Annotated in this window: 51 protein-coding genes (2 of these 51 running past the window's edge); 22 read left to right on the forward strand and 29 right to left on the reverse strand. The window is 58.1% G+C overall.

Annotation, left to right across the window (positions count from 1 at the left end; genetic code table 11):
* Nucleotides 1-115 carry the 3' portion of an ABC transporter ATP-binding protein gene (locus J0X03_RS07425; protein ID WP_160204438.1) on the forward strand. The gene continues 674 nt to the left of window position 1, outside the view, so the window shows 115 of its 789 coding nt (coding positions 675-789); the start codon falls outside the window, past its left edge; its stop codon occupies nucleotides 113-115.
* Between the two features lie 32 nt (nucleotides 116-147).
* Here J0X03_RS07425 and J0X03_RS07430 read toward each other — a convergent pair whose 3' ends face one another.
* The 5 genes from J0X03_RS07430 to puuR all read right to left on the reverse strand — a co-directional run bounded on the left by J0X03_RS07430 (nucleotide 148) and on the right by puuR (nucleotide 6,599).
* Nucleotides 148-1,095, reverse strand: a complete 948-nt coding sequence (locus J0X03_RS07430) for a siderophore ABC transporter substrate-binding protein (RefSeq protein ID WP_033643794.1) — start codon at nucleotides 1,093-1,095, stop codon at nucleotides 148-150.
* 55 nt (nucleotides 1,096-1,150) lie between these two features.
* Nucleotides 1,151-3,139, reverse strand: coding sequence for a ligand-gated channel protein (locus J0X03_RS07435; RefSeq protein WP_123061838.1), 1,989 nt, complete (start codon nucleotides 3,137-3,139; stop codon nucleotides 1,151-1,153).
* Nucleotides 3,140-3,383: 244 nt separating this feature from the next.
* Complete coding sequence (locus J0X03_RS07440; RefSeq protein ID WP_160204437.1) at nucleotides 3,384-4,379, reverse strand: ABC transporter permease; 996 nt, start codon at nucleotides 4,377-4,379, stop codon at nucleotides 3,384-3,386.
* The gene (locus J0X03_RS07445) at nucleotides 4,376-5,887 is read right to left on the reverse strand and encodes a sugar ABC transporter ATP-binding protein (RefSeq protein ID WP_160204436.1); all 1,512 of its coding nucleotides are present in this window, start codon (nucleotides 5,885-5,887) and stop codon (nucleotides 4,376-4,378) included. The genes J0X03_RS07440 and J0X03_RS07445 overlap by 4 nt, the downstream gene beginning before the upstream one ends.
* A gap of 154 nt (nucleotides 5,888-6,041) precedes the next feature.
* Complete coding sequence (gene puuR / locus J0X03_RS07450; protein ID WP_016927000.1) at nucleotides 6,042-6,599, reverse strand: HTH-type transcriptional regulator PuuR; 558 nt, start codon at nucleotides 6,597-6,599, stop codon at nucleotides 6,042-6,044.
* Between the two features lie 394 nt (nucleotides 6,600-6,993).
* Here puuR and J0X03_RS07455 point away from each other — a divergent pair, with 394 nt between their 5' ends.
* Together J0X03_RS07455 and J0X03_RS07460 are read left to right on the forward strand one after the other, a co-directional pair.
* Complete coding sequence (locus tag J0X03_RS07455) at nucleotides 6,994-8,412, forward strand: glutamine synthetase family protein (RefSeq protein WP_160204435.1); 1,419 nt, start codon at nucleotides 6,994-6,996, stop codon at nucleotides 8,410-8,412.
* A 535-nt stretch (nucleotides 8,413-8,947) separates the two neighbouring features.
* The gene (locus J0X03_RS07460; protein WP_025303526.1) at nucleotides 8,948-10,315 is read left to right on the forward strand and encodes an APC family permease; all 1,368 of its coding nucleotides are present in this window, start codon (nucleotides 8,948-8,950) and stop codon (nucleotides 10,313-10,315) included.
* Between the two features lie 70 nt (nucleotides 10,316-10,385).
* On the opposite strand, the gene sbcB is transcribed toward J0X03_RS07460, so the two are convergent.
* From sbcB to J0X03_RS07475, 3 genes are all read right to left on the reverse strand, one after another.
* Nucleotides 10,386-11,813 carry an exodeoxyribonuclease I gene (gene sbcB / locus J0X03_RS07465; RefSeq protein ID WP_160204434.1) on the reverse strand — a complete coding sequence of 476 codons (1,428 nt, stop codon included), beginning with the start codon at nucleotides 11,811-11,813 and terminating at the stop codon, nucleotides 10,386-10,388.
* 90 nt (nucleotides 11,814-11,903) lie between these two features.
* Nucleotides 11,904-12,092, reverse strand: coding sequence for a DNA polymerase III subunit theta (locus J0X03_RS07470; protein WP_033643787.1), 189 nt, complete (start codon nucleotides 12,090-12,092; stop codon nucleotides 11,904-11,906).
* Between the two features lie 54 nt (nucleotides 12,093-12,146).
* On the reverse strand, nucleotides 12,147-12,353 hold the full coding sequence (locus J0X03_RS07475; protein ID WP_103100951.1) for a hypothetical protein: 207 nt from the start codon (nucleotides 12,351-12,353) through the stop codon (nucleotides 12,147-12,149).
* A gap of 258 nt (nucleotides 12,354-12,611) precedes the next feature.
* Between J0X03_RS07475 and J0X03_RS07480 the strand changes: the two genes are divergently transcribed.
* Entirely contained in the window at nucleotides 12,612-13,721 is a 1,110-nt protein-coding gene (locus J0X03_RS07480; protein WP_160204433.1) for an SDR family oxidoreductase, read from the forward strand.
* A 36-nt stretch (nucleotides 13,722-13,757) separates the two neighbouring features.
* On the opposite strand, the gene J0X03_RS07485 is transcribed toward J0X03_RS07480, so the two are convergent.
* A complete protein-coding gene (locus J0X03_RS07485) occupies nucleotides 13,758-14,504 on the reverse strand; it encodes a S24 family peptidase (protein WP_004935623.1) in 747 nt (248 codons plus the stop codon).
* A 176-nt stretch (nucleotides 14,505-14,680) separates the two neighbouring features.
* Here J0X03_RS07485 and J0X03_RS07490 point away from each other — a divergent pair, with 176 nt between their 5' ends.
* The 10 genes from J0X03_RS07490 to araD all read left to right on the forward strand — a co-directional run bounded on the left by J0X03_RS07490 (nucleotide 14,681) and on the right by araD (nucleotide 25,133).
* Nucleotides 14,681-15,448 carry an N-acetylmuramoyl-L-alanine amidase gene (locus tag J0X03_RS07490; protein WP_160204432.1) on the forward strand — a complete coding sequence of 256 codons (768 nt, stop codon included), beginning with the start codon at nucleotides 14,681-14,683 and terminating at the stop codon, nucleotides 15,446-15,448.
* Nucleotides 15,449-15,542: 94 nt separating this feature from the next.
* Nucleotides 15,543-16,610 (forward strand): FUSC family protein, encoded by a 1,068-nt coding sequence (locus J0X03_RS07495; RefSeq protein ID WP_033643781.1) that lies wholly within the window; start codon nucleotides 15,543-15,545, stop codon nucleotides 16,608-16,610.
* Between the two features lie 160 nt (nucleotides 16,611-16,770).
* Entirely contained in the window at nucleotides 16,771-17,088 is a 318-nt protein-coding gene (gene tmaR, locus J0X03_RS07500; RefSeq protein WP_004935612.1) for a PTS system regulator TmaR, read from the forward strand.
* Between the two features lie 354 nt (nucleotides 17,089-17,442).
* Entirely contained in the window at nucleotides 17,443-18,510 is a 1,068-nt protein-coding gene (locus J0X03_RS07505) for an erythritol/L-threitol dehydrogenase (protein WP_016927009.1), read from the forward strand.
* Between the two features lie 136 nt (nucleotides 18,511-18,646).
* Complete coding sequence (locus J0X03_RS07510) at nucleotides 18,647-19,564, forward strand: ABC transporter substrate-binding protein (protein WP_060660459.1); 918 nt, start codon at nucleotides 18,647-18,649, stop codon at nucleotides 19,562-19,564.
* Between the two features lie 54 nt (nucleotides 19,565-19,618).
* Nucleotides 19,619-21,109: a sugar ABC transporter ATP-binding protein gene (locus J0X03_RS07515; protein ID WP_160204431.1), complete on the forward strand. Its 1,491-nt coding sequence runs from the start codon at nucleotides 19,619-19,621 to the stop codon at nucleotides 21,107-21,109.
* Nucleotides 21,106-22,095: an ABC transporter permease gene (locus J0X03_RS07520; protein WP_160204430.1), complete on the forward strand. Its 990-nt coding sequence runs from the start codon at nucleotides 21,106-21,108 to the stop codon at nucleotides 22,093-22,095. The genes J0X03_RS07515 and J0X03_RS07520 overlap by 4 nt, the downstream gene beginning before the upstream one ends.
* Before the next feature lie 8 nt (nucleotides 22,096-22,103).
* Nucleotides 22,104-23,591 (forward strand): FGGY-family carbohydrate kinase, encoded by a 1,488-nt coding sequence (locus tag J0X03_RS07525; RefSeq protein WP_160204429.1) that lies wholly within the window; start codon nucleotides 22,104-22,106, stop codon nucleotides 23,589-23,591.
* Complete coding sequence (locus tag J0X03_RS07530) at nucleotides 23,578-24,447, forward strand: L-ribulose-5-phosphate 3-epimerase (RefSeq protein WP_160204428.1); 870 nt, start codon at nucleotides 23,578-23,580, stop codon at nucleotides 24,445-24,447. Before J0X03_RS07525 ends, J0X03_RS07530 begins: the two co-directional genes overlap by 14 nt.
* Nucleotides 24,441-25,133, forward strand: a complete 693-nt coding sequence (gene araD / locus J0X03_RS07535; protein WP_033632583.1) for an L-ribulose-5-phosphate 4-epimerase — start codon at nucleotides 24,441-24,443, stop codon at nucleotides 25,131-25,133. Before J0X03_RS07530 ends, araD begins: the two co-directional genes overlap by 7 nt.
* Nucleotides 25,134-25,139: 6 nt before the next feature.
* Here araD and J0X03_RS07540 read toward each other — a convergent pair whose 3' ends face one another.
* Entirely contained in the window at nucleotides 25,140-26,144 is a 1,005-nt protein-coding gene (locus tag J0X03_RS07540; RefSeq protein WP_049294855.1) for a LacI family DNA-binding transcriptional regulator, read from the reverse strand.
* A 386-nt stretch (nucleotides 26,145-26,530) separates the two neighbouring features.
* Here J0X03_RS07540 and J0X03_RS07545 point away from each other — a divergent pair, with 386 nt between their 5' ends.
* A complete protein-coding gene (locus tag J0X03_RS07545; protein ID WP_160204427.1) occupies nucleotides 26,531-27,946 on the forward strand; it encodes a hypothetical protein in 1,416 nt (471 codons plus the stop codon).
* Nucleotides 27,947-29,053: 1,107 nt separating this feature from the next.
* Here J0X03_RS07545 and J0X03_RS07550 read toward each other — a convergent pair.
* Nucleotides 29,054-29,965 (reverse strand): LysR family transcriptional regulator, encoded by a 912-nt coding sequence (locus J0X03_RS07550; protein ID WP_160204426.1) that lies wholly within the window; start codon nucleotides 29,963-29,965, stop codon nucleotides 29,054-29,056.
* A 107-nt stretch (nucleotides 29,966-30,072) separates the two neighbouring features.
* Here J0X03_RS07550 and J0X03_RS07555 point away from each other — a divergent pair, with 107 nt between their 5' ends.
* The 3 genes from J0X03_RS07555 to J0X03_RS07565 all read left to right on the forward strand — a co-directional run bounded on the left by J0X03_RS07555 (nucleotide 30,073) and on the right by J0X03_RS07565 (nucleotide 33,184).
* The gene (locus J0X03_RS07555; protein ID WP_160204425.1) at nucleotides 30,073-31,380 is read left to right on the forward strand and encodes a serine hydrolase domain-containing protein; all 1,308 of its coding nucleotides are present in this window, start codon (nucleotides 30,073-30,075) and stop codon (nucleotides 31,378-31,380) included.
* Between the two features lie 197 nt (nucleotides 31,381-31,577).
* Nucleotides 31,578-31,784: a DUF6434 domain-containing protein gene (locus J0X03_RS07560; RefSeq protein WP_047025471.1), complete on the forward strand. Its 207-nt coding sequence runs from the start codon at nucleotides 31,578-31,580 to the stop codon at nucleotides 31,782-31,784.
* 407 nt (nucleotides 31,785-32,191) lie between these two features.
* Complete coding sequence (locus J0X03_RS07565; protein ID WP_047025346.1) at nucleotides 32,192-33,184, forward strand: PDDEXK family nuclease; 993 nt, start codon at nucleotides 32,192-32,194, stop codon at nucleotides 33,182-33,184.
* A gap of 124 nt (nucleotides 33,185-33,308) precedes the next feature.
* Here J0X03_RS07565 and lptG read toward each other — a convergent pair whose 3' ends face one another.
* From lptG to J0X03_RS07600, 7 genes are all read right to left on the reverse strand, one after another.
* A complete protein-coding gene (gene lptG, locus J0X03_RS07570; protein ID WP_160204424.1) occupies nucleotides 33,309-34,388 on the reverse strand; it encodes an LPS export ABC transporter permease LptG in 1,080 nt (359 codons plus the stop codon).
* Entirely contained in the window at nucleotides 34,385-35,455 is a 1,071-nt protein-coding gene (lptF, locus tag J0X03_RS07575) for an LPS export ABC transporter permease LptF (RefSeq protein ID WP_160204423.1), read from the reverse strand. Before lptF ends, lptG begins: the two co-directional genes overlap by 4 nt.
* A 28-nt stretch (nucleotides 35,456-35,483) precedes the next feature.
* Entirely contained in the window at nucleotides 35,484-36,050 is a 567-nt protein-coding gene (locus J0X03_RS07580) for a YtfJ family protein (RefSeq protein ID WP_160204733.1), read from the reverse strand.
* A 20-nt stretch (nucleotides 36,051-36,070) separates the two neighbouring features.
* The gene (locus J0X03_RS07585; RefSeq protein ID WP_033643767.1) at nucleotides 36,071-36,940 is read right to left on the reverse strand and encodes a hypothetical protein; all 870 of its coding nucleotides are present in this window, start codon (nucleotides 36,938-36,940) and stop codon (nucleotides 36,071-36,073) included.
* Nucleotides 36,937-38,274: a lipopolysaccharide biosynthesis protein gene (locus tag J0X03_RS07590; protein ID WP_004935553.1), complete on the reverse strand. Its 1,338-nt coding sequence runs from the start codon at nucleotides 38,272-38,274 to the stop codon at nucleotides 36,937-36,939. The genes J0X03_RS07585 and J0X03_RS07590 overlap by 4 nt, the downstream gene beginning before the upstream one ends.
* A gap of 72 nt (nucleotides 38,275-38,346) precedes the next feature.
* Nucleotides 38,347-39,141 carry a nucleoside/nucleotide kinase family protein gene (locus J0X03_RS07595; protein WP_060660481.1) on the reverse strand — a complete coding sequence of 265 codons (795 nt, stop codon included), beginning with the start codon at nucleotides 39,139-39,141 and terminating at the stop codon, nucleotides 38,347-38,349.
* A gap of 30 nt (nucleotides 39,142-39,171) precedes the next feature.
* A complete protein-coding gene (locus J0X03_RS07600; RefSeq protein ID WP_033643765.1) occupies nucleotides 39,172-39,897 on the reverse strand; it encodes a nucleoside/nucleotide kinase family protein in 726 nt (241 codons plus the stop codon).
* Between the two features lie 368 nt (nucleotides 39,898-40,265).
* Here J0X03_RS07600 and J0X03_RS07605 point away from each other — a divergent pair, with 368 nt between their 5' ends.
* A complete protein-coding gene (locus J0X03_RS07605; RefSeq protein WP_060660483.1) occupies nucleotides 40,266-40,997 on the forward strand; it encodes a nucleoside/nucleotide kinase family protein in 732 nt (243 codons plus the stop codon).
* A 70-nt stretch (nucleotides 40,998-41,067) separates the two neighbouring features.
* Here the strand turns inward: J0X03_RS07605 and spt are convergent, their stop codons facing one another.
* From spt to J0X03_RS07625, 4 genes are read right to left on the reverse strand one after another with little or no spacing between them, the layout of a single operon-like run.
* Complete coding sequence (spt, locus tag J0X03_RS07610; protein WP_160204422.1) at nucleotides 41,068-42,240, reverse strand: serine palmitoyltransferase; 1,173 nt, start codon at nucleotides 42,238-42,240, stop codon at nucleotides 41,068-41,070.
* Nucleotides 42,227-42,487: an acyl carrier protein gene (locus J0X03_RS07615; RefSeq protein ID WP_015378483.1), complete on the reverse strand. Its 261-nt coding sequence runs from the start codon at nucleotides 42,485-42,487 to the stop codon at nucleotides 42,227-42,229. Before J0X03_RS07615 ends, spt begins: the two co-directional genes overlap by 14 nt.
* Nucleotides 42,488-42,518: 31 nt before the next feature.
* On the reverse strand, nucleotides 42,519-43,433 hold the full coding sequence (locus J0X03_RS07620) for an NAD-dependent epimerase/dehydratase family protein (RefSeq protein ID WP_160204421.1): 915 nt from the start codon (nucleotides 43,431-43,433) through the stop codon (nucleotides 42,519-42,521).
* Nucleotides 43,430-45,169: a fatty acyl-AMP ligase gene (locus tag J0X03_RS07625; RefSeq protein WP_160204420.1), complete on the reverse strand. Its 1,740-nt coding sequence runs from the start codon at nucleotides 45,167-45,169 to the stop codon at nucleotides 43,430-43,432. The genes J0X03_RS07620 and J0X03_RS07625 overlap by 4 nt, the downstream gene beginning before the upstream one ends.
* A gap of 739 nt (nucleotides 45,170-45,908) precedes the next feature.
* Here J0X03_RS07625 and J0X03_RS07630 point away from each other — a divergent pair.
* From J0X03_RS07630 to psrA, 3 genes are all read left to right on the forward strand, one after another.
* On the forward strand, nucleotides 45,909-47,033 hold the full coding sequence (locus J0X03_RS07630) for a DNA-binding protein (RefSeq protein WP_033643760.1): 1,125 nt from the start codon (nucleotides 45,909-45,911) through the stop codon (nucleotides 47,031-47,033).
* Nucleotides 47,034-47,239: 206 nt separating this feature from the next.
* On the forward strand, nucleotides 47,240-47,605 hold the full coding sequence (locus J0X03_RS07635; protein WP_033643759.1) for a diacylglycerol kinase: 366 nt from the start codon (nucleotides 47,240-47,242) through the stop codon (nucleotides 47,603-47,605).
* A 102-nt stretch (nucleotides 47,606-47,707) separates the two neighbouring features.
* A complete protein-coding gene (gene psrA, locus J0X03_RS07640) occupies nucleotides 47,708-48,607 on the forward strand; it encodes an L-proline-binding transcription factor PsrA (RefSeq protein ID WP_101453896.1) in 900 nt (299 codons plus the stop codon).
* Here psrA and J0X03_RS07645 read toward each other — a convergent pair.
* The 7 genes from J0X03_RS07645 to J0X03_RS07675 all read right to left on the reverse strand — a co-directional run.
* On the reverse strand, nucleotides 48,582-49,388 hold the full coding sequence (locus tag J0X03_RS07645; RefSeq protein ID WP_046687446.1) for a substrate-binding domain-containing protein: 807 nt from the start codon (nucleotides 49,386-49,388) through the stop codon (nucleotides 48,582-48,584). The two genes, psrA and J0X03_RS07645, sit on opposite strands and share 26 nt — an antisense overlap.
* A gap of 26 nt (nucleotides 49,389-49,414) precedes the next feature.
* Complete coding sequence (gene tcuC, locus J0X03_RS07650) at nucleotides 49,415-50,710, reverse strand: MFS transporter (RefSeq protein ID WP_033643756.1); 1,296 nt, start codon at nucleotides 50,708-50,710, stop codon at nucleotides 49,415-49,417.
* Between the two features lie 305 nt (nucleotides 50,711-51,015).
* Nucleotides 51,016-52,449 carry a hypothetical protein gene (locus J0X03_RS07655; RefSeq protein ID WP_206975691.1) on the reverse strand — a complete coding sequence of 478 codons (1,434 nt, stop codon included), beginning with the start codon at nucleotides 52,447-52,449 and terminating at the stop codon, nucleotides 51,016-51,018.
* Nucleotides 52,446-53,768 carry a hypothetical protein gene (locus J0X03_RS07660; protein WP_160204418.1) on the reverse strand — a complete coding sequence of 441 codons (1,323 nt, stop codon included), beginning with the start codon at nucleotides 53,766-53,768 and terminating at the stop codon, nucleotides 52,446-52,448. The genes J0X03_RS07655 and J0X03_RS07660 overlap by 4 nt, the downstream gene beginning before the upstream one ends.
* Before the next feature lie 16 nt (nucleotides 53,769-53,784).
* Nucleotides 53,785-55,767, reverse strand: a complete 1,983-nt coding sequence (locus J0X03_RS07665) for a WD40 repeat domain-containing protein (RefSeq protein WP_206975693.1) — start codon at nucleotides 55,765-55,767, stop codon at nucleotides 53,785-53,787.
* On the reverse strand, nucleotides 55,731-57,506 hold the full coding sequence (locus J0X03_RS07670) for an nSTAND1 domain-containing NTPase (RefSeq protein ID WP_128868530.1): 1,776 nt from the start codon (nucleotides 57,504-57,506) through the stop codon (nucleotides 55,731-55,733). The genes J0X03_RS07665 and J0X03_RS07670 overlap by 37 nt, the downstream gene beginning before the upstream one ends.
* Nucleotides 57,503-57,671, reverse strand: partial view of a CHAT domain-containing protein gene (locus J0X03_RS07675; RefSeq protein ID WP_033644322.1) — the 3' portion only. The gene runs 1,895 nt beyond the window's last position; 169 of the gene's 2,064 nt are visible here — the last part of the coding sequence; the start codon falls outside the window, past its right edge; its stop codon occupies nucleotides 57,503-57,505. Before J0X03_RS07675 ends, J0X03_RS07670 begins: the two co-directional genes overlap by 4 nt.

A 57,671-nucleotide genomic window follows, 5' to 3' on the forward strand; every position in this document is an offset into this window, starting at 1 on the left:
GATTACGCCGCAGAGCCTGGCGCGGGTCTATGGCGTGCGCGGGCGCATCGAGCGTTGCTCGCAGGGCACGCCGCAGGTGCTGATAGACGGTCTGGTGAAACAGCCGACGATATAGTCCAAGAAAAGCCCGGCATCGCCGGGCTTTTTTTATCGCGCAGCGCGGTTCAGTGCTTCGCTCACGCGTTCGACGACGTGCTGGGCGGTGACGATGCCGCCGGACAGATAGACCTCGGCCGCCGGCAGGTAAACCACCTGGCCTTTTTTCACCGCCGTGGTTTTCTTCAGCGCGGTGCCGGTGAGGATTTTCTGCGGCGCCACTGCGTTCGGCCGACCGGTCGCGGCATCTCTGTCGATGACGAACAGCCAGTCCGGGTTCAGTTTGGCCACCTGCTCAGGCGTCAGCTTATTGCCGCGCACGTCTTTTTCATCGGACTGCAGCGCGGACGAGAAGCCGAGAGCGTCATAGACGAAGCTGAAACGGCTCTTGGGGGCGTAAGCGCTGATCTTGCCGCCGGAGAACAGCACCACCAGCCCGCGTCCGGCCTGGGCGGCCTGCGGTTTGACCGCCGCGATCTGCGCATCCAGCTTATCGATCGCCGCCTGCGCCTGTTGCGGTTTATCGAACAGCTCGCCCAACTGGCGGGTGCGCTGTTTCAGGCTGCCCAACTGATCCTGCTGATCGACGGACATGTTCAACGTCGGTGCCAGCGTGTTCAGCTCGTCATAGGCTTTGGACGCCCGGCCGGCGATCAGGATCAGATCCGGTTTGGCGGCGCGCAGCACGGCCATATCCGGTTCGAATAGGGTGCCGGCATTGAGGTATTTGTCATCCTGATAGCGCTTCAGGTTATCCGGCAAGTTCTTGCGGTTGCCGGGCAGCGCCAGCGGCTCGACGCCCAGCAGCTGCAGCGTTTCCAGCGAAGCGTAATCCAGCACCACGATGCGCTGCGGGTGCTTCTTCACCTCGGTGCTGCCGTTCAGGTGCTGGACGTTGACGGTGGCCGAGGCCGCCGGCGCGTCGGTTTTGCTGTGGCAACCCGCCAGCGCCATCGCGGCCAGCAGGGCGATCATCAGGGGGGAGCGGCGTAATCTCATGGAGCTTCCTCTCGGTGATGGAATGAAAAGGGCGCGCAGCGCGCGCCCGGGGGCATCAGAAGTTGTAGGTCATGCCGACGGTGTAACGGCGGCCGTCCAGCGTGGTGCGGTAGTGATCGTAATCCACGGTCTTGTCGAGAATGTTGTAGACCCCGCCGGTCAGCTGCAGGTTTTTCGCCGCCTGGTAGCTCAGGCCCGCATCGACGAAGGTATAGGACGGGGTGCTGGTCTCCATCGACGTGCGGCTCAGGTAGTCTGAGGTGCGGCTGCGGAAGTTAACGCGCGACCACAGGCTGAGGTCTTGCGTAGCCTGCCAATCCAGCACGGTGTTGATCATGTGCTTAGGCATCTGGTTCAGCGCCTTGCCCTGGAACTCGCCGCTTTTCTGCTCGGAAGCGGTGTAGGTGTAGTTGGCGTTCCACTTCCAGTCTTTATTGATCTGCCAGCCGAAGGTGGCCTCTACGCCGCGCATATTGGCTTTGTCGACGTTGACGCGATCGCTGATAAAGTCGTAGACGTCATTGCCGATCTTACAGTCCGGCGTGTCTTCGCAGCGGCGCACTTCGGTGATCTTGTTCTTGAAGTCGGTGTTGAAGACCGTCACCCCGGCATTGACGCCTTTCAGGCTATCCCACATCAGGCCGATCTCTTCGCTCAGGCTCTTCTCCGGCTGCAGATCCGGGTTGCCGACGATGATGCCGTTACGCACGCCGCCGCCGGTGACCTGGCCCCAGCTGGCGGAGGATTGGCGCAGATCCGGCGAACGATAGCCGGCGGAGACGCCGCCTTTCATCGTCCACTGTTCGGTCAGGTGCCAGACGCCGTACATGCGCGGCGACCAGTGGCTGCCAAAGTTTTGATCGCGATCCATACGGATGCCGCTGGTCAGGCTGAAGTCGTTGGTCAGCGCCCATTCGTCCTCGGCGAACAGCGCCCAGCTCCAGCGCGTCAGCTGGTTGACGTCTTGCGCCGAGCTCAGCTGGTTGCCGCTGTCGCCCAGTTTCTCATAGCGGTATTGGCCGCCGAGGTTCAGCATGTGGGCACCCAGCTCGAACTGGTTCTGGGTGTTGAAGATGGTGTTGTACATCTTCATCTTGCGGCCCGGGTTATTGGTCTCTTCCCGCTGAACGTAGCTGGTGGAGTTACCGAAGTCGTAATAACCGTTGTGGGTCAGCGCGTAGTTGGTGCGGGTGTAGAGATTTTCGCTGCGAGAGGTAGGTTTGCACTTGCCTTTGCTGCAGCGCTCCGCCACCACCGATTTGCCCGGCGTGCTGTTGCGATCCTGCAGCGAGCGGCCGATTTCGAAGTCGAATTCGTTTTTCTCGTCCGGCGTCAGAGTGAACACCGCGGTGCCGCTGCGCATGCGCTGTTCGTTGTAACCGTTGGCGATTTTATCTTCCGCGCGGCGCGACAGCAGGCCGTTGACCCGCACGCCGAGCAGGCCTTCAATCAGTGGGCCGGAGGCGTAGGCGTTGGTCTGGAACAGATCGCCGGAATCGCGGTTTTCCTGAAGGGTGGCGTCGCCGTGCAGCGAGCCTTTCCACTCGGTGCGGGAAGTCTTGCGGGTGATGACGTTGATCACGCCGCCCATGGCGTCGGAACCGTACAGCGAAGACATCGGCCCGCGCACCACTTCGATGCGCTCGATGGCTTCCATCGGCGGCAGCCAGCCCTGTTCGATGCCGGCGTTATCGCTGTTCGGCCGGGTGCCGCGGGTGTCAACGCGCTTGCCGTCCACCAGGATCAGCGTGTACTTGGAGGACATGCCGCGGATGCTGATGTCGCTGCTGCTGGCGCCGCCGGTGACGACCACGCCCGGCACGTCTTTCAGCGCGTCGGTCACGTCGCGATAGGCCTTATCTTCGATCTGCTGGCGCGGGATCACCGAGATGGAGGCGGCGGAGTCCTGAATTTTTTGCTGGAAGCCGGAGGCGGTGACGACCATGGTGTCTTGGGTGTCGTCCTGCGGCGCGGCCAGTGCGGCGGTGGCGCTGAGTGAGGCGATCACCAGAGCGGCGAGCTTGCTGTAACGTGGCGTTTCCATGAGGTAAACCTTTCCTGGATTGAAGTGAAAGTAATTAACCAATTGAATTTCTAATGAAATAATTCATCGTTCGCTGAGAAATCCGTCGCTTCGTCAGCGTTGCGTGAGGCCATTGTAAGGATTTTTTACTGAATGTAAACGCTAATGATAATTCATATCATTTGTATGCTTGTTATTCTGGCGGGAAAGAGTAACCGGATGAATTAAAGGGAAAAGCGGCGCAGCAGACGTGCGCCGGAGAGGATCAGCGTTTCTGGATATAGGTGATGGCCAGCGCCAGCGCCAACACCAGGCCTTTGATAATGTCCATGGCGTAGTAGGGCACCGACAGCATCACCAGGCCGTTTTGCAGCACGCCGAGGATCACCGCGCCGATCAGGGTGCCGAGCGCATTGGGTTTGCCGGCGCCGGCCAGCGAGAAGCCGATGTAGGCCGCCGCCACCGCATCCATCAGATAGCCACCGCCGGCATTGACCTGCGAAGAGCCGATACGTGACGCCAGCAGGATGCCGCCAAGCGCCGCCAGCCAAGAAGAAATGACGTAAGCGGCAACCCTGTAACGTACGGTGCGAATGCCCGACAGGCGTGCCGCCTCGGGGTTGCCGCCGATGGCGTACATGCGGCGGCCGTGCTTGGTCAACGACAGGAACAGCTGTACCGCCACGGTGACCGCCAGCATGATCAGCACGATCACCGGCACCTGGCCGAGGGCGGAAAACACTTCCGGGATCAGGCCTTCCGCCATGTCGCCATTCGGCAGCACCATGTTTTGGGTGATGGAGCCGCCGTAGCTGTAGGTCATCGCCAGGCCCTGGATCACGAACAGGCTGGCCAGCGTCGCCAGCATATCGGGGATTTTGAGCACCACGATTAGCAGGGCGTTGAACAGGCCGACCAGCGTGCACAGCAACAGCGTCACCACGATGGCGCCGGTGGTGCCGAACCCGTGCCAGACGAACAGGGAAATCACCAGCGCGTTGGCCAGCGAGGCGGTCGAGCCGACCGACAGATCGAAACCGCCGACCGACAGCGAGATAGAGACGCCGATGGCGATTACTGTCACGATGGCGATCGAACGCAGGATATTGATGATGTTGTTGGCATCGAGAAAGTTGTCCGACGCCAGGCCAAACAGGGCGACCAGCGCCGCGACGGTCAGCAGCATGCCCCACTTGTAGAGGAAATCAAACAGCTGTTGGCGCCAGGGCAGCGCCGGCCGCAAGGCAAATTCTTTACTCACGCAGGGGTTCCTCCGGTGGAATAGAGCAATAAGGTTTCTTCGTCGGTATCGGCGGCGTTCAGCTCCGCCACGATGCGGCCATCCCACAGCACGCAGATGCGATCGCACAGGCCAACCAGCTCGGCGAACTCGCCGGAGGCGTAAATCACGCCTTTGCCGGCGCGGGCCAGGCCGTCGATCAGGCTGAACAGCTCCTGTTTGGCCTTGATGTCCACGCCCTTGGTCGGCTCATCGAAGATCAGCACGTCGGCGTCGCCGCGCAGCCACTTGCCGATCGCCACTTTTTGCTGATTGCCGCCGGACAGGCGCGCCAGCCGCTGTTGCGGGCCGGAGGCGCGAATGTTCAGACGCTGCATGATCTCGCGCGCCCAGCGCAGCTCTTGCCGCCGGCTGAACAGGCTCCAGCGCGAGAAGCTGTCATCGGCGCTGACGCTCAGGTTCATCGGGATCGCCTCATCGATAAAAATGCCTTCTTTGCGGCGTTCTTCCGGCACCAGCGCCAGCCCCTGTTCGACCGACAGATGCGGCGCACGCGGCGCCCAGGGCTGCCCGCGCAGTTCGCCGCGTTCGAGCTGCACGGCGCCGGCGCCGAACAATGCCTTGCACAGTTCGGTTTTGCCCGCCCCGGCCAGCCCGGCGATGCCGAGAATTTCGCCCTCATGCAGCCGCAGCGAAACGTCGCGCAGCTTGTGGCGATCGCGCAAGCCTTGCACCTGCAGCAGCGTTCGCTCAGGGTGCGGCGGGCGCGGCGGCGGGAAAATGTCGTCCAGCCGATGGCCGAGCATCTTCTCGACGATCTGTTCGCCGCCGAGGCCGCGCATGGCGTCTTCGCTGACGCGGCGGCCGTCGCGCAGCACCGTCAGCCGATCGCAAATGTCGCTCAGTTCGTGGATGCGGTGAGAAATGAACACGATGCCGATGCCTTCGGATTGCAGGCGGCGCACCACGTTAAACAGGCGCTCGCTCTCGGCGCGATCGAGCGGCGCGGTCGGTTCGTCGAGCACCAGAAAACGGCAGCGGTGCGACAGCGCGCGCGCCAGCAGCACTTGCTGTTTTTCCGCCAGCGTGCAGTCCGCCAGGCGTCTGCGCGGATTGAGCGGCAGCGCCCATTGCTGCAGCAGCTGCGCGGCGCGGCGGTGCAGCTCCGCCCAGTTCAGCCAGTGGCCCGGCTCGTTCAGCCAGTCCAGCATGATGTTCTCCGCCACCGACAGTGTGGGGATCAGCGCGACGTCGACTTCTTGCTGCACCACGTGAATACCGTGACGGCGCGCCTGCAGCGGGGAGTGGATCGCCACCGGCTGGCCGTCGATCAGGATCTCGCCGCGGTAGTGATCGTGGGCGCCGGAGAGGATCGCCATCAGCGTCGACTTGCCCGCGCCGTTGGCGCCGACCAACGCGTGGATTGAGCCGCCGTGCAGCGTGAAGTCCACGTCCTGCAGCGCGTTGAAGCCGGCGAAGGCGATCGAGATATTGCGCATCTCGAGGCGCGAAGGCGTTGCGGTTGACATTGCGTAGTGAGGCCGTTTAGATGTTTAGATGGCTGTTTTGCTCTGTTGTAACACAGATTGCGCCGTTGGCAACCAACAAAATGGCATAACGGCGATGAAAGCGTGGGCGGACAGGGGCGCAACCCGCGTCAGGCTGCGCCGGAGCGATAAACGGTCAGAAGGTGGTGGGGGTGTGTGCGCTGACGATGCGGCAGATGCGCGCCGACGTATTGCTGAAGCTGTGCGGAATGCCGGTGTTGATGGCGTAGCTCTGACCGGCGGTCAGGCAGTAACTCTGGCCGTTGATGGTCAGCACGATCTCGCCCTCCAGCAGGGTGCCTATCTCTTCGCCCTGATGCTTGATCTTTTCGCCGGTGGTGGTGCCGGGCTGGTAGGTTTCCAGCATCATCGCCAGGTTGCGCGTCGGGCTGCCGTTGTGCACCAGCTTCATCGACACCCCCTGGCTGCCGATCTCAATCAGATCCTCGGCGTCGATCACCACGCGCGGTTCGTCGACGGCCTCCGGTTCGGCAAAGAATTCCGACAGCGACAGGCCATACACCTTAAGCAACTTTTGCAGCGTGCTGATGGCCGGGCTGACTTTGTCCTGTTCGATGGTGCTGATCGCACTGTGGGTTAACCCGGACAGTTCGGCGACCCGGCGCTGCGACAAACCCAATTGCTGGCGGATCTGCGACAGGCGTTTGCCCGGTGCCAAGCTGGCTTCGCTCATAGCGGTACTTCCTTCTGGTAAGGGCGACAGGCTGAAATGACGATCGGTATCGGGCGCCTGCCTGGTCGATAACGATGCTGCATGATATCGGTAGTTAGGGTAGGTTTGGAAAATATATTGCCCATGCTCACCGTCGGCGCGGCGGACAAAATAGTTGACGTGAAAATGGCGGCAAGGCCTTTTCGGTCAATATTTTATCAATTTAGCAGCCGGTGGCGAATAATCAAACAGGATTGTAACATTTGCAAACCCATTCTGTTAAGACTATGTTTCATGTTGTGGATGTTATTTTGAGCGCCCGCAGCGGCGCGACCTGGCGAGAAATCCAATCATGTGTTGAATCGAACGGCGGACGGGCGCCAACGCGCCTTAAGAGCATAATGGCGGGTGACGTATGCAAACCAATAGCGCAGCAGTTGAACATTTTGCACAGCATCATGAAGAGAGGCGAAGTAGCGCGTTCCAAAATGAGGTCGCTCATTATTTGGAACGCCATCCCGCCACGCAGTATATCGATATCCTTCTCACCGATCTCAATGGTTCCTTCCGCGGCAAACGCATACCCGTCTCAGGGTTGAAAAAACTGGAAAAAGGCAGCTACTTCCCCGCGTCGGTGTTCGCCATGGACATCCTCGGCAACGTGGTGGAGGAGACCGGCCTTGGGCAGGAGCTCGGCGAGCCGGACCGCATTTGCCTGCCGGTGCCCGGTTCGCTGACGCCGTCGGCCGCCGATCCGGAGCATATCGGCCAGGTGTTGCTGACCATGCTGGATGAAGATGGCACTCCCTTTGACGTTGAACCCCGCAATGTGCTGAACCGCGTGTGGCAGGCGCTGCGCCAGCGCGGTTTGTTCCCGGTGGCAGCGGTAGAGCTGGAGTTTTATCTCATCGATAGGCTGCGTGACGCGGAAGGCGATCTGCAGCCGCCGTGTGCGCCCGGCACCCAGGAGCGCAACACCCAAAGCCAGGTGTACTCCGTCGATAACCTGAACCATTTCGCCGAGGTGCTGAACGATATTGACGCGCTGGCGAAGCTGCAGGGGCTGCCGGCGGACGGCGCGGTGGCGGAGGCGTCGCCGGGGCAGTTCGAGGTCAACCTGCGTCATACCGATGATATTTTGCTGGCCTGTGACCACGCGCTGGCGCTGAAGCGGCTGGTGCGGCTGGTGGCCGAGAACCACGACATGAACGCCACTTTTATGGCCAAACCCTATGAGGATTACGCCGGCAGCGGCATGCATGTGCATGTCAGCATGCAGGACGGGGCGGGCAACAACCTGTTCGCCGACGCCGAAGGCGAGGATTCGCCGCTATTGAAACAGGCACTGGCCGGGATGATCACCCTGATGCCGGCGTCGATGGCGCTGTTGGCGCCGAACGTCAATGCCTACCGGCGTTTCCAGCCGGGGATGTATGTGCCGATCCAGGCCGCCTGGGGCCACAATAACCGCACCGTGGCGCTGCGCATTCCCTGCGGCGAACCGGAGAACCATCGGGTGGAGTATCGCGTGGCCGGCGCCGACGCCAATCCGTATCTGGTGATGGCGGCGATCCTGGCCGGCATGCTGTACGGGCTGGACAACCTACTGCCGCTGCCTGAGCCGGTGACCGGCAACGGGCTGGAGCAAGAGGGGCTGCCGCTGCCGATCCGCCAGAGCGACGCGCTGTACGAGTTTGAACATCAGCACGCGCTGACGCACTATCTCGGCGAGCGTTTCACCCGCGTTTATCACGCCTGCAAGACCGACGAACTGCTGCAGTTTGAACGGCGAGTGACGGAAACCGAGATCGACTGGATGTTGAAAAATGCCTGAATAGGCGTATAAAGTAAGAGGTATGTGCGGGCGACTGGCCTGCCGGCAGCGGATTAATTCGCCTGCCGGGCTGGTTTTCCGTGCGATCGACAAAAAGAATTTGTATTTGAGGGTTTCCGGATCTTGTCATTCGGAGGCATTCTGGTGCAAAATATCTCAAATGCAGATAGCCGACGTTTTGAAAGCGTCGGTTATTTTTTTTGCATTATGTTTTACCAACGTAGCGTTTCATACACCAAGCGAGGCCGGACACCGATCCGGATAGATAAATAGTTTCGTGCACGATCAAACAAAACTCTATGGTCGTGACTCATGAGGATTAGAAAGATGGGGCAATTTTTCACTTTAGCGCCGGTGCCCGCCGGTTTCCGCTGTGGCCGCAGCGACTATGGAGCAGCCGAGGTTACCTCGACCCGTTATCCAGCTTACAACCCCCTTCTTTTAGAATTAAGTCGCTCGTTGCGAAGTTTCCCCGCAACCTTAAGTCTTGGCGTGTCCGCCATCCGCAAGGCTCAAGGTAAGGGGGGGCTGAACAATGTCCGATAACACCATCAACGCCGCTCCGGCTCAGCGCACTCAGCTGCGTAAAACCCTGACTTTAGTTCCGGTAGTGATGATGGGCTTGGCTTACCTGCAGCCAATGACCATTTTCGATACCTTCGGCATCGTATCCGGCCTGACCGATGGTCACGTCGCGACCGCGTACGCCTTCGCTCTGCTGGCGATCCTGTTTACCGCCCTGAGCTACGGCAAGCTGGTGAAGAAGTTCCCTTCCGCCGGTTCCGCCTACACCTACGCCCAGAAAGCCATCAGCCCGCACGTCGGCTTTATGGTGGGCTGGTCATCGCTGCTGGACTACCTGTTCATGCCGATGATCAACATTTTGCTGGCCAAGATTTACCTGGAAGCGATCTTCCCGGGCGTACCGTCCTGGATCTTCGTGGCGGTGCTGGTCGGCTTGATGACGATTTTCAACCTGCGCGGCATCAAGCTGGTGGCTAACCTGAACTCCATCATCGTGGTGGTGCAGGTGGCGATCATGATCGTGTTCCTCGGCCTGGTGATCAACGGCATTTACCACGGCGAAGGCGCCGGTACGCTGGTCAGCAGCCGCCCGTTCTGGTCCGATAACGCTCACGTGGTGCCGATGATTACCGGCGCGACCATCCTGTGCTTCTCGTTCCTGGGCTTCGACGGCATCAGCTCGCTGTCCGAAGAGACCAAAGACGCGGAAAAAGTGATCCCGAAAGCCATCTTCCTGACGGCGCTGATCGGCGGCATCATCTTTATCGTGGTGTCTTACTTCGTGCAGCTGTACTTCCCGGACATTTCGCGCTTCAAGGATCCGGACGCGTCGCAGCCTGAAATCATGCTGTACGTGGCGGGTAAATTCTTCCAGTCGGTGATCCTGGTGTTCTCCTGCGTGACGGTATTGGCGTCGGGCATGGCGGCGCACGCGGGCGTTTCGCGTCTGATGTACGTGATGGGCCGCGACGGCGTGTTCCCGACTCGCTTCTTCGGCTATGTGCATCCGAAGTGGCGTACCCCGGCGCTGAACGTGCTGCTGGTAGGCGCCATCGCGCTGTCCGCAGTGTCGTTTGACCTGGTGACCGCGACCGCGCTGATCAACTTCGGTGCGCTGGTGGCCTTCACCTTCGTTAACCTGTCGGTGATCTCGCAGTTCTATATTCGCGACAAGATGAACCGCACCGTGAAGGACACGTTCAACTACCTGATCCTGCCGGTGATGGGCGCACTGACCGTCGGCGCGCTGTGGATCAACCTGGAAGCCAGCTCGATGACGCTGGGTCTGGTTTGGGCGGCCATCGGCCTGATCTACCTGGCCTTCGTCACCCGCAGCTTCCGTCTGCCGGTGCCGCAAGCGAGCGAAGACGCCGCCTAAGCGCGAGCCGTCTCCTCAGCCACAAAAAAGGCCGCTTTCGCGGCCTTTTCCTTTTCTGCTGCGGCGGATTTTATCCCACCAACTCTTTGCCGTAATCGAACAGCGCTTTCAGCAGGGCGGTTTTCTCTTTGTCGCCTTCGTGCAGGTTATACAGCGATTCGAGCTGCAGCAGATAGCTCTGCACGCGCTCCGCGCTCAAGGCTTCCTGACGATGTTGCAGCCAGCGGCGCTGCTCGGCGTCGTCCAGCGTATTCGGGTAGTTGCGCGCGCGGAAGCGGAACAGCAGCTCTTTCATGCGGTCGTCGCTGAAGGCCAGATCCAGCGCCGGCAGGTTCTGCGGCTTGGTCTGCTGGATAATCCTCATCGCCGCCTTGTCGGCGTCGCTGAAGAAACCGTCGTACAAGCGGGCGTCGACGTCCTCGGAACCTTTGAACGGCTCGGCTTCGGCGAACAGCGCGACCACTTTCTCGCGCACTTCCGGATGCTGTTTCAGCAGCTGCAGATTTTGCAGGCACGCCTGACGATCGATGCCCAGCCGCTCGGCGTTCTCCGGCAGCAGGGTTTTGGCCGGCGCCAGCACCGGGCATTTGTTGATGTGCACCAGCTTGATCGGCACCGGCGCCTGATCCGGCGCCAGATCGTCGCGGCGGGTGTACAGCCGCTCACGCAGCTGCTCGGCGCTCAGCGTCAACAGCGGCGTCATGTCGCCGGCCAGATCGCACATGATCACCGCGTTCTTGTTGTCCGGGTGCCAGGCCAGCGGCGATACCCAGCTGGTATTGCCGCGCGCCGCGCCGAACATGCCGGAGACGTGCACCAGCGGCGTCATGTCGGCGACGTCGATCAGGGCGTTCAGCTTGTGTTTATTGCGGTGCTGCAACAGGAAATCGAACAGCCGCGGCTGCGCCTGCTTGACCAGCTTGGCCATGGCGATGGTGGCGTAAACGTCCGACATCGCATCGTGAGCCTGCGTGTGCTCGACGCCGTTGGCACGCGTCAGGTGTTCCAGGCGGAAGCTGGGGAAACCGTCTTCGTTTTCCGGCCAAACGATGCCGTCCGGGCGCAGAGCGTAGCAGGCGCGCATCACATCCAGCAGATCCCAGCGCGAGTTGCCGTTTTGCCAGCTGTAGGCGTAGGGATCGTAGAAGTTGCGATAGAAGATATTGCGGCTCACTTCGTCATCGAAGCGGATGTTGTTGTAACCGAGAATGCAGGTGCCGGCCACGCTGAAGGCCTGATGGATTTGGCGGGTGAATTCGGCTTCGTTAACGCCTTTGGCGCGCGCCACCTGCGGCGTGATGCCGGTGATCATCACCGCCTCCGGCTCCGGCAGGTAATCGTCGGCCGGGGCGCAGTAGATGACCAGCGGCTCTTCGATAATGTTGAAATCCATATCGGTGCGCACGCCGGCGAACTGCGCCGGGCGGTCCAGCGACGGGCTCTTGCCGAAGGTCTCGTAATCGTGAATGTAAAATGTGGCCGTTGCCTTGCTGCTCAAAATCGCGTCTCTTCAGTGGCGGATACAATATGCCTCTATTGTAACGGCGTGGGGAGCGATGCCAAGCGGCGGTTAGCGAAATGCGCGCAATTACGCACGGCGATAATAATTCAGCCGTTGATGAAAGTAGGGGAGCAGGTGGTCGGGGACCTGTTGTTCTGTTTCCGCCTGAGTGGAGGCGATGCCGTAGCGTTCGTTGTAGATCACGCTGATGGCCAGCAAATCGGTTTCTATTTTCTCGCGTTGCGCCTGCGGTAAGCTATCCAGCTTTCGAGCCATCGTTATCTCCCTGTTAACCTTAGGGCATAATAGGATCGTTAGCGGATATTGTCCCTACCCATTCCGGGGGGCAGTCGACGCCTGAGCGCCGGGTTGCGCGCAAGGCGCCTGGCCGTGGCGGGCGGCGAACTCACTCTCTGCGTGATGTGCCTGGAAGCGATCCACGCGTTGATACAGCGAACAGGCGCCGCCGATCACCGCCACCCAAAACAGGGTGCATAGCAGCAAAACCCCCACCCAGATTCTTTGGTTATAGGTCATAAGTCCTCCACGGACGAAAAGAGAAATAACATTGACCATTAAATTAAATCAGGGGTTACATCAATGGTATTTAAACAGTAGGGATTAATCGTAATCTTGTCCCGACTCTTTTGTTACTAAACCCATGATGGATGTTTCAAAAGATTCCTTAAGATAATATTAAGAAAAGTGTTTAAGGGCGCCGTAATTCTATTTAATAATTGTTTAATTATCCGCAGATACAATCTTCCACATTCAATGCCAATGTGGGTGACAATTATGAAAACGCTGCTGTTGACCGGCGCTACCGGCTTTCTCGGTGGTGCGGTTCTTGAAAAATTATTGATTGAAAATCAGTCTATTAATTATCTTTTACTGGTGCGCGCCGACGATGCGCAGCAAGGGCTGGCCCGTATTCGCGCGAATATGGAAAAATTTAATATCGACGCGAATCTGCTGTCTAAAATTACGATAGAAAATATATTGTTGGGCGACCTTTCCGAGCCGGCCGACTTTTTAACTGACGCACGCATTAACAAAGTCACGCACGTTATTAACTGCGCGGCCGTTGCTTCTTTCGGTAATAACCCGCTCATTTGGAAGGTAAACGTAGAAGGCACACTGGCCTTTGCCGAAAGAATGGCGCAGGTGCCGGGATTAAAACGCTTCCTGCACGTCGGTACCGCCATGTCCTGTTCGCCGGAGCCGGGGTCGCTGGTGGCGGAGAGCGGCGAGTTTGAGGAAGACGCCGAGCACCTGGTGGAATATACGCGTTCCAAATCCACCATCGAACAGCTGATGCGCCAGCGCTGCCCGCACATGCCGCTGACCATCGCCCGTCCGTCGATCGTCGTTGGCCACACTCGCCTGGGTTGCCAGCCTTCCAGCAGCATTTTCTGGGTGTTCGGCATGGCGCTGATGCTGCGAAAGTTCATGTGTTCGCTGCAGGACAATATCGATGTGATCCCGGCGGACTACTGTGCGGATGCGTTGGTGATGTTGATGAACAGCGAAACGCTCGAGAACGACGTTTATCATATCTCCGCCGGTGAGGAGAGCAGCGTCAGCTTTGCCGAAATCGACCGCGCCATGGCGGCGGCGCTGGAAAAGGCGCCGGTGGGCGATGAGTATGCGCAGGTGACGTATGACGCGCTGGTGAAAATGCGCCGTCAGCTGAAAGACATTTTCGGCCCGTGCAACGAGCGGCTGATGCTCAAAGCGATGCGCCTGTACGGATCGTTCGCCATGCTCAACGTGCGTTTCAGCAACGAGAAAATCCTCAAGCTGGGCATGCCGAAACCGCCGCGCTTCACCGACTACATCGCCGGCTGCGTGCAGTCGACCCGCGGGCTGTCCATTCAGCAGCAGATGGTGGTGGACTTCAAATAACCGCCGGGCGCCCTGGGCGCCCGACGCTGTGGTCCGTTACCAGGACGAAGATGACCAGAAGACGCGGCCGAGCACCACCAGTTGCTCTTTGCGCTGCTGATAGCTGAGATGCTCGTCCTGGTACTCTTCCCGGTTAAGGGAGCGGATGACGACGCCGCCGTCCGGCTGCTCGATAAGCACCTTCACCCGCAGCAAATTGCCGTGGCGGATGGCGTAGGTCTTGCCCTCGCGGATGCGCGTGTCGTCGGTGTTGATGCCGACCACGTCGCCGTCCTGCAGGCGCGGCTCCATGCTGGAGCCGGAGATGCGGATAATGCGCGCGGCGTTGACCGCCACCCCCATCTTGTGCAGATAGTAACGGCGAAAGATCAGCGAAAACTCCTCGCGATCGACGATTTCGTAGCAGCCGTCGCCGGCGGAAAAATCGATATCCAGCAGCGGGATCTCCACAAACTCTTCCTTGTCTTGTTCGGTATCTTCCCATACCACCGGTTTCAAGCGGGCGGGTTGGAAGTCCGACTCCGCCGCCACGTTGTCAAACGGGCGCACCAGCTGCTTTTCATGAAACACGTCGAACCAGCCCTTGGGCAAATTCAGCCTGGCCTCGATCCGCCTGGCCAGATTGTCGCCAAGATTGCGGGAGGATTTTTCCCCGATGATTTGGCTCAGCGTTGGCGCGGAAGACTCAACCAGCGTGGCGAATTCATTCTGGTTGACGCCTTGCCGGGCGTAGCGGGCCATCAATTCGCGCAAATTGTTGCGCCTGATTTCTTTAGTTTCCATCGTGCAATGATCGCACTCTTTAGCAAAAAGGTAAATAACGATTTTGCTAAAAAACACTTGCGCATGATTTAGCAATTAGCTAAAACAAAAAGGGTGAGCCAAGGGTTCACCTGTGCGGGGCGGCCTGTCATGATGAGGGGCCGCTCAGTGAAATCAAACGAGAGAGGGACTTTACGATGTACAAGATTGATTACAATAGCTACCGATCGGTCGCCAGCTTCGGCCACCGCGTGCGTTTTCTGGTGCTGCACTACACGGCACAAAACTTCGCCGACTCGGTGAAGTCGTTGACCGGAAAATCGGTCAGCGCGCACTATCTGGTGCCGGATCCGACCGAGGCCACCTATCAGGCCGCCGGCTTCAGCGGCGTGCGCATTTTCAACCTGGTGGACGAGAACGAGCGCGCCTGGCATGCCGGCACCAGCCAATGGGGCACCCGCAGCAATATCAACGACACCTCGATCGGCATCGAGATCGTTAACCTGGCGAGTGGTGACGGTGAAAACATCACCTTCCCGCCGTTCAATCCGCAGCAGATCGAGGCGGTCACCCAGCTGGCGCAGAATATCCTGCAGCGTTATCCGGACATCTCGCCGGTGAACGTGGTGGCGCACTCCGACATTGCGCCGGGTCGCAAGAGCGATCCGGGCCCGCAGTTCCCGTGGCAGCAGCTGTATCAGGCCGGCGTCGGCGCCTGGTATGACGAAGCGACCAAGCAGCAGCGCCAGCAGGAATACTGCAGCCAGGGCCTGCCGGCGCAGGCCGAGCTGCTGAAGCTGTTCGCCCAATACGGCTACGACACCTCGGCGGCGAACACCGCAGAGGGCTATCGCCAACTGGTGCGCGCGTTCCAGCTGCACTTCCGTCAGCAGAAGTATGACGGCGTGATGGATGTTGAAACCGCCGCCGTTCTGCGCGCGCTGGTCGACAAGTACGTCGCCTGAGCCTGAAGGTGAATGGGGGACGCCTCATTCGCCTTTTCCTCGCCGGGCTTCCTCCGCTAAAATAGCGGCCTGGCTGGTCTTTATCGGAGGCACTGTGCGCCTCGATCGAAAAATCTCTTCCCTTGAACTGCTGACCTATCGCCACTACCGCATCGTTCACGGCGTGCGCATCGGGCTGGCGTTTATCCTGACCTTTCTGCTGATCCGCCTGCTGGCGGTGCCCGAAGGCACCTGGCCGCTGATCACCCTGGTGGTGGTGATGGGGCCGATCTCGTTTTGGGGCAACGTGCTGCAGCGGGCGCTGCAACGCATTGCCGGCACGGTGTTCGGCGCCGCCTCCGGCCTGATCGCCCTGTATCTGGAGCTCTATTCGCTGCCGCTGATGCTGGTTTGGTGCGGCGTGGTGATGTTCGTCTGCGGTTACCTGACGCTCGGCAAACGGCCGTATATGGCGCTACTGGTGGGGATCACGCTGGCGGTAGTGTGCGGCGCGGGCGCCGGCGACATGCACACCGCGCTGTGGCGCAGCGGCGACGTGATCTTCGGCTCGCTGTTGGCGCTGCTGTTCACCAGCATCTACCCGCAGCGCGCCTACATTCTGTGGCGCATGCAAATGGCGGACTGCCTGCAAACCGCCGCCCGCCTCTACGGCGCGTATTTTTCGCCGAACGTTATCGAGCGGCCGCGGCTGGAGCCGCAGCTCAAGGATCTGTTGAATCAGGTGGTGAAGCTGCGCAGCCTGATCGTGCCCGCCAGCAAGGAAACCCGCATCCCCAAAGCGGTGTTCGAGGCGGTGCAAACCCTCAGCCGCAATCTGGTGTGCACGCTGGAGCTGATGGCCGATGCTTACTGGGCCTCGCGCGAAACGCACTTCATCATGCTGAATGCCCGCACGCTGCGCAGCACCCAGCTGCTGACGCTGAGCTCGCTGGAGTCGCTGGCGGTGCTGATGCGCGAAGGGCCGCAGGCGCAGCGCCAGGCGGCGGCGGGGCAGCTGGCGGAAATCGCCGGCGAGCTGAAAACGCTGATGCAGGAAGTCAGCGTCGGCCAACACGGCGAAGCGCCGATTTACGGCTACGTTTGGCTCAGCATGGAGCTGGCGCAGCAGTTGGAAGAGTTGGGGGATTTGCTCCAGGTTTGCACCGCCGCCGGGCGCGAATAAGGGGTCAGATCATGAAGGCGGCGCTTTGGGTTTTGGCCGCCGGGGCAAAGTGGGTAAGATAAGCCAATCACTGTTGTGCCGGACCGCCACAAACCTGTATCTTGGTGCCATGTGGCCGTAAGCAAATGAATCTGTGTATTACTAAAGCAAGGGTATAAAGATGGATAATGCAAATAAGCCGAGTTTCCAGGACGTGCTGGAGTTTGTGCGTATGTTCCGCCGCAAAAACAAACTGCAACGCGAGATCGTCGACAACGAAAAGAAAATTCGTGATAACCAGAAGCGCGTGCTGCTGCTCGACAACCTGAGTGAGTACATCAAGCCCGGCATGAGCATTGAAGACATTCAGGGTATCATCGCCAACATGCGCAGCGACTACGAAGATCGCGTTGATGACTACATCATCAAAAATGCCGATCTGTCCAAAGAGCGCCGCGAGCTGTCCAAAAAGCTGAAAGCGATGGGCGAAGTGAAGTAACCCGCTTTATCGGGCCGGGCGCGATGCCTGGCCCGCATTCCTGCCAATCATCTTCTTCCCGCCGTTTCGATCATCTCCCGATCCTCACCGATCCTGTAAATGGGATCGCGATCCGCATTTGTAGCATTTTTAGCCGCAATGTTAACGAACTGTGATTTTGCTCAAACAATTCTTTTTGCAGCTTTGGTTATATGTCGATCAATGTTCACGTTGTCATTTTGAGTTTTCGGGATGTGTGATGATTAATTCATTGAAATTTAACATGTTGTGTCGTTACTCATTTTTTGTTGAATAAAAATGACAACGTCAACATTAATAAAATTCAAGCGTTTAACGAATGTATTGGAGGAAGATATGAGCCAGTTGCCGGAAAAAATGCGCGCGGTCGTTTGCCATGGCCCGCAGGATTATCGTTTCGAACAGGTGCCTACGCCGCTGCCGAAGGCGCGCGAGCTGGTGATCAAGGTGGAAGGCTGCGGCATCTGCGCCGGCGACTGCAAATGCAAGAACGGCGCGCAGATGTTTTGGGGGGAGAACCCGTGGGTTAAACCGCCGGTGGTGCCGGGCCACGAGTTCTACGGCCGCATCGCCGCGCTGGGCGAGGGCGCTGAAGGCAAATACCGGATCGGCGAGCGGGTGATCGCCGAGCAGATCGTGCCGTGCTGGGAGTGCCGCTACTGCAAATCCGGCAGCTACTGGATGTGTGAGACGCATAACATTTACGGTTTCCAAAAAGACGTGGCGGAGGGCGGCATGGCGGAGTACATGCGCTTTTCCGAGAACGCCATCGTGCACAAGATCCCGGAAAGCCTGAGCCATGAAGACGCGGTACTGATCGAACCGATGGCCTGCGCCATCCACACCGTGGCGCGCGGCGACATCCAGCTGGACGACGTGGTGGTGCTGGCCGGCGCCGGGCCGCTCGGGCTGTGCATGGTGCAGGTGGCGCGCCTGAAGACGCCAAAGAAACTGATCGTGATCGACGCCATCGACGAGCGGCTGGCGCTGGCGAAGGAATTTGGCGCCGACGTGGTGATCAACCCGCTGAAGGAAGACGCCGACCAGATCGTCAAATCGCTAACCGGCGGCTACGGCTGCGACGTGTATATCGAGGCCACCGGCGCGCCGATCGGTGTCACCCAGGGGCTGCAGATGATCCGCAAGCTGGGCCGCTTCGTGGAGTTCAGCGTGTTCGGCAAGGAAACCACCGTCGACTGGTCCATCATCGGCGATCGCAAAGAGCTGGACATTCGCGGCGCGCACCTGGCGCCCTATAGCTACGAAATCGCCATCGATCTGTTCGAACGCGGGCTGGTGACTTCCAACGGCGTGGTCACCCACAGCTATTCATTGAACGACTGGGACGAAGCCTTCGCCCTGGCGGACTCGACCGACTCCATCAAGGTGATCCTGGTTCCCTGACCCTCCCGCCGTACCGCTGTTGCAGTCACGACCGTCGGCCCGTTCGCAACGGAGGGGCCGGCCGGTCGGCCAAACGTAAAGACATGCTGTTGCTCTGATAACCACAACAAGAAGCTTCCCTACAGGAGAATTGGTTATGTTTTCATTATTCAAAAAGACCCTGCCTTTTATCGTCGCCGGTGGAATGTTGGCGGCCAGCCAGGTGGCGCTGGCCAAGCAAATCACGATCGGTATGTCGTTCCAGGAAATGAACAACGACTACTTCGTCACCATGAAGCAGGCGCTGGATCAGGCGGCGGCGGATATCGGCGCCAAGGTGTACGTGGCCGATGCGCGCCATGACGTTGCCAAACAGATCGGCGATGTGGAGGACATGCTGCAGAAGAAGGTGGATATCCTGCTGATCAACCCGACCGATTCGGTGGGGGTGCAGTCGGCGGTGATCTCCGCCCATAAGGCCGGCGCGGTGGTGGTGGCGATCGACGCGCAGGCGGAAGGGCCGCTGGACGCGTTCGTCGGATCGGAAAACTACGACGCCGGCTTCCAGGCGGGCGAGTACCTGGCGAAAGCGCTGGGCGGCAAAGGCAAGGTAGCGATCCTCGACGGCATCCCGGTGGTGCCGATCCTGGAGCGCGTGCGCGGCTTTGAAGCGGCGATGAAAAAATACCCCGACATCAAGATCGTCACCAAGCAAAACGGCAAGCAGGAGCGTGACACCGCGCTGACCGTGACCGAAAACATGCTGCAGTCGGCGCCGGATCTGGCGGGCATCTTCAGCGTCAACGACGTCGGCGCGCTCGGCGCCCTGGCGGCGATCGAAAGCAACGGCGCCAAGGTCAAGCTGGTGAGCGTCGACGGCCAGCCGGAAGCCATCAAAGAGATCCTCAAGCCGAATTCGCCGTTTATCGCCACTTCGGCGCAGTTCCCGCGCGACCAGCTGCGCATTGCGCTCGGCATTGCGCTGGCCCGCTACTGGGGCGCCACGGTGCCGAAAACCGTGCCGGTCAAAGTGAAGCTGATCGACCGCAGCAATGCGGCCGGCTTTAGCTGGTAACAGCGGCCGGGTTCGCCCCGCTGCGGCGGGGCGTTCGGCGCGGAGGGCAATGCGGTGACACCTTTACTGGAACTGAAGCGAATAAAAAAGAGCTTTCCCGGCGTGAAGGCGCTGGACGGCATCGATCTGGCCATTCAACGCGGCGAAGTGCACGCCCTGCTGGGCGAAAACGGCGCCGGCAAATCGACGCTGGTGAAAATCATGTGCGGCATCTATCAGCCGGACGAGGGCGATATTTTTATCGACGGCGAGCAGCGCCGCTTTAACAACTATCGCCAGGCGATCGAGGCCGGCGTCGGCATTATTTTTCAGGAATTCTCGTTGATTCCGTACATGAGCGCCATCGACAACATCTTCCTCAACCGGGAGATCAGGAACCGCTGGGGTCTGCTGGATCGCCGGGCGATGCGGCGCAAGGCCGAGGCGATCTTCAAGCGGCTGACGGTGGCTATCGATCTCGATTGCCCGGTGGAGCAACTGAGCGTGGCGCAGCAGCAGTTCGTTGAGATCGCCAAGGCGCTGTCGCTGGAGGCGCGGGTGCTGGTGCTGGATGAACCGACCGCCACGCTGACGCCGGGCGAGGCCGAACACCTGTTCAGCGTAATGAACGATCTGCGGCTGCTGGGCGTCGGCATGGTGTTTATCTCGCACCACCTGGACGAGATCTTCACCATCTGCGATCGCATCACCGTGCTGCGCGACGGCGCCTACATCGAAACGCTGGCCACCGGCGACACCAACGTGGAAGAGCTGGTGCGGCTGATGGTCGGGCGCAAAATCGAGAACGCCTTCCCGGTGAAACAGCACCCGGTCGATACCGCGACGATGCTGCTGGAGGCGGAGATCCAGCGCGAGAAGCACGGCGCGACCGACCGCTTCCACCTGCACAAGGGCGAGATCCTCGGCTTCGCCGGGCTGGTGGGCTCGGGGCGTACCGAGACCGTTTCGGCGCTGATCGGCGCCAGCCGCTGCCACCGTAAACGCGTCAGCCTCGGCGGCCAACCGGCGGCGCTGCGCTCCCCGGCGCAGGCGCTGGCGCAGGGCATCGGCCTGCTGCCGGAGAGCCGCAAAACCGAGGGCCTGGTGCTGCCGTTTTCGGTGGCGCAGAACATCACCCTCAACCGGCACCACCGGCGCGGCAAGATCTTCGTCAGCGCCCGCAAGGATCGCGACGTGGTGCAGCGGCTGATCCGCGCCGTGGGCGTGAAAACCCCGGACGCCGAGACCGCCGTCAGCACCCTGAGCGGCGGCAACCAGCAGAAGGTGGTGATCGCCCGCTGGCTCAACAACGACTGCAACATCCTGATCTTCGACGAGCCGACGCGCGGCATCGACGTGGGCGCCAAGGCCGAGATCTACCAGCTGATGCAGCAACTGACCCAGCAGGGCATCTCCATCATCATGATTTCTTCCGAACTGCCGGAGATCATCGGCGTGTGCGACCGCGTGCTGGTGTTTCGCGGCGGCCACATCGTCGCCGAGCTGACCGGCGACGACATCGAATCCAACCACATCATGCTTCACGCGACCGGGAGTGCCTTATGATCGGAATTGAACAACCCGCCGTGGCGCACCGCGCCGCCGGCCCCAGCCTCGGCAAGCGCTGGGAAAAACTGCTGCATCACCCTGCGGTCTTGCCGTTTATCGGCTTCGTTGTCCTGTTCGTGCTGATGAGCCTGCTGAACGACAGCTTCCTCAGCGTCAACAACCTGACCAACGTGGCGCGCCAGGTGTCTATCAACGCCATCATCGCAGTGGGCATGACCTGCGCCATCCTGACCGGCGGCATCGATCTCTCGGTGGGGCCGGTGATGGCGCTGGCCGGTTCGGTCGCCGCCGGGCTGATGCTGGCGGCGGTGCCCATCCCGCTGGCGATGGTGGCGGCGCTGGCGGTTGGCGCGCTGTTCGGCCTGGCCAATGGCGCCTGCATTGCCTACCTGCGCATGCCGCCGATCATCGTCACCCTGGCGTCGATGGGCATCGCCCGCGGCCTGGCGCTGCTCTATACCGGCGGCTACCCAATCTCCGGCCTGCCCGACGTCTTCGCGTTCTTCGGCCGCGGCACGGTGCTGGGCATCCAGGTGCCGATCCTGATCATGCTCGGCGTGTATGTGCTGGCCTGGCTGATGCTCAACCAGCTGCCGTTCGGCCGCTACGTCTACGCGATGGGCGGCAACGAAGAGGCGGCGCGCCTGAGCGGCATCCGCGTGCCGCGCTACAAGATGCTGGTGTACGTGATCAGCGGCCTGACCGCCGCGCTGGCCGGGCTGGTGCTGACCTCGCGCCTGATGAGCGGGCAGCCCAACGCCGGCGAAGGCTTCGAGCTGGACGCCATCGCCGCGGTGGTGCTGGGCGGGGCGGCGATCTCCGGCGGGCGCGGCGCCATCGTCGGCACGCTGGTGGGGGCGATGATGCTCGGGGTGCTCAACAACGGCCTCAATCTGATGAACGTATCGCCATATATCCAGAACGTGGTGAAGGGTGGCATCATCCTGGCCGCCATCTACCTCAGCTCCGTGCGGCGCAAATAGGAGGCGCGATGTCAGTCTTTCTTGGCATAGACGTCGGCGGCACGGTGATCAAGGCCGGGCTGTACCGGTCAAGCGGCGAAGAGCTGGCGATCGCCGAGCGCGACGGCGCGGCGATTGCCGCCCAGCCGGGCTTCAGCGAACGCAATATGGACGCGCTGTGGGATGACGTTTGCGCGGCGATCCGCCAGGCGCTGCACGCGGCGGGGCTGGAGGCCGGCCAGGTGCGCGGCGTCAGCTTCTCGGCGCACGGCAAAGGGCTTTATGCCATCGACCGCCACGGCAAACTGGTCGGCAACGGCATCCTCTCTTCGGATAACCGCGCGGCGGCCACGGTGGCTGAGCTGCGCCGCGCCGGTGTGGACGCGCAGACCTACCCGCGCAGCCTGCAGCCGCTGTGGCCCAGCCACCCGGCGCTGCTGCTGCGCTGGCTGAAGCAGCGGCAACCGGCGCAGTACGCCGCCGTCGATCGCATCCTGATGGCGCACGACTACCTGCGCTTTCGCCTCACCGGCGAGGCGGCGGCCGAGGTGACCAACATCTCCGGCAGCAACCTGTTTAACCAGCACAGCGGCGCTTACGATCCGGCGCTGATGGCGGCCTTCGGCATCGAAGAGGCGCAGGAGAAGACCGCGCCAACGATCGGCTCGGCGCAGCTGGCCGGGCGGGTGACGGCCGCGGCGGCGGCGCAGTGCGGCCTGCGAACGGGCACCGCGGTGTACGGCGGCCTGTTCGACGTGGTGGGCGCGGCGCTCAGCTCCGGCGTGGCCGACGATCGCACGCTCAGCGCGGTGGCGGGCACCTGGTCGATCGCCACCTGCGTGACCGAACGCATCATTCCTGCCGATTACCCCTACGCCTGGGGGCGCTACTGCATCGACGGCCGCTATTTCGTGCACGAAGGCAGCCCGACCTCGGCCGGCAACCTGGCCTGGTTCCTGCGCCAGTTCTGCGCCGACGACCGGCAGCGCTACGCCCAGTTCAACGCCTGGGTGGCCGAGCGCCGCGAGCAGCCCAGCGGGCTGCTGTTCCTGCCTTATCTGTACGGCTCCAACCTCGGCGGCAACACGCCGGGCGGGCTGATCGGCTTGAGCGCCCACCACGAGATGGCGGACGTGGTGCAGGCGATCTACCAGGGCATCGTGTTCTCGCACCTGATCCATCAGGAGCGCATGGTGCAGCTGAACCCGCGCATCGAGCGGGTGCGCATGACCGGCGGGCCGACGCAGTCCGAGGTGTGGATGCAGATGTACGCCGACGCCGGCAACCTGCCGCTTGAGGTGGTGGAAACGCGCCAGAGCGGCTGTCGCGCCGCCGCCCTGTGCGCCGCCGTCGGCGCCGGGGAGTACGCCGGGTTCGCCGAGGCGATCGCCGCCGCGCCGCCCAAATTGCGCTGTTATTATCCCGCGACCGCCGCCCATCGGCGCCTGCGCGCCCAGCAGGCGCGCTATCTGGCGGTCGCTCAGGCTTTGAGTGAGGTGACTGATGCAAACGACTAACGCCGCCTGTCTGGGGCTGTATGAAAAGGCGCTGCCCGCCGAACTGAGCTGGCCGCAGCGGCTGGCCACCGCCGCCGAGCTGGGCTTTGAATTTGTGGAAATGTCGATCGACGAGCAGCCGGCGCGCCAGCAGCGGCTGGACTGGGATCGCCGCCAGCGGCTGGCGTTTATCCAGGCGCGGCTTGACAGCGGGGTGACGGTGCCGAGCCTGTGCCTGTCGGCGCACCGGCGCGATCCGTTTGGCAGCCATGACGCCGCCACCCGCGAGCGGGCGCGGGTGCTGATGAGCAAGGCGCTGGAACTGGCGACGGATCTCGGCATCCGCAACATCCAACTGGCGGGCTACGACGTCTATTACGAACCCGCCGATCGCCACAGCCGCGAACGCTTTATCGAGGGCATGCAGTGGGTGGCGGCGCAGGCCGCCAGAGCGCAGGTGATGCTGTCGGTGGAGGTGATGGACACGCCGTTCATCAACAGCATCAGCAAATGGCGCGACATCGCCCGCCACGTCAACAGCCCGTGGTTCACGGTGTATCCCGATCTCGGCAACCTCAGCGCCTGGGGCAACGACGTCGCCGCCGAGCTGGCGCTGGGCATCGGCAGCATCACCGCCATACACCTCAAAGACACCGTGGCGGTGGGGCCGGGCAGCGCCGGGCAGTTCCGCGACGTGCCGTTCGGCGAGGGCTGCGTGGATTTCGCCCACGCCTTTGCCGTGCTCAACGCGCTCGGCTATCGCGGCCCCTATCTGCTGGAGATGTGGGCGTGCGAAGACGGGCGGGATAAGCAACGCATCGCCCAGGCCAAGGCCTGGATCGAACAACAGATGAATGAGGGAGGCATCGCATGCTGAACGAACTCAAGCGGCAGGTGCTGGCCGCCAACCTCAGCCTGCCGGCATACGGGCTGGTGACCTTTACCTGGGGCAACGTCTCGGCGATCGACCGCCAGAGCGGGCTGGTGGTGATCAAACCTTCGGGCATCGCCTACGAGGCGATGACGCTGGAGGATTTGGTGGTGGTGGATCTGGAGGGCAAGGTGCGCGAAGGGCACCGCAAACCCTCATCCGACACCGCCACCCACCTGGCGCTGTACCGCGCCTTCGCCGATATCGGCGGCGTGGTGCACACTCACAGCCGCAACGCCACCATCTGGGCGCAGGCCGGGCAGCCGATCCCGGCGCTGGGCACCACCCACGCCGACTACTTTTACGGCGACATTCCCTGCACCCGGCCGATGAGCGAGGCGGAGATCGCCGGGGATTACGAGGGGGAAACCGGCAAGGTGATTATCGAGACCTTCAATCAGGCGGGGCGCGATCCGCAGCAGGTGCCGGGAGTGCTGGTCTATTCTCACGGCCCGTTCGCCTGGGGCAAGGACGCGGCGGATGCGGTGCACAACGCGGTGGTGCTGGAAGAGGTGGCGATCATGGCGATGGCGACGCGCCAGCTGGCGCCGGCCATCGCCCCGATGCAGCCGGAGCTGCTGGACAAACATTTCCTGCGCAAGCACGGCAAACACGCCTACTACGGGCAATAGCGCCCGTCAGCGATTCAACAGCGAGCCGGTGAAGAACTCTCTGCGCACCGGCAGTTCGCCGCGCGGGCTATTAATGGCGCTGAACAGCAGCTCCGCGGCGATCTCCCCCAGCTTTTGCGTATCGTGATACACCCCCGGAATGTGCAGGCCGTAAGCGCCGGCGCGCGGCGGCTCGTCTATCGAGAAGAACTTCACCTGCTGATAAAGCCCCATCTCGTGGCAGATGGCGATGGCGCCCAGCGTGATGATGCCGTTCAGGCCGATGATGTAATCCGGGCGGTTCTCCGGCTGCGCCAGATAGGCGCGCACCTCGCTTTCCTGCGAGGTGAAATCATAGTCGCCGTTGATGATATGAATCTCACGCCCGCTGCCCTGCAGCGCCGCGACGATGCCGGCGGTGCGCGTTAGCGTAATTTCGGAATCCGCCGGGCCGCCGATAATCAAAAGCTTCTTATCCGGCTGCTCCGCCAGATAGCGCCCGGCCAGCACGCCGATCTCGCGGTTATCGAGGAACACGCCGCTCAGCTGCTGATCGTAGAGATCGCGGTCGATCAGGATCAGCGGCACGCCATACACCTCGGCCAGCTCGAGATAGGCGGGGCGGTAGCGCTTGTCGTCGCGCACCGCCGACAGCAAGATACCGCGCGCCTTGTAGCCGAACAGCGCCTGAATGGCGCGCATTTCCGCCTCTTCGCTGCCGTCGGTGTCGAACAGCATGATCTGGTAACCCTGCTGGCGCGCAATGCGCGACACGGTCTTGATAAGGCCGGAATAGAACGGGTTGTACATGCTGCTGGTGACGATGCCGATAATCTGGCTGCTGCTGCTTTTCAGCCCCTGCGCGAACGCGTTGGGCACATAGTTCAGCTCTTTGGCGATGGCGTGAATGCGCTCGCGGGTTTCCGGCTTGACCAGCTCGGGCTTATTGAAGGCGCGGGAAACGGTGATATTGGTCACCCTGGCGCGGCGGGCGATATCCACGATAGTGGCATTGGGATTGGCTTTCGACACCGTCTTTCCTTGCGTTATGCCTCAACAGATCCCTTATTGTAGGGAAAGGGCGGGGGCGGTGCTAGGGGGGAGTTGGGGGGAGGCTGGATGGGGAAGGGAAAATAACGAAATGAAAACGGAGTTAATAGTTTCATTTATTTATTAGTTGCCAATTAAATCATTTCGTGTGGCTGTATTTTTTTGAGGAAAGGTTGGTAAGGTGTGTTTCATTGTTGAAATTAGGTATCAATGGCAGTTTTGTGCCAGAAGCGGACGCTCATTCTAAATTTTCCGACATAAAAATCAGCATATTGAAAGCATAATGTTTGCATTTGCCAACAAGAACATAGAAATTTGGGTCCAAACAGAAGATAATGTAAAAATCTATTTGATATGGAGGTGACTAGATGTCCTATGCGTTGATTGATAATGCATCACTAACAGCGGTTGAAAGAACATTAGGTGATATTGCCATAAGGAACCTAGATACCATTAATGGGGATCTAGCCGCTTTCGAAAATGTTATTCAAGCGATACTTTTTTACGATGAACTAATTTGTGTAGACAACTATAAAAAAGAACATCGTGATAAACGCATCGTCAAATTCAACTTTATTAAATTTTTATCGGAAAGTGATTTTGAGCTTAGTGCGCTTGATCGTCTTGCAAAGGCTGAAGCTCGCCAAATCAACCCAGAGATTAGAGGGGGGCAGTTTGTTGATGATGATTTTGGACAACTGATAGAAATGCTTAAGTTGAATATGATTTGCACATGGGATCTTCGGTCTAGTGTGTATTACTTGACAATGAAAATGCTTGGCCAGCCAGATACTCCTGAATACGAAAAATATAGTGAGTTAAGTGCATCTATTTTCAACGAATTAGCTGATGCTGCTGATACCAAAGGATATTGGTCAACCGATATAAAGCTAGTAAGTTCATCTGGACATGAGTTTACTGAGAGTGAATTTAAGCGAGAGCGGGAAAATGCTTCTAATGGTAAAGGAGGGATGACTCGGGCACTTGAAATGTTTATAGCTTCACTGAATTGGATGGCATATAAATCTATTTATTACAGTATTGTTGCCAAGCATCTTAAAGCAGATTCTTTTATCCATCCTATAAGACATGCATATCAGTTACACTGGATGAAAAAAACTGGTGCATTCGGTCATGACTATACAGCGAAGATAATTGAATCATTATCTGGGAAAATCAATGCTGCCAGATCTGATATCGTCAATCACGGGCGCATATCGACATTTTCATTAGATTTACCCATATTTTCCGCATGGCTAGCAAATGAAGCAGGAAATGTTGATCAAGTAATAAAATCGGCTTTAGAACTAAAGTCACATGATCATTTTCGTACTTGTAGAGAAGTAATTCGTGAGATTCATATAGCATTCGATGAGTCTGGAGTAGGCGCAGGGAATAAAAAGCTTACAAACCTGTTAAATGATTTAGAGAAAATATCAGGCGATGTTAAGCGAAACTACAGTGTTCCGTCTAACCAAGGCATTCAAGGAAGTTTCTTAATTAAGTCGATCAATTCCCTAACAGGTTTATTTGGTATTCCAAGTATACCAGATAAAGAGTTTTCTCTTAGTACTCCTGAATTTATGAAGTCTAAACAACATAAGGCGTTTTCTGCCGTGTTCAAAGATGTCACTAACGAGCTCACAAGTATTGAACGTTTAGGGGGGCTTCGCGATAAATTAGCTTCTAATTTTGTTATTGATAGAAATTTGCCTTATGTTGAGCAGAAAACAGAAAACCCGCATTTCCGAAATATAAGTAGTAATTGGAAAAAACCAATGTAACTTTAATAAAATTTTATTTTACAAGATGTGATCCTGCTAAGGTCTGTTATTAGTTATATAATACAGGTTGTTGTATTTTACAAAAAAATAAAAATTGATATCTAATAATGTGTTATATAAAACTTTTGGATAGAATGAATGAAAAGGAAATTAATACATAATGAAAAAGTTTATAAAAAAGCCCATGACAGCATGGTTCGGGAAGAGAGTGATTTATTTGTACGAAGGGTTTCTTGGCTTGATCTTCATAAAAAAGTGTACTCTTTTTATCGGGTTTTTTATCAAAATAAGTATTCATGCATATTTGGTAAGTTCTATCTCTCATCTAATCAGGATTACGCGCCATATAGCGAAAACTCCAACATATATAGACTTAACTCCCTGAGTTAGATTCAGTTCAACACTGGGTGTCGATTATCTAAAATATACCATGTAAGTAAAGAGAATAATTTAGAAATTATTTATGAAAAAAATTCAACACTTTGGTTCTCACCGGGTGTTACAGGTTGGGTAGCCGTTTTTTAGCCCCATACACTTCAAAAAATTATAGTGTTGACGAGAGGAATCTATTTATAAAGTATTATTGTGAGCCGATTTCGATCACGGATAATGAAATGCAAAGGATTTTTAAAATATACTTGAAATATTGTGAAGCAACTATGGCCTTTAGCACGAAAAAAAATGGTTGTATTTTTTAGATTATGGTTGCAATTTAAAGACTTAAGAAACAAAAAAAGATCAAGGCATTTGTTATAAAGGTAACTGCTCAAGCATTAGCGCTATTACTGGCTGGTTTAGGTATTATTGCAACCTTGTATACAGGGAGTGTTATTGGTTTTTAATGAACGATGGATATTTATTGAAGGCTGTAAGCATCCCGTTGATTGTCATCAGGTTAGTTTTTCCGTTAACTGAAAGGATGTAAATTTATTAAATGTCCGCTCCTCGCTCAAAGCCGCCCCTCAAAGCAACAAACCAGCGCCAGCAGCGCTGCAGCGATGGAGGTGAGGGGCTCTCATTGGGTGAAAACAACAATCCCCGCTTAAGAGCGAACGGACCAACAACGCAGGCGATACTCCCCACGATCGACTACCGGTAACAGCACTGTTAATTTGGCAGCGACTTTTCACCCCCAACCTCCCGCCACAACCCCGGCAACAGCGCCAACGTCTCATCAATCAGCGCCCTCCGGTCATTGCCCGGCTTCCAGATGGTCACCATGGTTTGGCTGATCCCCTGGCTGCCCACTTCGGTGCGCAGCGTGTTGACGTTTTTCCACCGTTCCGCATGCATATGCGTCGGCAGGAAGCCCCAGCCGCAGCCCTGTTCGAGCAGGGCGCGCAGCATCTCCAGTTCGTTGGTGAAGATAGTGTGCCCTGAAATTTGCAGGCGGCGCGCCACCGGTTCGTCAGAATCCGGGTGCATAATCACCTGCGGCGTGAGCGAGAGTTCCAGCAGCGAAAGCGGCTGTTCCGCGTTGGGGAAAAGCATTTTAGCGGCGTAAAAATCCATCTCTATCGCCCCTAAGGCGCGCCACTCCATGGCGTCGCCCACGCTGCGGTTGCGCGCCTGGCAGATGCCCAGATCGGCCTGGCCGCTTGCCAGCAGCCTTTCCGCTTCGTCGCGTGAGGCATTAATCAGGCTCAGCCGCGTGTTGCGTTGGGCCATGGCGGCAATCAGCGCTTGCAACAGCGCGCGGGGGGTAAAGGGATCGTAGACCAGCGAGATTTCCTGCGCCGCGCTCTTCGGCACCTCTTTGGCAAACGCCTCAAACGCTTTCACCTGGCGCATCAGCAGGTGTGCCTGGCGCTGCAGCTGTTCGCCTTCCGGCGTCAGGTGCAGGCTGCGCCCCTCGCGCAGGAACAGCGCATAGCCCAAGCCATCCTCGAGAAAATCAATCAAATCACGCAGCGTTGTGCGGTCTTTGCCCAGCTTGAGCGCGGCCTTCGCCAGGCTGCCGTGCTCGGCCACGGCTGTGAAGGCTTCCAGTTGGGCAAAGGAATAAATCAGGCTCGGCACGCGGTTCTCCCGTCGATTTTGCGGGGGATTTTCCCCCATCAGGCGTTTTTTATTATAGGCCGCGTTTTTTTAAGCTGAACGCCTTCCTGAGCTAAGCGAGAAAAAATATGAAAAGCAAAGTGTTTAACCGCAGCCTGCTGGCGGGCGTTGTCATCAGTCTCTGCAGCGGCCTGTTGGCGCCCGCCGCCCTGGCCGCCTGTGCGGGCACCGAACTCAGCGCCTGTCCCGCACCTTTCGATGCGCAATTGCCGGATACGCACAAGATGCTCACCTGGAGCCAGAGCGACCGGGTGATCGGTTTTCGTAACGACTACCGTAACTATGCCGGGGATGTGTTTCACCACGGTAACGCTGCGCCGCTGCCGGCTGCCGCTAAACCGTTAACCGACGCCAGTTATCGGGTGAATGGCAAAACCTACCACCTGCAGGATTACCTGCAGCGCCAGAATGTCAGCGGCATGCTGGTATTGAAAGACGGCAAAATTGCCTGGAAATATCTGGGGCAGGGCAATACCGACGCCACCCTGTGGACGTCGCGCTCGGTGGGCAAATCCGTGGTCGCCACGCTGGTGGGCGTGGCGATAAAACAGGGCAAGATCCACTCGCTCGACGATCTCATCACGCAATACGAACCCGATCTGAAAGGCACCGCGTGGGACGGCGTGACCCTCAGGCAGCTGATCACCCACACCTCCGGCGTGGCGTGGAATGAGGATTACACCAACCCGAAATCGGACTTCGCGCAGCTGACCGAGTGTGAAGCCAAACCCGGCACCTATGCCTGCGTGCGCAAGCTGGTGGCCGGTTTGCAGAGTGCGCATCCGGCTGGGCAGAACTGGTCTTACTCCTCCGGCGGCGCGTGGCTGCTGGGCGACGTGCTGGAGCGCGCCACCGGCATGCCGCTGGCGACCTATCTGGAGCAAAGCATCTGGCAGCCGTACGGCATGGCGAGCGACGGCGTGTGGCATGCCTACGCCAAAGGCCAGCACGACGTGGGCGCGCACGGCTTCAACGCCACGCTGGAAGACTGGGGGCGCTTCGGCGAATTCATTCTGCATAACGGGACGCTGCCGAACGGCAAACAGATCCTGCCGGAAGATTGGGTGGCCCAGTCGTCCAACTGGACTCGCGCGGCGGGCTCGGTATCGGCGGCGCATCCTGACGGCATTTACGGATTCCAATGGTGGAACAACGAAGTGCCGGTGAATGCGGCCAACGTTGAGCCTACTCCGCAGACCTCCCTCAAACATTCCCTGTGGGCGCTGGGGATCTTCGGCCAGATGATCATGGTCAATCGGGCGGATAATCTGGTGATCGTCCAGTGGTCCACCTGGCCGCAGGCGGAGCCGTCTTTCAGCGCGCAACCGCTGGAGGCCTCGCTGATGTTTAGCGCGATAGCGAAGGAATTGCGTTAATTCCACGGAGCGAGCAGGGGCGGTTGCCATTCCGCCCCTGTTATAAATGTGCCCGTGCATATAACAGCGCGGAAACGGCGGTCTGGGCTATGCTTTTCACCACATCCACTTTTCGCCGAAACGGGCGTGACAAAAGTGCGACTTGTCAGGCCAGGTTAAAGCTCTTTATCGAACGACTCTTCACAGGAGTGGTTAAATTGAAAATCGATTGGCATAGCGCATTGCTAACACGCGCCACGATCGTGGATAAAAGCTACAAAAATACGCAAAACGTTCGTCGTTTCATGGTTGAGGCGTGCGGAGAGGATTTTCGCTTCGATCGTGAATTTATGGCATGGATACGCAATGACATGCCAAAGACGTTAGGTGATGTCGTCGATGAGTGGCAGCGCAGGCACTCATAGTCGTTCGTAAACCCTAGCCGGTTAGGGTGCGGTTCGGGCAGCGCCTTATCGTTAGGTACTGGAACGGCCGTTCATTTTGCTCAAGTCTTCAAATGTTTCTCTATCATAAAGTCCGGCAAGGTGTGAAATTTCAGGGTGCCTTATTGGAATGAGGCATAGCGGTAAAATCGAGAGGGAGGAATAAGTAAGTGATTGGTCATTAATCCAGAACCAGATATTGACCAGCGGCGGTCGCATGATCTGGTGTTGATTATTTAGACAACAATAAACTTTCTCTCGTTCGCATCAATATCAGATGGCCTACCAACTTTTTTTCCAAGAGAAAAATTCCTTCCGTCGTGATAGATTGAATTCATGAAATATTTTTTTCAAATTCAAACTGTTTCAGATTTAATAATGAGGGAGTCATGGGTTTATTCACTTTGGAAGACCAAGAGTTCAAAAAGGTTGCTAAAACCACGTTTATGCGCGAATCGATCCTTGAACGCAGGGATATTCAGTCAGCAATAGCCAAGAATATGAGCGATTTTTTGCCCGATTGCTTGGTAATCCAGGAAGAGTTTAACAATTGGGAAAACAGCCAGCGTAGAATTGATTTACTCTGTATCGACAAGGCATTTAATCTGGTTGTTGTTGAGCTGAAGCGGGATGAACAAGGTGCGCATATGGAGCTTCAGGCGGTAAGGTATGCCGCTATGGTTTCACAAATGACGTTTAATGATGCTGCGGAGTGCTACCAAAAACATCTTGATAAAGAAGGTGTTGCTAAGAGCGCAGAGCAGGAGATACTCAAATTTTGTGAGCGAGACGAAAGCGAGATTGCTGACTTCAATACTCAGGTAAGGATTGTACTGATCTCAGCTGATTTCTCTACGGAAGTGACAAATACGGTACTTTGGCTGAACAATAATGGGCTAAATGTCAGCTGTTTCAAGTTAAGCCCTTATCTGCACCTTGATAAGGTATTGGTCAATTTTGAACAGATAATACCGCTGCCCGAAGCAAAAGATTTCTTGGTTAGACAGAAACGAAAAGAAACGGAAGCCAGGGATGCTAAAGAAAAAGGAGAGAGGGATTACTCGAAATTTATCTATAAGGGTGTGGTTTATAATAAAAGAAATCTGGCCTATGAGCTGATGAACGAATGGATTATGGATACTAATCCGTATGATATGCAGGTGATAGCGTCCATGTTTGGCGATGATATCCATCGCAGCCTTATTAAGGTTGAACAGGATGTGATTGCGTCACGGCGTAAACGATTTCATGATGAAACCATAGAGCTTGCCTCTGGTGAGATAGTGCTTATTACCAATCAATGGAGTATTGGCTCTATTCAAAAGTTGATAAATAAGTTTGTCAGCCTTGGCTATAACATTGAGACGCACCAGCAAGATTGATGTCAGACGGCCAATCAGATAGGCCTCAGCACACAAAGCGGAACCTTGCCCCTGCATGTGATGGCATTGTTCCGCCAGATACTCTCGGAACCATGCCAGGCACGTCTCTACACCAGCGCTTTCACTAACCCCGCCGATCAAACCGATAAACCAGCGCCAGCGCCAACGCCAGGAGCAACAGCGGCGGGGCAAGGGCGGTGAAGGGCGCGTTGAGGGCGAACAGCAACCCCAGGTTTAGGACGATCTGGTAAGCGATGTAGGTCAGCAGCCCGATGATGACGCCGAGCGCTAATCGGCTGCCCATGCCGGGCGCACGCGGGGCGGTGAAGGTAAACGGGATGGCCAGCAAAATCATCGCCAGCACCAGCAGGGGCTGGCCGAGTTTTTTCCACAGCGCCAGGCGGTATTCGGTGCTGGGTTGCCCAGAGCCCTGCAGATAATCGATATAGCGATCCAGCTGTTGGAGCGAGAAACTGTCCGCCGGCAGGGTCAGCTCTTTCAGGCTCGGCACGGCGAACAGCGAGCGCCAGAGCAGGCTGTCTTGCCGCGCAATCGTCTCCTTTCTGCCTTGCCAGCTTTTTTGCATCACGTTGTGCAGCAGCCAGTTGCCGTCGGCGGCGGTGCTGGCGCTGTCGGCGTAAATGTAAGATTCCAGCGCGCGGTTGGCCTGATAACGGAAGATCTCTATGCCGTGGGGCTGGTCGTTCTCATCGACGGTTTTGACCGTAACAAACTCGTTGCCGCGCCGCGCCCACAGCGGGTTAACGGTAACATCATTACTGTTCGACTGCGCCAGCGCGTTGTTCTTCATCTGCAGCGCGCGTTGCTGCAGCGGCGAAGCGGCCCATTCATCGAGGGCGCCGAGCGAGAGGTTCATCAGCAGCCCGGCGGCGAGCATCACCAGCGCAATGCGGAATATCGACATCCCGGCGGCGCGGATCGCCGTTAGCTCCAGAGTTTTCGACAGTTGCCCCAGCCCGACGATGCCGCCGAGCAGCGCGATAAACGGCCCCAGATCGACCAGGCTGCGCGGCAGCGTCATCACGGTCACCAGCAGCGCCTGCTGCCAGCGGTAGCCGCCCGGGGTCACGTCCTCCAGCTCGTTGATCAGCGTAAAGGTGGTGAACAGTGGGATGAGCAGCCCGGCCGCGGCGGCGAAGCCGATGAACACGTTGCGCATTAGGTAGCGGCTAAAAATAGTCATCGGGAGGGTTTCCGCAGCAGGGATAAGTCGCGCGCCAGCAGCAGAGCGATGCCGACAGCCATCGCTATCGGCACCAGCCAAACGCCGGGGATCGTTGGCAGAGAGCCGTTGGCCACCAGCGTGCGGCAAATGTTGCCGCCATAGAAAATCACGGTAAACAGCACCGTCAGGGGCAGCAGCGCGGCGTAGCGCCCCTGTCGCGGTTTGATGCGGCTCAAGGGGATCGCCAGCAGCACCATCAGCACGGTGGTCAGCCCGCGGCTCTCGCGCCATTGCAGTTCGGCGGCATCGCCCGGATCGGCGGAGCGCGCCAGCTCCGCCGGCGAGGCCGACTTGTGCCGGCTTTCGGCGCTGGGCACGAACGGTTTGAGCGCGATGTCAAAGTTGTCGTAATTCTGGCCGTTGTCGTCGGCGCCCTCACGATCCAGCACATAGGCGGTGCCGGTTTTCAGCCGCACGGCGGGGCTGGCGGGAGAGGCGTCGAGCACTTCCACCGACTGCGCGCGATACAGGTTGGTGTGATGGCCGCCGCGCACATAAATCAGGGCGTCCGTCAGGTGGTTGGCCGTTTTGTCGACGTGATTGGCGAGGATCATGCGGCCGTTGCCGCTGACGTTGAATTTGTCGGCCTGCAGGTGGCTCACGTCCAGCACCGACTGCGACTGTTGCTGGAGCTGATAAATATTGGCGTACGCCCAGGGCCTGCCATACAGCGACAGCAGCGTGACCGCTATCGCCAGCGGCACCGCGAGCAGCAGCACCGCCTTGTGCAGCCGCAGCGGGCTGGCGCCGGCGGCCAGCATGGCGGTGATCTCCGCATCGCTGTACATTTGGCTCAGCGCCACCGCCACCGAGACATACAGCGCGACGGGCAATATCATCTCCAGCGCGATCAGCGATTTATAGAAAACCACCTCGGCCACTACCCGCAGCGCCAGCGTGCCGTTGGCGGCATCGGTCAGGTAGCGCTGGGCGGAGTAGCTGGCGAACATAAAGATCAGAAACCCGGCGATCATCATCACCAGGCGGCGGATCTCAACCGTGATGTAGCGTTCAATTAAAGACATGCGTCATCGGCTCCCGGCGGCGTGCGCTTCATGGCGTCTCCTGGTCGATCAGGGCGCGCAGCAGGGCGATCACCTGGTCAACTTCCTGCGGGGTGAGTGCGCCGTCCTTCGCCCACTGCACGCGCCCGGCCTTGTCCAGCACTACGATGGTTGAGCTCTCCTCCGGCAGCCGCCAGGCCATGCGCCCCAGCCCGTCGCTGTCGACGATGAACTGCGCCCAGGGATAATGGCGCTTGTTTTTCTCGATCTTGCCGCGCACGAAGAAGCCGGAGCCCGGTATCGCGTCGTCGGTGTTGACGATGGTGGTCGGCTGGAAGCGATCGCCCGGCAGGTTCGCGTCCTTGACGGCGTTGATCAGCAGCGAGTTCTTCTTTTTGGCGGAGGTGCGCCCGGCGATGTACTGGATCACCCGCACCTTGCCCGCCAGTTTTGCGCTGTTCCACGGCCGGTAGCTGAAATCGCCGTTGCGCAGCAGCAGCTCGCCGCGATCGGCGATGGCGATCGGCGCCACCGGCTGGCCATGCACGAAGTTATGCGCGGATGCCGCCAGCGGCGACAGCAGCAGGGAGAGGGCCAGCAAGCGAGGTAACGTCATCATGGCTACGGGCAACGCGCTTATCTGCCGGCCGCGACGGCCGACGGGGAAAACGACAGCGGAAAACGCGCCAGCAGCAGCTCCAGGCGCTGGCGGATATCGATGTCCAGCGTCGCCGGCCGGTCATAGATATCGCCGCCGGCCAGCTTGTCCGCCACCATCACGTCGTGCCGGTCGCCCATCAGGCCGTTAATCGCCGCCAGGAAGCGCGAAATCTGCCGGGCCTCGCGGTTGTCCGGATCGATCGATCTCAGCGTGTCGTAAAACGACACCTGGCGGCTGACGATTTTGCGCACGTCGTGGAATTGATGCCCGGTCAGCGCCGGGCCGGCGATCAGCGTCTGCAGCTGGCGCATCTGCTCCTGGCGGTAGGCGATAAAGCCCTGTGCGCTTTCCAGGCGGGTGTGGCGCAGCGCATAGCGCACGTAAGACCATACCGGCTTGCTGAGCAGCAGCCGCAGCAGGTTGCCGTAAAGCGTCAGGTTCTTCTGGTTGCCGTTGCGAAACGCGTCCTGAAAATGGCCGAGCACCACGGTGGTGGTGTGGAACAGGCGGTTGGCGCGGTGGGGCGCGCCGTACAGCTGCTGGGCGAAGCGCAGGTGCTTATAGCGGGCGCGGATATATTTGTAGCGCATGCGCGTTGCCGCCGCCAACTGCGGGTCTTGCAGGAAACCGTTCACCAGTTGCAGCAGCTCGCGGCGGGAAAAGCCGTCTTCCCAAAACTGCAGGCACAGCGCGTAGTTGTCCCGGATGCTCTCGGGGGAGCATTCCAGATCGATCTGCTGCGGCAGGCTGATATTCGCCTCGACCAGGTCATCCTCTTCCACGGCGACAAACAGCGCCTGGGTGGTTTCGGCGGAGAACTTCTTCCAATTCGTGTTAGCGGTCATTGATTACTCTCTTTGGGCACATTCAGCCCCAACATAAAGCGATTGCGGTAGGCGCCGATCGTCGGTATCAGGGATAACAGCACGTCTAAACATTGCCCCAGTAAATAAGCGAAGGCGGCGCCCTGCACGCCGAAGGCATACGCCATCGACACCAGCAGCGCAATGTAGGCCGCCGAGGCCGTCGCCTGCGCGATCAGGAAGGCGCGCTGCTTGCCCGCCATAAACAGCAAGGATTCCTGCGGGAAGCCCATCATCGAGACGATGATCGCGCCCAGCATGATTTGAATCAGGTCATAGGCTTCCAGGTATTGCTGCCCGAAGACCGCGGAAATAAGCGGCTTGCCCACCAGCAACATCAACACCGCGACGGCCAGACCGATGCCGCCGGCCAGCAACGAAGAGCGCAGGCCCAGCAGCCACGGGGTCTTGGTGCGCGGATCCAAACGCATGATCTCGGGATAGAAGCTTTTCTCCAGCAGCTTGGCCGGGGTGCCCGTCGCATCGAAGAAGGTCATGGCGATCTTGAACAGCCCGGCGGCGGCCGGCCCGAGCACCACGCCCACCAGCACGGTGGTGCAGGAGTTGCGCGCGGCCCAGATGGTGTGGGCGATGTTGGTGGTCCAGACGAAGTTCCAGGCGCCCTCGATGCGGCGCGCGACGTTGAACAGGCGCGGCCTCAGCGCGCCGTGGATATCGCGGCGGCGCAGCTCGCGCGCGGTGAACCACCAAAACAGCGTGCCGCCGATCAGGTTAGAGGCGTACCAGGTGACGATGAAACCGGGGAACCCCAGATCGAAATAATAGGAGATGACGCTGCCCACCGCCTGCAGGAACGGCTTGATCGCCTGCTGAATGGCGATGAGATCGAAGCGGTTGAAGGCGCGCAGCACGCCGGTGGGCGTGGACGAGGTCATCGACGGGATCAGGGTGCAGTACAGCATGGCGAGCCAGAAACTTTCGCTGTCCAGCCCCAGGGCGTGTGACAAGAACGGCAGCATGATCATGCCGCCCAGCACGGCGATGACGCCGCTGGCGATATCCAGGCCGAAGGAGAACGCGACGACGTCGCGGAAGCGCCCGGTATTTTGATGCTCCAGCGCCGGGGTGCCGAATTGCACCACAAACTGCCAGGTTTGGAATTTGATGAAATCGCTGACCGCTTTGGTATAGGCCTGGATCACCACCAGCACGCCGAACATTTCAGGCGACATGCCTTTACCGGCGCAGGAGAGCGCCAGCAGGCCAAGCAGTGCGCTGGCGACGCTGCCGGAGCCTAAATAGGCGGCATTACGTAAAATGGAACGAAACGCGCCATCGGAAAACCATCGTTTCATAACTTAAACCAGCCATCATCGTTATTTTTGTGCATCTTGTGTTCCGCACTCATGCGCTTGCCCTGTCTCTTTTTAATAAACCTGAGTTTCTTTACCGGCGTTTTCGCCGGGTTGCCCGATGTCGCTCTGTGGGCGCTTCGCGGGGTTCACCACGGCGGAAATGGCGTTGAGCGCGTTGCTCAGCACCTCGTCGTAAGGGGCTCTGGCGTCCAGCTCGATGATGCGCGCGCCGTTGTACTGCAGGCGCACCATGGCGGAAATCTTGTCTTTCAGCTCTTCATAGCTGTGATCGGGCTTGCGGGAAAACGCCGTATCGACGTCGATATCCAGGCGAATGATCAGCTCCGGCCGATAGACGGCCATGCGTTGATATAAACGGCGTTCGCGCGCCGCCAGGCGGCGCAATAGCCGGCCTTTTGCGCGTTCCACGCCGATGCCGGGCCCATCGTAGTAAAAACCGGAAATTTCCGCCTGCGGGTAGCGATCGCTGATCACCAGCACGCCGCTCTGCGCCAGCCGCCGCACCTTGCGCAGGTTGGCGGCGCGCCACAGCGAAAAGCCGTACATGATCAGCGCCGCCCACAGTGCCGGCGGCCTGTTGCTCATGCGCTGGGTTTTATCGGATTTGGCCGCAAGGCGCCGCTCCAGCCACACGCCGATGAACGGCAACTTCTTGATTTTGTCGCCGTCTTCGCCGGAGATCAGCCCTAAATAGCAGCGCTGCGTGGGGCGATGCTGCTGCAGGTTTTTCACCAGATCGGCGGTCAGCGTGGACTTGCCCGTGCCGTCGCTGCCCACCACGGCAATCAGCCCGGTGATGCAGCTGTGAGAGGTATCCTGCTCGGCAGTGAGTTTATTTTTTTTCATCTGTTTCGGTACGAAAAGGTTATTTGGCGGCTAGGCATTGGCGGCCCTCAGCGATATTTTAACGGCGCGCAGCGAAGCATCGAAAATATGCTTGGCCGGCTCGCGGCCGTCCAAATCCAATATGTTAGCGCCGTTAAACGTCAGGTGCGGGATGACGGCGATCTTTTCACGCAACGCCGCCAACGAGTGATCGGGTTTGCGTGAATAGGCCGTTTGCTCGTCAATATCCAACCGAATTAATAATAAGGGCTGATAAGACGCCATCCAGTGGTACAGACGTTGTTCGCGTTTTCTCAGCCAGCGTATCCAGCGATTGCCGCCGGCGGTTTTCGCCAGCTGTGGGCCATCGAAACGAAATCCCGCCACTTCGGCCTGCGGATAACGATCGGTAATCAGCAATGCGCCGCGGCGACTTTTCTTCAGCATGCGGCGGAATTTAAAAACGCGCCAATAGGAAAGTAAAAAGATCACCAACGCCGTGGCATTATCAGGCGGCGTAGCAGGGCGATCGTGCACGCGCTGCGATTTCTTCAGCAAATAACGCCCGAAGGGTGCGCCAATAATCGGCAGCGAACTGATCCATTCGCCGATACGCCCGGAAGACTGGCCGAGATAAAGCAGTTCGGCAGGTTCTTGCGCCGATAAGGCCTCGACCAGACTGGCGGCCAGGGTGGATTTTCCCGAGCCGTCACAGCCGGTTATCGCTATTACGCGCACGGGCGAGCGATCAGATGAAGGTCTTATCTGCTGACTCACAATAATTAATCCAATGCGAAAAAAACTATTGTATTCCAATACGCCTTGGGTTCAAGATATTTATTGTGCTTTGCCGCGATAAAATAATGGGTTCGGTATTCCTGTTGGTTATTTGAATTGATATTTATGGCGTTCGTTCTTGTTATTTTGTGCTAATTGGCCGGGCGTGAGTCGGTTTCGCTTTTTATGTTAACTTTCGGCCTGGCTCACGGCGAAAAAAGAGCAGAGGTTTTCCATTTTCGCTTAATCTTTTGTGCGGTTTGGCGCGGCGTCATGGCAATTATCTTCGCGCTGCCGTCGCGGCCGTGAGCGATATTTCGTTTCAAATAGGGCATGCCGTTTCTGGTGTATTGAAAGAGAGTCTGATTATGAATGCAAAATTTCCGCCGCTGATTGCGGTTATCGGCAGCGACGGATCGGGTAAGTCCACCGTTTGTGAACATCTGATCGAATATGTGAAACATTATGGCCCGGCGGTGCAGGTGCATCTGGGCAAACAGGCGGGCAACGTCGGGCGCGCGGCGGCGAAACTGCCGCTGCTCGGGCGCTCGGTGGGCAAGGCTATCGAAAGCAATACCAAAAAAGTCAAAGCGAAGAAATCCCGCATCGGCCTGTTGCCGTCGGCGGTGATCATCGCCTTCGTGGGGCGGCGGCTGCTGCGGTTTCGCCGCATGCTGGCGTTTCGGCGGCAGGGGTTCATCGTGCTGACCGACCGTTTTCCGCAGGCGCAAATCCCCGGCGCTTATGATGGCACGGTATTTCCCGTCGATGTCGAAGGCAGCCGTTTCGTCCGTTGGCTGGCGGCGCGGGAGCGGGCGGCGTTTCAGTGGATGGCGAAGCAAAAACCGGATCTGGTGCTCAAGCTAAATGTCAGTCTGGACGTGGCCTGCGCCCGTAAACCCGATCACCGCAAAGCGGCGCTGGAGAAGAAGATCGCCGTCACGCCGTTATTGACCTTCGAAGGCGCCGACATCGTGGATCTCGATGCCGATCGGCCGATCGAGGAGGTGCTTTCGGCGGCGGAAAAAGCCATCGCGGAATTTATGGTGGTGCAGGGGTATCGCTATTCGGCTGATGGGGCATCAACGGCTGCGCACTGAGGTGCGCATCGGTTCGGCAGGGCGGCGTGGCCATTTTCGGCACCGCCGCCGCGGCCGAGAAGGAAAGGCTTTATTTTTTCAGCGCCGCAAAGGCGCGCACGATGGTGTCGATTTCTTCATCGCTGTGCGCGGCATTGACGCTGCAGCGCAGCAAGGTCACGCCCGCCGGCGCGGCCGGCGGCAGCACCAGGTTCACATAGACGCCGTGGGCGATCAGCTCGCGCCAGAAACGCAACCCTTCTTCTTTTGAACCGATCATGACCGGCACCACCGGGCTGATGCGCGGCCCCAGGGTATAGCCCAGTTCGGCGAGGCCGTGGTACAGGCGGTGCGCATTGCTCCACAGTTTTTCCCGCAGCTCGGGATGGCGGGCGATTTTTTGCAGCGCCGTGCGCACCGAAGCGATGCTGGACGGCGACGGCGAAGCGGTAAAGATATACGGCCGGCTGCTGTAGCGCAGCACGTCCATCCCCTTGCCGCCGACGGCGAAGCCGCCGATCGAAGCCAGGCTTTTGCTGAAGGTGCCCAGGATGATATCCACGTCTTGCTCGACGCCCAGTGCTTCGGCCAGGCCGCGGCCGTGCTCGCCCATCACGCCGAAGGAGTGCGCTTCGTCGACCAGCAGATACCCGCCCAATCGCCGCTTGATGTCGACGATTTCCACCAGCGGGGCGACGTCGCCCAGCATGCTGTAGATGCCTTCCACGATAATGATCGCTTCGCGCGCGCGTTCGCCCAGGCGCACCATGCGGCGCTCCAGATCGGCGGCGTCATTGTGGCGGAAGCGAATAATCTCCGCGCCGCCGAGGGCGCAGGCGTCGTAAATGCTCGCGTGGCTGTCCGCGTCGATCAGCACCACGGCACCCGGTCCCGCCAGCGTGCTGATGACGCCCAGGTTGGCGGTATAGCCGGTGGAGAACACGATGGCGCTCGGGCGATCGAAGAATTCCGCCAGCTCCCGTTCCAGCGTCAGGTGCGATCCGTAACTGCCGTTCGCCATGCGCGAGCCGGTGGTGCCGGTGCCGAGCGCGGCCAGAGCCGCCTGGCCGGCGGCGATCGCCTGCGCATCGAACGTCAGGCCAAGGTAATTATTGGTGCCGGCGAGGACAATCTTTTGATCGCCGATGCGCCCCTGGGTGGCGGAATACACTTCGTCGATACAGGTGCCGAACGGATTCAGGCCGGAGGTTTGAAACTGTTCGCGATCGCCCGCGAGCCGCGCAAACTTATCATACAGTCCCATGGTTTTTCTCCAGATAAGGGCGCAGCGCGTCAAGCAGTTGCTCAGGCGTTCTGACATCAAGCAATATATTGATAGGAATGGAGATATCTAATTCATCTTCCAGCATCATCAGCAGATCCAAGACTCTGATGGATTCCAGGCCAAGATCATTGACGAGATCGCTATCAGGTTTTATTTCCACTCCGCCTTCGACGATACCTTGCAAACACGTCAGGATATAATCCATTACAGCATCGCGATTTAGCATAAGAACGTTGACACACCTCTACTTGGAATAATTAAAACAGCCCTTCACGCAGCGCGCGTTCCAAACTCACTTGTGGAAACCAATTAATCTGTTGCGACAGCGCCTGATTGTTGGCGGACCAGTCTTGATGGGTTAATTCGCGTATTTTGCTGCGCGTCAGCATCGGCTCCTGTTTTATCAGGCGGTTCCACACCACGCTGATATCCGCCAGGGCTTTCAGCAGCGGCAGCGGAATGCCCACCAGCCGCACCGGCCCGTGACGCACGGCGGCGCCGATGTCCCGCAGGCGCAGCCAGTCATAGCCTTCGGCCACGCCGTCGCACAGTTCGTAAATATTCGACTGCGCGGGCTGCGCCAATAACCATTGGCCGACCGCCTTCGCCAAATCGCTCACGTGCAGAAAAGAGAGCCTGGCGTCAGGCGCGCCCAGCCGGGGCAGCACGCCGCGCAGCAGGCCGTTGAACAGCGGTTTCAGTTCTTTATCGCCCGGCCCGTAAACCGCCGTCGGGCGGAAAATCCCCAGCGCGATCTCGCCCGAAGCGGCGATCAATTGCTGCTCGGCGGCCTGTTTTGAATGGGCGTACCAGGACAGCGCCGGATGGCGCGCCGCCAGCGACGACATGAACAAGAAACGATTGCAGCGGCCGTTTTGCCTGGCCGCCTGCATCAGGTTCAGGCTGCCGGTCACGTTGCAGCGGGTGAACACCGCTTCCGCATGCCCGCGCACCTGGCCCGCACAGTGCACGACGCACTCGGCGCCGCGCACCAGTTCGGTGAGCGAAGGCCGGTCTTCCAGCGCGCCGGGGATCCACTGCAGGTTGTCCGCGGCGGCTTTGTCGGCTTGTCGCGTCAGGGCGCGCACGCTAAACCCCTGCGCCAGCAGTTCCTGGACGATATGCCGGCCGATAAAGCCGGTCGCGCCCGTCACTGCGACGGTGCCGCTCATTGCGCGAAACCGGCCAGCTGCGGCATTTGCGGGTAGAGCGAAGCGCTCAGCCAGCGTTTTTTGGCCTCCGCGCGGGCGGGTTTGCCCGACGACGTGCGGGGAATGCTGTGCGGCGGCAGCAGCTCGATGTCCACCGCAATGCCGAACTCGCTTTGAATGCGCGCGCTCAGCGAGTGCACGATTTGTTCCCGGCGTTCTTCCGAACTGACTCGGCACTGGATTTGCAAAATGATCCTGGCCGCTTCGTCGTGTTCTTCGGTCACGAAGGCGATCGCATCGCCGGAACGGATTTCCGGTTCGGACTCCGCGACGTACTCGATATCCTGCGGCCAGATATTGCGGCCGCGAATGATGATCAAATCCTTCTTGCGGCCGGTGACGTACAGATAGCCGTCCAGCAGGTAGCCCAGATCGCCGGTATCCATCCAGCCGGTCACCTGAATTTGCTGCTGGGACTCAGTATCGCAAAAATAGCCGTTCATCAGGCTGGGGCCGGAAATCGTGATATGGCCGACCTGGCGCTCCGGCAGTGGTTGCCCGGTTTCGCTGCGGATCTCGATGCGGTGGCCGGGCAGCGCACGGCCGCAGTTGACGAAGGTCGAGACGGCGCGGGTTTTTTTGCCCGGCGCGACCGCTTTTCCCTCGTACTCCAAAATATCCCGGTCGACCGCGTTGGTTTGCGGGCCGGAGCAAGGATCGGAAAAGCTCACCGCCAGGGTGTTCTCGGCCAGCCCGTAGCACGGCATGAAGGCTTTGCTGTCGAAGTTGATGCTGCGGAAGTGTTCGCCAAACTGGCTGAGCAGCTCGGCCGGGATCGGCTCGGCGCCCACGCCGGCGACCCGCCAGCTGGAAAGATCCAGATCGGCCAGCTCTTTGGCGTTGCTGCGGCGCAGACACAGATCGTAGCCGAACGGCGGGGCGACGGACACCGTGCCGCGATTCTTGGCGATCAGTTTCAGCCACTGCATCGGGCGCATGGCGAAATCTTGCGTGCGCAGATAATCGACGGACAGCTGGGTCGCCACCGGCGTCAGCAGGAAACCGACCAGGCCCATATCGTGATAGAAGGGCAGCCACGACACGCAGCGATCGCCCGCGCGCAGCTTGATCCCGTCGCGACTGATCGCATTCAGGTTCGCCATCGCCGCCCGCTGGGTGATGATCACGCCGCGCGGGAAGCGGGTGCTGCCCGAAGTGTATTGGAGATAGGCGATATCATCGGGCGAAGGAGCCGGCAGCGCGATCTCCGGCTCCGGCAATGCGTTGAAATCCGCGTCGCTGAGGATGTGCATCGCTGACGCGTTTTCCGTGGCGGAGGCGATGAGCGGCGTCCACTCTTCGCTGCTGATGATAGCCGCCGGGTTGCAGCTGGCGATCAGCCCTTTCAGTTTGGCGGTGTAGGAGTCGCGCTGGCCCACGCCCATCGGGATCGCCAACGGCACCGCCACCAGGCCGGCATATTGGCAAGCGAAAAAGGCTTCGACAAACCCCGCGCTGGTTTCGGCGATAAGCGCCACGCGATCGCCTTTCTTGAGCTTCAGGGACAATAAACGCCGCGCGCCCGAGATCGCTTTTTGCTGCAGCGTGCGATAATCGAGAACGGTCACGAGTTGATTGCGCCGATCGTAAAAATTCATTCCCGTATTACCGAGCGCCGCGTAATCCAACGCGTCCACTAAAGTGGGGAAGTCCGCATAGCGCATGGGAAGAGAATGAACGGAACTTGTTTCAGACATAGACAAACTTAGCCATAGATTAAAAATCACCAAAAGAGTTAAATCACTCTTGGCGAGGTAATTGATGTTTTACTATGAATAGGTTTTGAATAAGTTTGTTATTCAACCATCTTCATTCCGCGAATTGCGTATATTGCCGTACTTGAGCGGCACGCCGGTTATTAACCCGGTAGCGCGTGAGCGGCCTGCATTATCAGCCTTGAGCGGCGACCTGGAGATATACGAGAGGTGATTGTAATACCCGAGGTTCGCCGTTCTTTAGTCTGCATCTGTCGGGCAGGAAATACCTGTCTGCTCATAGGTTATGACCTCATGCATGGCTATCTTCGAACTTAAACACTTCCTAAACAGTATGCCGCAAGAAATCAAAAAGTGAATGCCTCATTTAAGTTGATTCTTAAAAAGAGCATTAAGTGGTAAAAATGGCGGCGCGCCACCTGATTAAAGTCGGTACACTTAAAGCGGCGGGTTTCTTTCGCCCAAATAGCACTAAATAATAAAAGAGCACGCATAGCGTAGCATGTCAGCGCCGCTTTGGGCTTTCCTTTTTTTGTTTAATCACGCCGCCTCAGTGCGCGTGATAGGCAAATAATGCGCTGGTTCACAGGGGGAAATATTCGGTTTTTCTTATCGTTGAACCGGAGGCGATACACAATCCAATAAAAGAGAACAGCATAAAAAATGCTAAAGGCGTTGTCGCGCTCATATTTAATTATTTTATTAAAACGTAAGGCTATTTATGATCCGTATTGAGAAAGTTCTGGATAAACGCGAACTTAAAGAATTTATTGCTTTCCCTTCGTTACTGTTTCGTGATGACCCGAACTGGATTGAGCCGCTGTATTTAGAGCGCGAAGAGCACCTGTCAAAGAAGAATCCCGGCACCGATCATATCGAATGGCAGGCGTGGGTGGCGAAAAAGCAGGGGAAGGTCGTCGGGCGCATCACCGCGCAAATTGATTCTCTGCACCGGGCGCTGCACGGAGAAGATTCCGGTCACTTCGGCATGATCGACGCCGTTGACGATCCCGCCGTGTTCAGCGCGTTATTCACGGCGGCGGAGGAGTGGTTGCGGTCCAAGGGCACGCGGAAAATCACCGGGCCGTTCAGCCTCAATATCAATCAGGAAAGCGGCCTGCTGGTCGAAGGGTTCGACACGCCGCCGTCGGCCCTGATGACCCATGCCAAACCTTACTACGCGGCCCAGATAGCGCAGCAAGGATATAGCGAAGGGATTGATTTGCTTGCTTATTGGATGAAAAGAACCGACCTGCATTTTTCGCCGTCGCTGACCCGGATGATGGATCAGGTGCGCAAAAAGGTGACCGTTCGCCGCCTCAACCGCAAGCGCTTTCGCGAGGAGATGCAGGTGCTGCGCGAGGTGTTCAACTCGGGGTGGCAGCATAACTGGGGGTTTGTTCCGTTCACCGAGCATGAGTTCGCCACCATGGGGGATCAGCTGAAGTTCCTGGTGCCCGACGATATGATCCATATCGCCGAGGTGGATGGCGCGCCCTGCGCCTTTATCGTCGGGTTGCCGAACATTAATGAGGCGATTGCCGATCTGCAGGGGCGGTTATTGCCGTTCGGTTGGGCGAAGTTATTGTGGCGGCTGAAAGTCAGCGGCGTTCGCACCGCGCGCGTGCCGCTGATGGGCGTTCGCCAGGAATATCAATTCAGCCGCATCGGGCCGATTATTGCATTGCTGTTGATTGAGGCGCTGCGCGAGCCGTTCGCCAAGCGCAATATCGACGCGCTGGAAATGTCGTGGATCCTGGAAACCAATACCGGCATGCGGACGATTTTAGAACGTATCGGCGCGGTGCCTTATAAGCGCTACCGTTTGTACGAAAAGACGCTTTAATCGACTGATATCGCATCGCCTTTTAACGCCATCAGGATAATAAGCGCATTGCGTGCGGCGCCGTTCGTTTTGGGGGACTGAGCGTGAGTGAAAGCATTGTCCCCAGAGTGGAACGGTTAAGGCCGTTAATTAATAAACCCAAGATAAATTCACGGCGCGTGATTTATTGAACCGCGATCGCCGTGATGCTGAAGAGAGCAGAATGCATGCCTGTGGAAAAGAAAAAGGGAATAAGCCGATTAACCTACAGCATAAGGAACTCCTGGGCCGGCTTTATTGATGCCGCGCTGACCGAAAATGCGTTTCGTGAATTATTGGTTATTAACGCCATTTTACTGGTTGTTACATTTACTCTGGATATTACAAAAATGGAGCGGCTGTTATTAATCGCCTGCAGTTTCCTGCTGCTGGTGGTTGAGCTGCTTAATACGGCGATTGAAACCGTGGTCGATCGCATTTCGCTGGCGTTGCATCCGTTATCCAAACGCGCCAAAGATCTGGGCGGCGCAGCGCAGCTGGTGGCGGTGATAATGACCATCATTATTTGGGGGACGGTGCTGCTGGGAGGATAACGGCGAGGCGCGCTCCGGCGTTAAACCGGTTGCTGCGGCTAAATAAGCGGCTATTATCGTTGCTTTACGCCTTTGGCGCCATGGTAAGGATAGGTTGCCGTTATGCCCGTGAATTTTGATCTCAACGATCTTTATGCGTTTCGCGCGCTGGTGGAGTACGGCAATTTTCGGCTGGCCGCAGAGTCCATCTGCCTGTCGCAGTCGGCATTGAGCCGCAGGATTGAGAAGCTGGAAAACGCGCTGGGCATCAAACTGTTCGATCGCACCACCCGGCGCGTGACCTTGACGCTGTACGGGCAGGCCTTCACCGAACGTTCGGAGCAGCTGCTGATGAACATCGAAGTGGTGATGGCTGATATCGATAAGGTCAGCCAGGAGCGGGTGGGGCTGGTCACCGTCGCCACGGTGCCGTCGGCGGCCTACTATTTCATGCCCGACGTGATACGCCGTTTCCGGCTTCGCTATCCGCGCGTGCGCGTTAAGCTGATCGACGGCAGCGCAGGCAATGTCATCGAGGCGGTCACTGGCGGCCAGGCCGATTTCGGCATCTGCTTCGCCGGGCGGCTGCAGCCTAATATTGAGTTTGTGCCGTTGGTGGGGGATGTCTACGTGGCCGCCTGCCGGCGCGACCATCCGCTCGCCGGTAAAAAGAGCCTCAGCTGGCGGGAGTTTTATCAGCAGGATTACGTGTCGCTGGATAAAACCTCCGGCAATCGCAATCTGCTCGATCAGCGCCTGGAACACATCGTGCCGGAACGCCCCAGCGTGTGTGAAACTCGCCATGTGACGACCATGCTGGGCATGGTTGAGGCGGGCATCGGCATTGCCGCCGTGCCCGCCATGTCGATGCCCGCTTCAGAGCACTCGGTGTTGACGTCGGTGCCGCTGGTCGAGCCGGTGGTGAAACGCACCGTAGGCCTCATCAGACGCGGCGGCCGCATGCAGTCTTTCGTCGCCGCCGAGCTGGAAAAGCTGATTACTGAACAGTATCACTCTGCCTGACCGGCTGCGGCGCCGGCACGGTTCGCATGCCGGTCGCGCGAATGGTCGGCTGCGCCTGAGAGGAGGCGAGGAAGTCCAGCAGCGCTTTGCCTTCGCGGCGGTGTTCCGCCTTGGCGGTTACCGCGCCCGCGAAGCGGGTGATGTACTGCACGTTTTCAGGCAGCTCGCCGATAAAGGTCACGCCCGCCACGGGCAGCAATTCGCTGACCTGCTGGAAGCCCAGCGCGTATTTCCCCTGCGCCACTTCAGAGGCCACCGGAATGCGCTCAACCTTATGCGCTTTCCCTTTCACCTGTTCCTCGATGCCCAGCTTTTTGAACAGTTGGCCGCTGACATAGCGGCCGCTGGCGCTGTCGGAATAGGCGAAAGAGTCCGCCTGCAGCAAGACATTGCGCAGGTCGGCATCCGTTTTTATCACCGGCTTGGGCGCGCCCTGTTTGACCACCATGCCGATCGGCGAATCGGCCAGCTCCACGCGCGAACCCGGCTGGGTCCAGTGCTCTTTTTCCAGTTGGGTGAGCGCGTCGCCCACCATGATCAGCACATCGGCTTGCTCTCCGCGCGCCAGCCGCGCGGGGATCGCCTGCGGCGTTTTGCCCATCGAGGGGCCGGACACCAGAATGATTTTGTCGCCGCTTTGGGCTTCATACTCCGGGGCCAGCTTCTCCAGCGCGGCTTTGAAGCCACCGGAGATCATGACGGTCACGTCTTTGGCCAGCGCCGCCGTACTGCAGGAGGCGCACACCAGCGCGGCGAGGATCGAACGAGTGAGTTTTTGCATGGCATGATTCCTTTTGAGATGGCGGCTTAGCGCGCGGTTTGCAGCGGCATGGCGATGCGGCGATACATATACAGCGTCGCCAGCAGGGCGCACAGCGCGGCGAAGCTCATCCAGTAGCCCGGTGAAGCTTTGTCGCCGGTGTATTCGATCAACGCGGTGGAGACTACCGGCGTAAAGCCGCCGAACACCGCCGTCGCCAGGCTGTAGGCCAGCGAGAACCCGGCCACCCGCACTTCCGTTGGCATGATCTCCGTCAAGGCCGGGATCATGGCGCCGTTGTAGAGGCCGTAAATGAAGGACAGCCACAGCAGCACGGCCAGCATCATGCTGAAGCTGGGCGCGGCGGCGAGCAGGCTCAGCGCCGGGTAGGCGGTGGCCAACGTCAGCAACGTCATGGCGACCAGCACCGGTTTGCGGCCGAAACGGTCCGACAGCGCGCCGCCGATGGGCAGCCAGATGAAGTTGGAGATCGCCACCAGCAGGGTGACCAGCAAGCTGTCGGAAGCGCTGAGCAGCAGCACCTTTTTGCCGAAGGTCGGCGCATAGACGGTGATCAGGTAAAACGCGGTGGTGGTCATGGCGACCATCAGCATGCCGGCGATCACCACCGGCCAGTTTTTCAGCAGGGTTTTAAACACGTCGCGCATCGCCAGGTGGTGACGGCGAGCGGTAAATTCCTGCGTCTCTTCCAGCTTGCGGCGCAGGAAGAAGATGAAGGGAACGATCAGGCAGCCGAACAGGAAAGGCAGGCGCCAGCCCCATTCGCGAATGGCGCTTTCTTCCAGCGCCGCATTGAGCGCGAAGCCCATGGCCGCCGCCACCATGATAGCCACCTGCTGGCTGCCGGACTGCCAGCTGGTGTAGAAGCCTTTACGGCCCGGCGTGGCGATTTCAGCCAGATAGACGGACACGCCGCCCAGCTCCGCGCCCGCCGAGAAGCCTTGCAACAGACGCCCGCACAGCACTAGCAGCGGCGCCCAAAGCCCGATGCTTTGGTAAGAGGGGATCAGCACGATCAGGAAGGTGCCCGCGGCCATGATCGACAGGGTCACGATCAACCCTTTGCGGCGGCCGACTTTATCGATGTAAGCGCCCAGCACGATGGCGCCGATCGGGCGCATCAGAAAACCTGCGCCGAATACCGCGAAGGTCATCATTAGCGAGGCGAACTCGCTGCTGGCCGGGAAAAAGGTGTGTGCGATGTAGGTAGCGTAAAAGCCGAACAGGAAAAAATCGAACTGCTCTAAAAAGTTGCCGGAGGTGACGCGCAGTATCGCGCCGGTTCTGGCCCGGGTGGTCATGGGTGAGGTAGAGGAATGCATCTTTATCTCCAGTTTGTTATTGGCGCTTAACGACGCGCCTGTTGCTGAAGACTCGCTCAGGAAAATAAAGTAAATAAGCGCAATAAACTCATGGCGCGATGCGTTTGACGCATCAATCGGCGTTAACAATGTTGCCTAACCCGATGTAACGTGGCGTTAACAAGTGTGAGGGTTATCGCTTGCGGCGGCGGGCGTCGAAAATGGCATGCGCGTTTTGTGACAGGGTTCATAAAGGGGCGGCGGGGAAAGAAGGCAGTGACCAGGCAGTCACGGTTTCTGGGCCCACCGGCTGGGAACGGTGATATTCATCCGTTCACATGATCCTGTTCTGGCTTCAACCTAACCGCGGGATCGCCCAATACGACATAATTACGAATATCATCGCGCGCGATTTGCAATGCCAGCAACTCAGCGGCGGGGACGGTTTGTCCATTCAGTTTGTTATTCAGTTTTTCCAACAGCCTGGTGCTTAGCACCCCCCACTGCCCGTTGAAAGCGTCGGTGGCCATACCGACGCGTTGGCCGGCAAGCAAGCGATGGATGACGTCACGAAATCGTTGGGGCTGCGCCATACCGATTTCAGAAACGAAGCTGGATGCCCACACCCGATCAATATGTCCCAGAGAAGCCAGAATGCCTCCCTGGGGAAGTGTCATGAGCTTTTGCGGCAGGCGGGCCGTCATCGCATGTGGCGCAATGCGAACGCGATCCGCTTTAGAGTGAAAGTTATCGAACGCCGGCGTACCGGCGCCATAGCAGGCAAAAAACAAATGGATCATGCCATGAACGTTGGCATGCTCTGGAATATCTTGAGCGGCAAACCAGTGTTCATGGGTAATATCGCCATAAGCGGGCCAATCCTGACACACCAATGCCCCTTGATGGTCCGCCAGTCGAGGGTCATCGGCCTGAAAGGCCATGCCGTGCGTGCCCGTGATCAGCAGCGAAGGCGGGTTATGTGGGGCACTGAGCAGGTGACTCAGGCAGGCTTTGGTCGCTTGCTCGCTTAATGAACTGTTTAACGCAAAGCGATACTTTTCACCCAACGGCCCGAGTGAACCTGTGCCAGCGCCAAAGGGGGTGGCGACATGCTTGATGAACAGCTGGGTGGCGCGATCGAAATCATGGCGGGTAGCGAACAGTTCAATACGCCGAGCTGTTTTGCGAGAGGCATCTGTTCCATGGGCCACGATGCTGTCTGCATAGGCGGTAAATTCTTCAAGTGTAGGGAAATCCAATCGCCCAACCCCGGCGACGAGATCCAGCGCATATTGAAATTCAAACGGAATGGCCTCTGGCGAACCGATCAGGACAAGATAATAAGGCATGCCGAGATCGGGATTAATCATATCTAATGAGGAACCATGACGATTAAGCCAGCCGCTGGCGCTTTCGCCCTGTCGGTAACCGTCCGGACCGGCGAAGATGCGGAATGTGCCGGCGGCCTGCTGCCGTCGCAATTCAACCAGAGGGGCCAGTGCGGCCAAATGAGGTGCCGAGTCCATATTCGCGGCGAAGAGGAGCCCCCAACCACTTTCGGACAGTTGGTCGGCATCGAAACCGAATTGCAAACCCAAATGCGCTCTGTCGGGAAATGCCGCGCCGACGGTTTGTCCGAGCAGTGATTCAGCTGCAGACTGATGCTGCTCGTGCTGATCCATGCCCCCGGTTTCCAATGGCAACCCCGTGTCAGCGTGAATGCCGAAAGCCAGTAGCGGCATCTGTTCTTCGTCAATCATGATGCGTCCGCCGTTTTGAGCGCCGCTTGCCAGAGCAGATGGGCCACTTCGGGGCCGGCAATATCGCTGTGCGAGCCGGAGATGCCGTTGCCATGGCAAATAAAATTGCTGCTGTTCACGTTATAAATGTGAGCCGGAACGAAGGCATAGGTGCCAGCGGCTGGCAATAGGGTAATATTGTGAGCGGTGGGTATGCCACAAATGCCCAACGCGCCAATTGCGGCATAGAGCGGAGGAAACATGTAGGCGACCTGGCCAGCCACCCCTGCTGCCCAGGGATAAAGTTTGCCGACGGCCATGTCGCTGTCCGAGCGCGTAGCCACTAAAGGCCCGCTGATTTTCTTTTCCATCAGGATGTTATTGAAGAATCCTGCCGTTTCATGTGATGTAGGGAGTGATGAGGTAAAGGACCAGATAGACATGGCGCCTTGGACCAATACGCAAGAGTTTATCGGGAATGGCAACGGCGTAGCGCCAGCAGGGCCCGCAATGGCCGCGCTGGCGACTATGCAACCGAAACTGTGTCCCATCAGATGGATGCGTACGGCGGGTGAGGCTTGCTGCATAGCGCGCAGCAGAGGATGCAGCCCTCTTTCGCCGACGTCTTTGGCTCTTTTCTTCATCGTCCAAAAAGTTAATTGCCGCAGAGGCGCCAGTAACGGGTTGTCGCCGACATCATTACCGAAGGCCACATTATTGACGGCTTCAGCCACGGTTTGATCGGGATCGAAAGGCAGACGATCGGCGGAGCCTTCACCCGGTGCGCCGTTGGCACCCAAATCCAGTGCGGCATTGAGCTCTAAATAGGCCGCACGCAAGGTGTCGGATAACGTCATTGACGCGGAGTCTGTGCGTACTTCATCAAAGATTTTATACAGCGCCGCCCGAACTTCCGGTGTGCCGCCGAGCGCCTCGATATGGAAGTCGATCCTTTCTCTCAATGTCTGAGTGTTAGCAGGGGAGAAACTGGTGTCTGAGGCCTCTTTTTCATCCCCCCATGCCAGACTGGGCCAGTGAAAGCCAATGTGCATTTCTTTAAACGAGGGGATTTGTTGCAGCATATGCAGGCGATCTTCATCCAGCGAGGCAAAAGCGCCGATCCAACTGTCAAATTGAGCGAAGGCTTTGGCCTTATCCTGATGCCAGCCGTGGCAGCGAATGAACACGTCGGTAATGCCATTGTCCACCAGGGATGACAGCATCAACTCGCTCAGTTTGCCGTTAGGTGCATCGGGATCGTTATCTAGTTCCGCGCCGTTTTTATCGGTGACAATCATGAAATAGTTTGTATCCGTTGTCGGGATCGTGCGGTATGGCATACAACCTCCTAAAAAGTCATTTCGATGGATTGTCGGGACACGGGTCATTAATGGACGCATAGTGGAAGTATTTGTCGATGTCTCCAGGCTGGAATGTCGGGCGGTTCGCCCATTTACAAGCCTGTTTTATCCAGCTTTTCATGCGCAGATCCCAAATGGCTGTGCCGGCGCTTGATGAAGAAACCAGCCATTCTCCATCCTGAGAAAGGGCGAGGGCGGTGATTGGCGTCGTGTGGAAGTCTTGTGCGATGTGCATGGCTGAACCTGCGACGAACACGGACAACTGCCCTTTGTTGTCCCCCATGGCGACGGTGTTGCCATCACCCGCGACGGCCAATAGATGGGGGATAAAAAAAGAATCATTTTTCTTCTGTGTGAACGACCAGTCCTCCCCGTTTATCGTTGCGGAATATATCTTGCCCGAGAAGTCGCCCAGCAGCATCGTTTGGCCTGAAGAATCGAACGCCAGTGTTTCGATCGGCGCACGCATATTGCTGGATTCAGAACGTTCGCTCGCAACCTGAATGACGCGGGTTTTGACTATCTCAAGTTCTTCACGTGACTGAGCGTTGAATCGCCATGAGACGATTTCATTCTTGTCATTTATGGTCATGATTTCGTCGCTGTTGGGTTTGAACCAGGGCAATGGAAAGTAGACGTTGCGCTGAGTTTTAATTTCTTTGCAGGTGAATCCATGGGGGGCTGACGCGGTGAGGCGATACAGTTTATTGGCGAGCTCTCGCCCGTTCTTGCCGACGAGGGTAACCGCCAGCAGGGTGCCGGCATCATTGACGCGAATGGCGGCGATGCGGCGGCCTGGCGGTTGCAGCAGGCACGCCAGCGGCTCGCCTTGGGAAGGTGAAATCAGCACATTGCGAAACACCTCAACGCCTTGCTGTTGCGCAGCAAAGAGCGTCGTGGCTGAGGGGGACCACGCGAGAGCGACGACGTTCGATACCGGCAACTGCCGAATGACCGATGGTTGGCCGGTATTGGTATCCAACCGATATTGCGTCAGCCCTGTCGCCTGTACGGTGAATAGCTGACGGTTTGCTTTACTGTCGACAAACAGCGCAGGAGCTTGAGGACTAAGCAAAAATTGCCCTAAAGGATGTCTGTCAACGCGCAAATTGACTTTGAGTATGTCGCCGGCTTCACTGGTGACATAGGCGGTTTGCTCATCAGGCTCGGTCGCGACGCTGACCAACTGCCGCGGAAATTGCAAAAGGGTGCGGTTGGTGGGAGCGGCGGCATTATTGGCCGAAAACAGCCACAGCTTGAGGCTCCCATCCCAGCTTAATGACAAGAGGTCGCCATTTTGCAGATACTTGAGTTGCGCGACGGTTTGCTGATGAGCGTTGATAATCGTTGGCCAGTAAAAGAACGACGATTTTGGCAAGGGGGCGTCGGCTCGCGGCGAAACATCCTTTTCGACGTTATTCTTGGTCGGAGAAAGGCGTGAAGTGTCCCAGATATAAATGTAGCCATCCCTGCTGCCGGCTGCGATAAATCGTCCATCGGGGCTGATGTCGATACTGTAAAAAGTTTTGCTGTACTCGGTCTCTGACGCGATGGCCGCCAATGGGATGGACTGTTGCGGTTTACCTTGGCTAAACGTCTGCCATTTGACTGCCCTGCTTGTGGCGATGGCGACGTTATCCAGAGCATTTTGGGGGGCGACGGCGGTGGCCATCACGGAGTTGGTTTTCTTATCGAATTGTTGTGACAATAATTCAAATTCGGCTCCGGATATTTTCCACACGGCCAGCGTACCGTCTTGATATCCGGCATAAAGCCTGTCGCCAGCTGCCGTGATGGCACGCACCTTGTTGCTTACATGCTTAGTGTTGTCACTATCGGGCAGATGTAGCGGGCCTCCCACGGTTTTTCTTGTCGCCAGACCCCAGATGCGGATCGTCCCATCGCCATCTCCAGTCGCCAATAGTTTAGGTGTGACGAATGTTAAGGTGTTAATTCCCGAGGGATGCGCCTGTTGCACCTCTTCGGGGGGATGAATTCGCTGTTCGCACCGCAGGTTTTTATCGAGAAACGGTCACGGCCGATCTTGGCGCTAATGCATTCGTTCTCGCGGATTCGTACTACTGTGGTTTTGCCATCGCCGAGAGTATCAATGCGCTCAAGTTGTCTATAGCGGCCGAGATAGTCGCCGAGCAACATTTGAAAATTGAACGTCAACAGATTGTTTGAGTTGGCTGGTAACCGTAACTGCGCGCCGGCCGCGGTGGCTAAGGCTTCCAAACCTGGGTTGGGGTGATCGTTGAGAATGGAAAGAATACCGGTTTGAATGGCGAGATAATTCAACGCGAGCTTGGTTTTCTGTTGTTCATCGGCGCTCTTGTCAACAAAGAAACCAATAATTATCGCCAAAACGGCGATGACTAAACCCGAAGCGCAAAAAAGCTGCTGTTTCCTGCGGCGATACGACGCATACGCCGCGAGGAATCGCGCCTCGACTTTTGAATCGGGAGCATCGCTTTCCGCCGGCCTCATTTTTCGTTGGGTACGGTATGGCAGGGCGCGAAAGTAATCTGGTTTTTCGCCGTCCATATGCCATATCCGCGCCTGTTTTTGCCATTCTTTCAGATTATTGCTACGCCACTCTTCTATGCTGCGGCGTACGGGGCCGGCTAAACGATCGTGCGCCAATTCATACCACATGTCGTCTTCACGGCTTTGACGACGGATGAGATGGTGCTCCTCGAGCTTTTGAATTTCTTTAAGTGATGGCCCGTCCGTGCTTTGCGGGCTGAAAATCACGGCTGAGCGGCGCCCACTTAACGTCAGCAGATACCGGTCTATCCAATCTCCCAACGTTCTGAATCGATGGGGATCTTGCGCCGCCAGATTGAGCGTCTTGGTGCAGTAATCCAGTAAGGCATTGTCCGGGTTATATCCCGCCACGTCGGCGACGCGAACCTCACAGACCTGCCGCTCGGTTTGGCTTAAGGTGTTCCACAGATCCGTACAGATAACCTGCAGCTGTACCGGTTCCACGGTCTTACTCGGGCGTGCGCCTTCCGGCGCTTTAATCAATTCGCTGACCAGCAACTGCGCCGCATCTGTTCCGTCTTGCACTGGAAAAGCGACGCCCATGGCTTCTGCCGGCCCCTTGATGGCGGCGACGGCTTGCTCGACCGACAACAGGTTTAAACGGTAGGTGTTGTTAAGGCGGGTGGGAATATCATCGCGGAAATCATCAAGCCAGGAGAAGTATTCTTCTCGCATGCTGATGAGGAGCCAGATAGTTTTTTCGTCGTTTGACAGCAGTTCTTTCAACTGCTGGAAAAAGACTTTTTGTTGCTCGTAGGGGACATTACCGGTTAACACTTCCTCAAATTGATCGAGCACCAACAGAAGACGCTTCGGCGGATCAGATTCAGGCAGAGTGATACGGTTGAAGTAGGTAAGAAGCGTATCATTGGGACGAATCGAGCCAAAACTATCTTGGTCCAGGCGCTGCAAGAGGGAGATGACCGGATCGGTATCATCGGCCTGCGCGATGCGCTGCACGGGTAAAACATGGAACAGCGTTGTCAGTGTGGATAAAAGGCCGTTCTTGGCCATCAAAAGCGAGGTTTTACCCGCTCCGGAAGGGGAGTACAGCACGATTATCCGATCCGAGATTAAGCGCCATTGCAGTTGCTTAATGTCCGCGTCGCGACCGAAGAGTGTTTGTTCGGCGCTAAAAGGGCTGGGGCCTACGTAAGGAGCCTTCATGAGTCCTCCTGCGTACGGGCATTTAATTCCGCCATAAAGGTGGTAACGTCTCCCCAGTACAGACGCCATTGGGCCTTCGTCTGCAGGTATTTTTCGATATAGCGGCGTGCGCTGCCGGGATCAAGAATGCTGTTTGGATCAATTTGTACAGAGAAATGTTCGATA

The organism is Serratia ureilytica (assembly GCF_017309605.1).
Taxonomy (GTDB): domain Bacteria; phylum Pseudomonadota; class Gammaproteobacteria; order Enterobacterales; family Enterobacteriaceae; genus Serratia; species Serratia ureilytica.

Bases quoted from the DNA above. Each gene is read 5' to 3' on its own strand.
- J0X03_RS07430 (WP_033643794.1), bottom strand. From the start codon at position 1,095: ATGAGATTACGCCGCTCCCCCCTGATGATCGCCCTGCTGGCCGCGATG.
- J0X03_RS07435 (WP_123061838.1), bottom strand. From the start codon at position 3,139: ATGGAAACGCCACGTTACAGCAAGCTCGCCGCTCTGGTGATCGCCTCA.
- J0X03_RS07445 (WP_160204436.1), bottom strand. From the start codon at position 5,887: ATGTCAACCGCAACGCCTTCGCGCCTCGAGATGCGCAATATCTCGATC.
- puuR (WP_016927000.1), bottom strand. From the start codon at position 6,599: ATGAGCGAAGCCAGCTTGGCACCGGGCAAACGCCTGTCGCAGATCCGC.
- J0X03_RS07455 (WP_160204435.1), top strand. From the start codon at position 6,994: ATGCAAACCAATAGCGCAGCAGTTGAACATTTTGCACAGCATCATGAA.
- J0X03_RS07460 (WP_025303526.1), top strand. From the start codon at position 8,948: ATGTCCGATAACACCATCAACGCCGCTCCGGCTCAGCGCACTCAGCTG.
- J0X03_RS07470 (WP_033643787.1), bottom strand. From the start codon at position 12,092: ATGGCTCGAAAGCTGGATAGCTTACCGCAGGCGCAACGCGAGAAAATA.
- J0X03_RS07475 (WP_103100951.1), bottom strand. From the start codon at position 12,353: ATGACCTATAACCAAAGAATCTGGGTGGGGGTTTTGCTGCTATGCACC.
- J0X03_RS07480 (WP_160204433.1), top strand. From the start codon at position 12,612: ATGAAAACGCTGCTGTTGACCGGCGCTACCGGCTTTCTCGGTGGTGCG.
- J0X03_RS07485 (WP_004935623.1), bottom strand. From the start codon at position 14,504: ATGGAAACTAAAGAAATCAGGCGCAACAATTTGCGCGAATTGATGGCC.
- J0X03_RS07490 (WP_160204432.1), top strand. From the start codon at position 14,681: ATGTACAAGATTGATTACAATAGCTACCGATCGGTCGCCAGCTTCGGC.
- tmaR (WP_004935612.1), top strand. From the start codon at position 16,771: ATGGATAATGCAAATAAGCCGAGTTTCCAGGACGTGCTGGAGTTTGTG.
- J0X03_RS07505 (WP_016927009.1), top strand. From the start codon at position 17,443: ATGAGCCAGTTGCCGGAAAAAATGCGCGCGGTCGTTTGCCATGGCCCG.
- J0X03_RS07510 (WP_060660459.1), top strand. From the start codon at position 18,647: ATGTTTTCATTATTCAAAAAGACCCTGCCTTTTATCGTCGCCGGTGGA.
- J0X03_RS07520 (WP_160204430.1), top strand. From the start codon at position 21,106: ATGATCGGAATTGAACAACCCGCCGTGGCGCACCGCGCCGCCGGCCCC.
- J0X03_RS07525 (WP_160204429.1), top strand. From the start codon at position 22,104: ATGTCAGTCTTTCTTGGCATAGACGTCGGCGGCACGGTGATCAAGGCC.
- J0X03_RS07530 (WP_160204428.1), top strand. From the start codon at position 23,578: ATGCAAACGACTAACGCCGCCTGTCTGGGGCTGTATGAAAAGGCGCTG.
- araD (WP_033632583.1), top strand. From the start codon at position 24,441: ATGCTGAACGAACTCAAGCGGCAGGTGCTGGCCGCCAACCTCAGCCTG.
- J0X03_RS07545 (WP_160204427.1), top strand. From the start codon at position 26,531: ATGTCCTATGCGTTGATTGATAATGCATCACTAACAGCGGTTGAAAGA.
- J0X03_RS07555 (WP_160204425.1), top strand. From the start codon at position 30,073: ATGAAAAGCAAAGTGTTTAACCGCAGCCTGCTGGCGGGCGTTGTCATC.
- J0X03_RS07565 (WP_047025346.1), top strand. From the start codon at position 32,192: ATGGGTTTATTCACTTTGGAAGACCAAGAGTTCAAAAAGGTTGCTAAA.
- lptG (WP_160204424.1), bottom strand. From the start codon at position 34,388: ATGACTATTTTTAGCCGCTACCTAATGCGCAACGTGTTCATCGGCTTC.
- lptF (WP_160204423.1), bottom strand. From the start codon at position 35,455: ATGTCTTTAATTGAACGCTACATCACGGTTGAGATCCGCCGCCTGGTG.
- J0X03_RS07580 (WP_160204733.1), bottom strand. From the start codon at position 36,050: ATGACGTTACCTCGCTTGCTGGCCCTCTCCCTGCTGCTGTCGCCGCTG.
- J0X03_RS07585 (WP_033643767.1), bottom strand. From the start codon at position 36,940: ATGACCGCTAACACGAATTGGAAGAAGTTCTCCGCCGAAACCACCCAG.
- J0X03_RS07590 (WP_004935553.1), bottom strand. From the start codon at position 38,274: ATGAAACGATGGTTTTCCGATGGCGCGTTTCGTTCCATTTTACGTAAT.
- J0X03_RS07595 (WP_060660481.1), bottom strand. From the start codon at position 39,141: ATGAAAAAAAATAAACTCACTGCCGAGCAGGATACCTCTCACAGCTGC.
- J0X03_RS07605 (WP_060660483.1), top strand. From the start codon at position 40,266: ATGAATGCAAAATTTCCGCCGCTGATTGCGGTTATCGGCAGCGACGGA.
- spt (WP_160204422.1), bottom strand. From the start codon at position 42,240: ATGGGACTGTATGATAAGTTTGCGCGGCTCGCGGGCGATCGCGAACAG.
- J0X03_RS07615 (WP_015378483.1), bottom strand. From the start codon at position 42,487: ATGCTAAATCGCGATGCTGTAATGGATTATATCCTGACGTGTTTGCAA.
- J0X03_RS07620 (WP_160204421.1), bottom strand. From the start codon at position 43,433: ATGAGCGGCACCGTCGCAGTGACGGGCGCGACCGGCTTTATCGGCCGG.
- J0X03_RS07625 (WP_160204420.1), bottom strand. From the start codon at position 45,169: ATGTCTGAAACAAGTTCCGTTCATTCTCTTCCCATGCGCTATGCGGAC.
- J0X03_RS07630 (WP_033643760.1), top strand. From the start codon at position 45,909: ATGATCCGTATTGAGAAAGTTCTGGATAAACGCGAACTTAAAGAATTT.
- J0X03_RS07635 (WP_033643759.1), top strand. From the start codon at position 47,240: ATGCCTGTGGAAAAGAAAAAGGGAATAAGCCGATTAACCTACAGCATA.
- psrA (WP_101453896.1), top strand. From the start codon at position 47,708: ATGCCCGTGAATTTTGATCTCAACGATCTTTATGCGTTTCGCGCGCTG.
- J0X03_RS07645 (WP_046687446.1), bottom strand. From the start codon at position 49,388: ATGCAAAAACTCACTCGTTCGATCCTCGCCGCGCTGGTGTGCGCCTCC.
- tcuC (WP_033643756.1), bottom strand. From the start codon at position 50,710: ATGCATTCCTCTACCTCACCCATGACCACCCGGGCCAGAACCGGCGCG.
- J0X03_RS07655 (WP_206975691.1), bottom strand. From the start codon at position 52,449: ATGATTGACGAAGAACAGATGCCGCTACTGGCTTTCGGCATTCACGCT.
- J0X03_RS07660 (WP_160204418.1), bottom strand. From the start codon at position 53,768: ATGCCATACCGCACGATCCCGACAACGGATACAAACTATTTCATGATT.
- J0X03_RS07670 (WP_128868530.1), bottom strand. From the start codon at position 57,506: ATGAAGGCTCCTTACGTAGGCCCCAGCCCTTTTAGCGCCGAACAAACA.